The organism is Mesorhizobium sp. BE184 (assembly GCF_031457045.1).
Taxonomy (GTDB): domain Bacteria; phylum Pseudomonadota; class Alphaproteobacteria; order Rhizobiales; family Rhizobiaceae; genus Mesorhizobium.
Genome location: NZ_JAVDVU010000003.1, coordinates 345,001 through 402,671, shown reverse-complemented (window position 1 = coordinate 402,671; position 57,671 = coordinate 345,001). Strand labels below are relative to the sequence as shown.

Below are 57,671 nucleotides of genomic sequence, written 5' to 3'. Positions count from 1 at the left end.
GGGTGCAGTTGCAGCCTGGCGACGAACTTGGAAAGATCGTCGGCCTGCTCGATCAATTGTCCCTGGTTGCGCTGGCCTTCCCTGCTTTTACCGATGGTAGGTCCTTCTCAAAGGCGGAACTGTTGCGCAGCCGTCACGGCTTCACGGGCGCCGTGCGCGCCACCGGCCAGGTGCTGGTCGATCAGTTTCCGCACATGCTCCGCGTCGGTTTCGACGAGTTCGAAATCGTCAATCCGGTGTTGCTGAAGCGCTTGGAGGAAGGCCGCACTGACGGCTTGCCGCTTTATTATCAGCCGGCGGCGAAGCCTGCCGGTGCGGCGGGCAAATATTCCTGGCGCCGTAAACCCATCGGCTGACAGGTGTCGTCGAGTATGCGGCGACTTTGGTAACGCTGGTTGGGTTTGAAGAGCTGCTAGTCGCGGCGTGAATTGCTTTCCATGCCGTCGAGACGCTCAAGCAATTCCTGCAGATGGTCTGGAATGTCCGAAACCACCCTGAAGGACGGCATGACGCGAGCAAGATGCCTGCTCGTCTTGTCGCGTACCTGACGCCGAATTTCGGCGGCCACCTTGCTCCCCCTCTCATGTGTGTTGCCGTTCATTGTCTCTACCTCGTGGTTGGTTGGAGAACTCACCCAGCGGTAGAATCGTTCCCCTAATAGGCGACAAGCACAAGTCGGAAGCCGATTCACGGTAAAATTTGACTTAATTTGTAATCTGTTGCGAGTTCCACGGGTGGTGTTGGATTGCCCTCCATCCCGGCTTTACCCCTTGATTTTTGGCCTTCGAACATCGATATCGGGCGCAATCATTCAGTTTGTATGACAGACGGGAAACCGATGAGCGATCGCGCGAAGGACGAAAGAACACTGGCTGAAGAGCAGGCGGTTGAAGATGCCGCTGAGCGCAGCGAAGGCGGTATCGACGGCGACTACGAGGCGCTTCTGCGGCTGATGAAGGAAAACGACGAGTTGAAGGACCGCGCTTTACGTGCGGCAGCCGAGATGGAAAACCTGCGCCGCCGCACCGCGCGCGACGTTCAGGATGCGCGGGCCTATGCCGTGGCCAATTTCGCCCGCGACATGCTGTCGGTATCCGACAATCTGCGGCGCGCCATCGATGCCATTCCGGAGGAGGCCAAGGCTTCCGGCGATGTGGGCTTCAAATCCCTGATTGAAGGCGTCGAGATCACCGAACGTTCCATGCTTTCGACACTGGAACGCCATGGCGTGAAGAAGCTGGATCCGCAGGGCGAGAAATTCGATCCGAACTTTCATCAGGCAATGTTCGAGGTGCCCAATCCAGAGGTTCCGGCGAACACCGTCGTTCAGGTCGTGCAGTCGGGCTATTCGATCGGCGACCGTGTTTTGCGGCCAGCCATGGTAGGCGTCGCCAAGGGCGGCCCCAAGCAGCCATCCACCGCATCGGTGGAGCCCGGCCCCGTCAACGAGCAAGCTGAAAAAGACGCGTAGAACGTCGGGGCATCCGCGCCGGCGCAATCGTCCCGTAACCCGGCTCGTACAACCCTTCAGCAATGCGCGCGGAAGCCCTTGACCACGACGGGGGCGGCGCGTTCCTATGGCGCGGTCGCACTCCGGCTGTCGGGCCCGCATGAACCTGATCACGCATCTGGACTATGCCGGCGTCGCCGTCTTCGCGGCGACCGGAGCGCTGGCCGCCTCGCGCAAGCAACTCGACATCATCGGCTTTCTGTTCCTCGCAAGCATCACCGGCATCGGCGGCGGCACGCTTCGCGACGTGATCCTCGACGTGCCGGTTTTCTGGGTCGGCAACCGCGACTATGTGCTGATTTGCGCCGCTGTCGCAGTGATCGTGTTTTTCACCGCCCACCGGGTCGAATCCCGTTACAGGCTGCTGCTGTGGCTGGATGCCATCGGCATTTCCGCTTTCGCGGTGATGGGCGCGTCCAAGGGCCTCGCCGTAACCGGCTCGCCCGCGGTTTCCATCATCACGGGCATGCTCACGGCCACCTTCGGCGGCATTCTGCGCGATCTTCTGGCCGGCGAACCGTCGGTGCTGCTCAAACCCGAGATTTATGTGAGCGCCACACTGGCAGGAGCCACGCTTTATACGCTGGGCGATGCGCTGGCCCTGCCCTCGCCGGTTTCGGGCGTCATCGGGTTTGCCGCCGCATTCCTGGTGCGGGGCGGAGCGCTGAAATTCGGCTGGTCGTTCCCGGCATACCGGAGCCGACCTGGCCGGCGTCCCGAGGATATTCCCTGACGCACGGCCCCCTATACGGCCAGCCGTGGGCTTTCCCCGCCATAGTAATTGACGTAGCGCGCGCCGATCTGCGCCACCGGCATCACGACATAGACATCCACCGTGGAAAATTCATCGTCGATGACGCAACCATCGCCGAAGCGCGCCCCGACCCGCAGATAGGCTTTTACCAGCGGCGGCATCGCCAGGATGGCCCGTTTGGCATCCACGGACTCGATCGGCATGAGGCTCATGGGATGATAGCGGTCCGCTCTCGCCCGTACATGCCAGTCCGGCGCGGTACGGCAATGATGGTTCAGATAGGTGAGCGCTTCGGCATGTGCACTGGGAACCACACCCGAAAAAGCGGCGCAGCCGATCATCACATCGACATCATAGTGATTGATGTAGGCCCATATTCCTTGCCATAGCGCCTCTATGGTGCGTTTGGATCGGTATTCCGGCAGAACGCACGACCGTCCGAGCTCGAGGAAGCGCTTGCCCGGATGGCGCGCGATGAGATGGCAGATGTCGAATTCGTCTTCGGAATAGAATGCGCCGGCGGCAAATGCCGTTTCCTGCCTCAGCAGCCTGTATGTGCCGACGATGCGGCGGTGTTCCGGCCCGACCAGGCTCGTGTCGAACACCAGCAAGTGGTCGCACACGGGGTCGAATCGGTCGGCGTCGCGGCGGTCCATCGCGTGCAGGTCGTCCTTGCGCGCGCCCATCTCGTCGTAGAAGACACGATAGCGCACTTCCTGCGCCGCCGCGATTTCAGCCTCGTTGCGGGCCAGCCGCACCTCAAGATTGCCGATGCGCCCCAGACGCGAGCCGGCGGATATCTCGTCTATCTTCACCTGAGTAAGCACGGCGCCTTCCCGCTTGGACGACTGCTTGTTGGCATGGCTAGATCGTGAACTCGACGCATGAACGGTTCTCCATCGCGCCATCCTCCACGGCGCGGGATACGGTGCTGGTGCGATAGGAATATGACAGTAGCGTGATAATCTGTGAGTAACAACGCTTCTTGCCGGCTAAGAGCACGGCGCGACACTGAAAATATCAGGCTGCGACCTGCTCGCGCAGCGCGTGGATCAGCGCATCGGGGTCGAGCGGCTTGGTGATGAAACCGCTGGCGCCGTGAGCCAGAACCGCATGGCGGGTTTTCTCCTGGCTGTCGGCGGAAAGCACCATGATCGGCATTGGCGCCATGCCGCTTTCTTCCTCATGACGCCGTATCGCGGTGATGGCGTCCATGCCGTCCATAACTGGCATATGAAGGTCCATCAGCACTATGTCGTAGCGGCGGGCGGCGCTGACCACCGCATCGATAGCGGCCCGGCCATTGTTCACGACGTCCACATCGTAGCCGGCTTTCTGCAGCGTCGATCTCACCAGCAATGCGTTGATCTCGTTGTCCTCGGCAATCAGGACCGACAGGTTCGGATGGCGATGGCTGGCGCCTGACACCGGGATGCGCGGCGGTTCGGCAATTGCCTTCGCCGTCATGCTGCCGCCCAGAAGCACGCGAAGCAATGTCTCGCTGCGAACCGGGCGCGCCAGAAACGTCGTGTAGCCATTGGCGCGGAATTCGCCCAACAAGCCGCGCTCCGATGGCGCGATCAGCGTGACGGCCTCGCAGTTCGAAAAGCCGGATTGACGCAGGCGGGTCAGTACCTGGCCGTCGTCCTCTTCCACGGCTGCATCGACAAGGAGCATGTCGCATTCGCCGCTCATGGAAGTTGCTTGGGCCGTCGTGGCGGCAATTCTGGCCACTCCGCCATGCGCCCGGATCGTTCCGGCAATGGCCTCGGCCTCGGTCATGTTGCGCGACAGCACAACGATCCGCCGCCCCTCGAGAAGCGTCCGGCGTTCCTGCATCTGTTCGACGGGATCGGTAGCCGGTATCTCGAAAACGAACTCGGACCCTTCCCCCAGTGCGCTGGCGACCGAGATCGATCCTTGCATGGCCGTCACCAGCCGCTTCGAAATAGCCAGCCCAAGACCGGCTCCGCCATGGGCTCTTGTCGAAGTGGTGTCGGCCTGCTCGAAATCCTCGAAGATGCGGTCGATATCGGCGTTCCGCAGTCCCGGCCCGGTATCGGAAACCGTGAACCGCAGACGGTCGCCCGTTTGCTCGAACACCCGCGATATCCTGACCGTGACACCACCGGTCTCGGTGAACTTGATCGCGTTGCCGATCAGGTTGAGGAGCACTTGGCGCACTCGGCCGGGATCGGCCGAAATCATCAGCGGAACGTCGGACTCCACCAGGCAGCCAAGGCCGATGCCCTTGGAATAGGCGCGGGAGGCGAGAAGCTCCACCACATTATCGACGATCTCGCGCGGCGACATCGGTTGCGGCTCGGGATCGAAACGCCCGGCCTCGATCTTGGAATAATCGAGCAAGTCCTCGATCAACGCCAGCAAGGCGCTGGCCGATGTCGACACGGCGGACACATAGGTGCGCTGTTCCGGTGAAAGCCTGGTATCGGCCAACAACTTCGCCATGCCCATGATGCCGTTCATGGGCGTGCGGATTTCGTGGCTGACGGTTGCCAGAAACCGTGATTTTGCCTGGCTGGCGAATTCGGCGCGCTCGCGCGCGCTGATCAGCGACGCCTCGGCGCGCTTGCGCGCGGTGATATCGCGAGCAATGGCGCGGTGCGAAACCGCCCCGCTTTCCTTGTCGCGGACGGAAAGCTCGATCCACGAGAACCAGCGTGGGCCGCCATTGGTGCGAATGACGACATCTGTCGAACTCAGGCATTCGTGATCGGAAAAGGCGGCGTCCGGAACCAGCCCGACATCGATGCCGAGTTCGGCCAGCGTCCTGTCGCGGAGAGATTGCGCATCCTCGCCGATCAGTTCGGCGAACACCCGGTTGGCATGAACGATGCGGCCGTTGCGGTCGCGATGGACAACGAGATCGCCCAGCGCGTCGATCAGTCCGCGGAACCGCTCGTCGCTCTCCTGCATCTCCCACATGCGGTCGGCGAGCGTTTCTATCTCCGCCTGGCTGCGTGCCGTCGTATCACCGAGCAGCAGGGCTGCACGCCGCTCCGCCACCTGCGATCGGATGTGGAGCGCCAGTCCGGCTGCGGCGATGGCGAGAAGGCCGACGGGAACGAAAAGCGGCGCACCATAGAGGAAGGAAAGTCCGGCCAGCACCAGCAACGCGACAAAGGTGAGGAAGGGCAGCCCTTCACCGCGTCCGGCCGGCAAGGCTGGGACGAGCGGCGGCGCATCTATGCGACGCCGGGCCGACGCTTCCTGCTGCGCATCCTCTGTAGACTCGATCAGGTCGGGCTCCATTCCGGCTTGGCGCCGGTGAGCGGGCATACTGATACGGAGAGATTAGAGAAGATTTCGGCAGATCATTCCAATTTTAGCGGTCGTTCCGTTTTCGACGAAAGAGGCTCCGCAAAAGCGCATATCCCGCTCTCGCATATCGACGACGACACGCCCCCTGATCCTGCCGTCGACAATGTCCCTGGCCGCGTCGGCGATGCCGCTAAAGCCGATCGTGGTGGACAATGCCGACAGTTTTGCCGTGTCGAGATCCTGGCGGATACGCCGCCATGCCTCGAGCCGCAGTGGCTTCGGCGCCATGACGGAATCGACGCCGAGCAAACAGACGCCGCGCAGGATGAACGGCGCGACGGACGCCGGCAGATCCATGCCTCCCGCCAGCCCGCAGGCGGCGATCGCGCCACCATAGGCGGTCATCGACAGGGCATTCGCCAGCGTCGTCGAGCCGACCGCATCGATGCCGCCGGCCCAACGTTCCCTGGCCAGCGGCTTGACCGGCCCGGTCAACTCGTCGCGCGTGATCACCTCCGACGCGCCGAGATCGATGAGATAGGCTTTTTCGGATTCGCGCCCGGTCGAGGCCACGACATGATAGCCGAGCCCGGACAGGATCGAAATGGCGACAGAACCGACGCCGCCGGCGGCGCCGGTTACCACGACTGGCCCGCGATGCGGCGAAATGCCGTGCCGCTCCAGCGCCATCACACACAGCATCGCCGTATAACCGGCGGTGCCGACCGCCATCGCCTCGTGCGCGCTCATGCCTTCGGGCAACGGCACCAGCCAGTCGCCGTTCACCCGCGCGCGCTGCGCATAGGCGCCGTGATGCGTTTCGCCGACGCCCCAGCCATTGAGGATGACCTTGTCGCCCTTGCGCCAATCCGGATGCGAGGAGGAAAGCACCGTGCCAGCGAAGTCGATGCCTGGGATGAGCGGCCAGCGGCGGATGACCGGCGCCTTGCCGGTGATGGCCAAACCGTCCTTGTAATTGACCGTCGTCGCCTCGACCTCAACCGTCACATCGCCGTCCATCAGGTCGGCTTCGGTAAGGTCCACGGTCGCAACCGACTGCTTTTTGTCCGCGTCGCGCGAAACGAGGATGGCTTTGAACGTGTCGGACATAGGTCTCTCCCGGATTGCTGCCGAGTGTGAAACACCAGTGGCGCTGAATCAATCGTTCGAAGGTTTAGGCTCACGGCGCCATGCAACGAACTCTTCGAGCACGACCAGCGCGGCGCCCACGCTGATGAACACGTCCGCCAGGTTGAAGACGGCAAACGACCAGACCGGCGTATGGAACAGGATGTAGTCGATCACATGGCCATAGACGGCCCGGTCGATCAGGTTGCCGAGCGCGCCGCCGACGATCAGCGCGAAGCCCACCCGGGCGATGACCTGGCCCGGCGTCGTGCGGGTGGCGAGATAGAGCACGAAGGCGGCGACAACCAGCGAAACGACGATGAGGCCGGTATCGCCGAACGACGACAGCATCGAAAAGGCGATGCCGGTGTTGTAAGTGCGGAACAGCGCCAGGAACGGCACCAGATCGACCTTCTCCTGGAACGCCAGAGTGGTCTCGACCAGATGCTTGATCCACTGGTCGAGCGCGATGGCGACCGCAACGAGCAGCAAATAAGGCGAAAGCGTTTTCAAGAAGCCGTCTCCGGGCCGAGTTTCAGCGCCCCGCGGCGGATCTCGAACAGCATGACCCCGGTGGCCACGGCAAGATTGAGCGAGTCTGCCCGGCCGGCCTGCGGGATGCGCAGGAGCTTGTCGCAGGTTGATGCCAGCTCTTCCGGCAGGCCCTGCTGTTCGTTGCCCATCATAAGCAGCACCGGCCCCTTCGAGAAATCGACCGACCGGTAGTCCACCGCGCCCTTCAGGTGCGTTCCGGCGACCAGGCCGGGAAAGGTCCGGCGCCAGGCGAGGAAAGCCTCGATCGTCGCCTTCGCCACTGGCATGGCAAAGACCGAGCCCATCGTGGCGCGCACCGTCTCGACCGAAAAAGGATCGGTGGTGTCGCCGACAAGAATTATGCCCTTGGCTCCAACCGCGTCGGCGGTGCGGATGACGGTGCCCAGATTGCCCGGGTCCCGGACCCTGTCCAGCGCCACCCACACGTCGCCGTTCGACGGGCGAACATCCTTCAGCGGCTGGTAGCGCTGCGTAAAGACGCCGACCACCATCTGCGGGTTGTCGCGGCGGGTGATGGCGGAGAGAACTTTTTCCGAAACTTCGAGCACGGTGCCGCCGGCAGCCACGGTGCGCGCAGCAACCTTTTCGACCGCCGCGTTGCCGCGGCCGGCCTTGGCGAAGACCAGCCTCCTGATCTGCCAGCCGAGATCGAGCGCGTCGATCACCAGCTTCAACCCCTCGGCCATGAAGGCGTTCTGTTGATCGCGGAATTTCTTCAAGGCCAGCGCCTTGATGTCCTTCACCAGCGGATTGGCAAGGCTGGTGACCTCCTTGACCTGGCCGGGCGCGCCTGCGTGCCGCTCGCTCATGCGGCGACCCAGCGCGAGAACAGCGATGTCGAAAGCGCCCGGCCGGCGGATTGTTCGCGGATAATGAGTTCGCCCGATTCAACCCGCCCGCCCATTCCGGCGAACGTATCGCGCATCAGCGCGTGAATGGCGAAGAACGAAGAGCGGATGGAATAGGCCGTCAGAACCACCGCGAGCGGCCTTGGCGACAGGATGGCGCGGCAAATGTCCGTCAGCGCCGGCAGATCCTCGAAAAGCTGCCAGACCTCACCCTTCGGTCCACGGCCATAGGCGGGCGGATCGAACAGCACGATGTCGTAGCGGCTGCCGCGCCGCTCCTCGCGCTCGGCGAATTTCATAGCATCCTCGACGATCCAGCGGATCGGCCTTTCCGCCAGCCGCGCCATCTCCTGGTTCTCCCGGGCCCAGCTGATCGCCTTCTTCGAGGCGTCGACATGCGTGACCTCGGCGCCGGCCCGCGCCGCCACCAGCGAGGCAAGCCCGGTGTAGCCGAACAGATTCAACACTTTCACGGGCCGCTTGGCAGACGCGATCAGTCCCGCCATGTGGTCCCAGTGCGACGCCTGCTCGGGAAACACCCCGACATGGCGGAACGAGGTGAAGCGGCCGAGATAATCGATACCGTCATGCTTCATCGGCCAGGTCTCGCCGAGCGGCTGGCCGGGAAAGCGCCAGCGGCCCAGGCCTTCCTCATCCGTATCGCCGGTGAAGACGGCGTCGGCATTCTCCCATTCCTTCGCCGGCAACGCGCGCTGCCAGATCGCCTGCCCCTCGGGGCGGACAATGCGGTACGGGCCGTATTGTTCGAGCTTCTGACCGGCCCCGCTGTCGAGCAGCGCATAGTCGGCATTGGGCGCCACCTCGAGGATCAGCGGCAGTTTTTCAGCGGGTAGCGCGCCTTCCCGGCGGGAAAGCCGGCGCGGCTCCGTCTTCGGCTGCGCCGGGCTTGCAATGACCGCAGAGGGCTTTTCCTCGCGCCGCATGTCGCGCGTCTGGCCCGGCCCTTGTGACGGGCGTGGCGGGCGGCTGTCGCGGCGTCGGTCGCGAGAGGATTTCAACAGGTGAGGTCTCCGAAGCGTTCAAACGCTTCTGCCACGACGCTTAGCGTGAGCCAAGCGGCAAAAGCGGGGAAGATCGGCGAACGCCGGCCTTCCGGCATCTGCATGGTGCGCGAGAAGGTGTGCGAACGTAGCCGGCGTCAGTCGCCGTCGTCTTCCGACGATGCGGGCCGCCAGGTGGTCGGCTCGACCTTTTTCTTGGTATGGCCATCGGTGTAGACCCACCAGGCCGAATCCTCAGCGTCCCAGCGGCCGATGGATTCGTTCATGACGCCATCGCCGTCGGTCCAGTAAACCGTGACGCGCGAGCCGTCCCTGGGGGCGCTCGATATCGGTTGCCGTTCAGCCATGATTGTCTCCCTCGAAGCCTGTCAAAACGCGCCCGGCGCGCCGCCGGTTCCCGTTTTTCCAGCGCTGGCTTCAGCTATGCGCGAAAATATCTTCCTCGTCCCAGCCCATCAGGTCGAGCTTGGCCCGCGTCGGCAGGAAGCGGAAGCAGGCGTCGGCTTCCTTGACGCGGTCGTCGCGCTGCAGCCGTCCCGCAAGCACCTCGCGCAGCCGGTGCAGGTAGAGAACGTCGGAGGCGGCATATTCCAGCTGTTCCGGCGACAGCGTCTCAGCCGCCCAGTCCGACGACTGCTGCTGCTTCGACAGGCCGACGCCCAGCAGTTCCCAGCAAATATCCTTGAGGCCGTGCCGGTCCGTATAGGTGCGCGTCAGGCGCGAAGCGATCTTGGTGCAGAACACCGGCTCTGCCATCGCGCCGAAGGCCTGGTAAAGCACGGCGATGTCAAAGCGCCCATAGTGGAACAGCTTGGTGATGCGCCTGTTGCGAAGCATGCTGACCAGGTTCGGCGCCCGCTTCTGCCCCGGCGCGATCTGGATGACGTCGGCGGTGCCGTCGCCCGGTGATATCTGCACCACGCACAGCCGGTCGCGGTGCGGGTTGAGGCCGAGAGTCTCGGTATCGATGGCAACCGCATCGACATCGTAATTCGACAGGTCCGGCAGGTCGCCCTTGTGGAAACGGATCGTATTCATCGGGAAGCTTTCAGCTTGTCAGGGCGTCGAGGATCCGCGCCCATGAGCGCTGACCCTTGTGGAACGATTTCAGGTCGTATTTCTCGTTCGGCGAATGGATGCGGTCATCCGGCAGGGCGAATCCGACCAGCAGCGATTCCATGCCGAGATAGCTGCGGAAGTCGCCGACGATCGGGATCGAGCCGCCGCCGCCGATCATCACCGCCTGCTTGCCCCATTCCTCCGTCAGCGCGTCTTTGGCGCCGGTCAGGAAAGGCGAATCGTAGGAGAGCTGGATTGCCGGCGAGCCGCCATGCTCGTGGAAATCGATGCTGCAGTCGGCCGGTACGCGCTCGGCGGCGAACTGGCGGAAAGCGGCGCGGATCTTCTTCGGGTCCTGCGCATGCACGAGGCGGAATGAAATCTTCGCGGAAGCCTCGGCCGCGATGACGGTCTTGAACCCCTTGCCGGTGTAGCCGCCGGTGATGCCGTTGAATTCGGCGGTGGGCCGCGCCCACAGAAGCTCCAGCACCGGACGGCCTTTTTCGCCGGCCGGTATCGACAGGCCGATCGGTCCGAGGAAGCTTTCGGCGGTTTCGCCCAAGGCTTCCCAGCCTTGAAGTATCTGCGACGGCGTTTCTTCAACTCCATCATAGAAGCCGGGGATCGTCACCCGGCCCTGTTCGTCGTGGATGTCAGCCAGCAGGTTTGCCAGGATGCGGATCGGGTTCGCGGCGGGGCCGCCATACATGCCCGAATGCAGGTCGCGGTTCGCCGCCTTGACGGTGATCTCCTCGCCCACCAGCCCGCGCAGTGACGTGCAGATGGAGGGCGTCTCCTCGTTCCACATGTCGGTATCGCAGACCAGCGAGAAATCCGCCTTCAGTTCCGCCGCATTGGCTTCGAGGAAAGGCCTGAGCGAGGGCGAACCGGATTCCTCCTCGCCCTCGAACAGGATGGTGATGCGGCAAGGCAATGAACCATGCACCGCCTTCCAGGCCCGGCATGCCTCGACGAACAACATCAACTGGCCCTTGTCGTCGGAAGAGCCGCGTCCGGTGATGATTTTGCGGCCGGGCTCGATCTCCTTCAGCGCGGGATCGAACGGATCGTTCTCCCAAAGCTCCAGCGGATCGACCGGCTGCACATCGTAATGGCCGTAGAACAATATATGCGGACTGCCCGCCGGTCCGTCGTGGTGGGCGACCACCATCGGGTGGCCCGGCGTCGGCCGAACGCTGGCCTCGAAACCGATGGATTTCAGGTCTTCCACCAGCCAGTCGGCGGCCTTACGGCATTCGGCGGCGAATTCGGGATCGGTCGATATCGACTTGATCCTGAGCAGGTCGAACAGCCGGTCGAGGCTCTGGTCCAGATTTTGGTCGAGACGGTCTAAAACGGGAGCAAGCGCGGTCATGAAAGTTCCTGGAAAGCGAATCCGCCGCGACCCTAGAGCATTTTGCGGCGGGGTGGAAACACCCCGCATCGTACATCACGGCGAGTCGTCGGTTCCCGGCGGCGCATAGACGGCAATCGCTTCGGGATGCACCCTGAACGTGGCCGGCGTCGCGGTGACGATCTCGCCATCGGTGTTGATCGGTTGCGGCAGCTTGGTGGTCACGTCGAACTGCACGCAGCGCGCCGTCCGCACCTCGTTCCAGGCGCCATGCGTGCCGGACCGGAACGAACGCAGCATCAGGGCCAGCTTCCAGACATTGCCCATTTCCAGGCTGTAGAGATCGAGATGGCCGTCATCAATCGCGGCGCTCGCTTCCACGACATTGCCGCCGCCATAGTGACGGCCATTGCCGATGGCGATCTGGAAGGTCCTGACCTTGACCGTCTCGCCCTTCTCGCGAATCCAGGCGGTGAAGGGCCGCGCCTTGTAGAGCACGCGCGACGCCGCGACGGCATAGCCGAGCCGGCCCCAGCGGCGCTTGATCTCGGGCCTCAGCCCTTGGGCGAGCTTGGTGCTCAGCCCGATCGAGGCGACGTTGAAGAAGGCGTGGCCGTTCACAGAGCCGACATCGATGCGCCGTTCGTAGCCGCCGACGATCATGTCGACCGCCTGCATGATATCCATCGGCAGGCCGAGCGTGCGGGCCAGGTCATTGGCTGTGCCCATCGGCAGGATGCCCATTGGCAGGCCGCTTTCCATGACCGCCATGGCGGCCGAGGAAACGGTGCCGTCGCCGCCGCAGACGACGATGCAATCGGCGCTTTCACGCAGCCGCGTGATGTCACGCGCAAGTTCGGGTAGCGCAGAAAAAGGCTCGACCGTAACGGCAAGTCCGCCGGCCTCGAATCTCTGCAGGATGTCGTTGAGCGGCATCGAGCCGCGGCGGGCTTTTTCATTCAAAAGCAGCAAGGCGCGCCGCGCGGCGGGCTTCTTCGCAGCACCCTTGCCGGCGGCCCTGTATTTCCTGGTACCGGCGGTTTTGCTCTTCAATGTCTGTGCCATACCCATAAAAAATGCCGCCGTGGCGGAGGGGGAACCACGGCGGCCTTTACTCGAAACGATGCGGCAGCCCGGAGAGGGGGGTAGGCTGCCGCAGGGTGTCCGGTATAGGCGGGGGACGGGCCTTGCTCCGGACTCGGCGAAAATTGCCGATGGGTCCTATCTGGGTCCTGGAACGTGGCGATTCAAGGGCATGGAAATTACAAGTTTGTAACATAGCCGTGAGCAGTCAGGCCATGTCAGGAAGTCGTCGCAAGGAGCAGCCTCGAGCGCCTTTGGCATGGACCGCAACGCCGCGCCGCGCTATCCCTTCGCCATGAAAAAAGGCGATCACCTCTTCCTCGTCGATGGCTCCGGCTACATCTTTCGCGCCTATCATGCGCTGCCGCCGCTGACCCGAAAGTCCGACGGCCTGCCGGTCGGCGCCGTCTCCGGCTTTTGCAACATGCTGTGGAAACTGATGGTGGATGCCCGCAACACCGAGGCGGGCGTGGTGCCGACGCATTTCGCCGTTATCTTCGACTATTCCTCAAAGACATTCCGCAACGACCTCTACCCCGAATACAAGGCCAACCGGTCCGCGCCGCCGGAAGACCTGATCCCGCAGTTCGGGTTGATTCGTGAAGCGACCCGCGCCTTCAACCTGCCCTGTGTCGAGATGGAAGGGTTCGAGGCCGACGATCTGATCGCCACCTATTGCCGGCTGGCCTGCGAGGCCGGCGGCGACACGACCATCGTGTCCTCCGACAAGGATCTGATGCAGTTGGTCGGACCGACGGTCGGCATGTACGACCCGATGAAGGATCGGCAGATCGGCGTCCCCGAGGTGATCGAGAAATGGGGCGTGCCGCCCGAGAAGATGATCGACCTGCAGGCGCTTACCGGTGATTCCGTCGACAACGTGCCGGGCGTGCCCGGCATCGGCCCGAAGACGGCGGCGCAGTTGCTCGAACAGTTCGGCACGCTCGACGCGCTGCTGGAGCGCGCCGCCGAGATCAAGCAGGATAAGCGGCGGCAATCGATCATCGATAATGCCGACAAGGCGCGCATTTCGCGCGAACTGGTGACCTTGAAGGACGACGTCCCGGTAGCAGCCGGCGAGGGATTGGACGATTTTGTCCTGCACGAGCCGGACGGTCCGAAGCTGATCTCCTTCCTCAAGGCAATGGAATTCTCGACGCTGACCCGCCGCGTCGCCGAGGCGACCGCGACCGAGGCGAGCGACGTTCAGGCTGCCGGCCTCACCATCGAGCGCGCCGATGCCGCGCATGGACCCGACGTCGGCGCGGGCGCGGTGTCGAAACCTGCTGGATCGGAGGGCAATGGCGACGCTGCCGCGATGAGCGCGGCAGGCAAGGATGAAGGTCCCTCGCCTTCCCTGTTGTCGGCGATGCGGGCGGAAGCCGCGGTCAATGCCAGGATCGACACAGCCGCCTATGTCTGCATCCGCGACCTTCCGACGCTTCAGGCCTGGATTGCCGAGGCGCGCGAAGCCGGCATGGTCGCGTTCGACACGCAAGCGTCTTCCCTCGATCCGATGCAGGCCGAACTGGTCGGCGTTTCCCTGGCGACCGCCCCGGGCCGCGCCGCATATGTTCCGCTCGGGCACAAATCGGGCGACGGCGATCTTCTTGGCGGCGGCCTGATCGAGAACCAGATTCCGATCCGCGATGCGCTTGCTGCCCTGAAGCCCTTGCTCGAGGACGCCTCGGTTCTGAAAATCCTGCAGAACGTCAAGTTCGATCTCATCATGATGCAGCGTCACGGCCTCGACATCCGGCCCTTCGACGACACGATGCTGATTTCCTATGCGCTGGACGCCGGCGTCGGCGCCCACAACATCGACGCCCTTTCCGAGAAATGGCTGGGTCATGCCACCATCGCCTTCAAGGATGTGACAGGAACCGGCAAGGGCGCGCTCGGCTTCGACCAGGTGTCGCTCGAACGCGCCACAGCCTATGCCTGCGAGCAGGCGGATGTGACACTGCGCCTGTGGCGGGTTCTGAAGCCCCGACTGCCGGCCAAGAGCGTGGCCTCGGTCTATGAACGGCTTGAGCGGCCGCTGGTGCCGACGCTTGCCGCCATGGAACAGCGCGGCATTTCGGTCGACCGCCAGATCCTGTCCCGCCTTTCCGGCGAACTGGGGCAGAGAGCGGCGGCGCTCGAAGACGAAATCTACCTGCTGGCGGGCGAGCGTTTCACCATCGGCTCGCCCAAGCAGCTTGGCGACATATTATTCGGACGCATGGGCCTGCCGGGCGGCGCCAAGACCAAGACCGGGCAATGGTCGACCACCGCCCAACTGCTGGAGGAACTCGCGGCGGAAGGCTACGAGCTGCCGCGCAAGATCGTCGACTGGCGCCAGCTCACCAAGCTGAAATCCACCTACACCGACGCCTTGCCGGGCTACGTCCATCCGCAGACCAAGCGTGTGCATACGTCCTATGCGCTGGCGGCGACCACCACCGGGCGGCTGTCGTCCGTGGAGCCCAATCTGCAGAACATCCCGATCCGCACGGCGGAAGGGCGCAAGATCCGCACCGCCTTCATCGCGGACAAGGGCAACAAGCTGATCTCGGCCGACTACAGCCAGATCGAACTGCGGCTGCTGGCCCATATCGCCGACATCCGCCAGCTCAAGCAGGCCTTCGCCGACGGCGACGACATCCACGCCATGACGGCGTCGGAGATGTTCAACGTTCCGGTCGAGGGCATGCCGCGCGAGGTGCGCAGTCGCGCCAAGGCGATCAATTTCGGCATCATCTACGGCATTTCGGCGTTCGGGCTGGCCAATCAGCTGTCGATCCCGCGCGAGGAAGCCGGCGACTACATCAAGCGCTATTTCGAGCGCTTCCCCGGCATCAAGGACTACATGGAAGCGAGCAAGGCCTTCTGCCGTGAGAATGGCTACGTCGAAACGATCTTCGGCCGCCGCATCCACTATCCGGAAATCCGCGCCTCCAACCCGTCGATCCGCGCCAACAGCGAACGCGCCGCGATCAATGCGCCGATCCAGGGTTCGGCCGCCGACATCATCCGCCGCGCCATGGTGCGCATGGACGAGGCGCTGGCCAAGGCCGGCCAGTCGGCGCGAATGCTGCTGCAGGTGCATGACGAACTGATCTTCGAGACCGCCGAGGCAGAAGTCGAAACGACCCTCCCGGTCGTCAAGAGCGTGATGGAGAACGCGGCGATGCCGGCTATCGCGCTATCCGTGCCGCTGCAGGTCGATGCCCGCGCCGCCGACAATTGGGACGAGGCGCATTAGCTAGCGATTTGACCTTATGTATGAGGCACCAATCTGCAAGAGCATTCTACCATCCCTGGACTCTTCGGCAATATTATATTCAGCCTCGATAAAAGACATAACTCTTTCAACCCGCTGAGATGCTTGAAATTCACTGCATCTAAGCCAAATTCTACTCAATTGCCGAAATCGTGCTTTTTGGCCATTAGGAATTCTTGGAGATATTCTTTCAAAATCTCCGTCAAATGAAATAAGGACTCGGTCATCTTTTTCTGCCACGGCGGCTACCAATGGATCCACGGCCCCTACTGGTAGCACATCACGAACAAATTCGACGTCGTGACCGAGATTCTCGAGTTTATCTGCTACCGATCGGGGTACGTTTTCATCAAGCATAAATCGCATTTAGCGATATGATACTGATTAAGCGCTTTTTGCCAGTGCATTTTCATGATTAAGCGCAGTTCTTACGTCTTCCCGCGTAAGACTCGGGTATTCTTTAAGGATGTGGTCAACCGAGTACCCAGCATCAAAATATCTTCTAATGGCTGCAGTCGGTATTCTAGTCCCAGAAACGACCCAAGAGTTCCTCATTAGATATTTATTTCTATTTACATGGCCTATCTGCGAATTGCTCCTCGTTTTTAGTTCAGTAATTTTTATCTCGACTTCATTTATAACATCAATGATAGGAAGCATAGCAAATTGTCCATCTCGTAGACTTTCTACTTTGCCAGTATCTCTATCGAAAAAATGTATAGCCTTCTTGACCACGTATAGTTTTGTATCTGCCCAATGATCGTATCCGCGTTTAGTGAGCTCGGCAGCTACACGCTTAAGCTCAACAAAGGAAACATGGAATCTATTTCGAAGTACAGAAAGAGTCTTGAGGCCCACTACGTCTTTGAAAGAGTAGATACGACTATATGCATGATAACGCTTCTCATAAGCCAGCTTCGGAATAAAAAACCCACGCCGATCCCATGCTCGCAGTTGGCCTTTGGTAAGACCGGTAATGCGGACCGCATGATCTTCAGAGAAAGCCGAAATAACAGCGTTATGTGCCGAAACATCCATGATTCATTCTACGCTAAATTTTCGTCCACAATAGGGCATTTTTTAAGCATGGCGAAGTTGATGTAAGCTAAGCCGCCTCTGCTAGACACTTCGCACACGTGCCCCTGAACTCGATGATCGCTTTCTTCGGCGTGAAGCCGTTCGCCCGCACCCAGTCGTCGAGTTGATGGCCGACATCATGGTCGGAGAACTCCGTCACCTGGCCGCAGGTGTCGCAGATGGCGAAGGCCGTCATCGAATGGCTGTGCTCGTGTGGCTCGGCGCAGGCGACGAAGGCGTTGAGGCTTTCGAGCCGATGGACGAAGCCTTCCTTCATCAGCGTGTCGAGCGCCCGGTAAACCTGCAGCGGCGCGCGGAAGCCGCGCTCGCGCAACTGGTCAAGCAGCATGTACGCGCTGAGCGGCCCGCTCGCCGCTTCAAGCTTCTCCAGCACCCATGTCTGGTTTTTCGTCAGGGCGGTCCTTGCCGTCATGCTTTCCTATTCCATTCAAGCGCAGCCATATTGGCCGGCTTTTCCTGAAATAGCCATGAACACGGCAATTTTCCACCCGCCAGGCTCGAACCGGCAAGGCTGAGGGATCAGACCTTCCGGGGCGGCCCCTTGCGTTCAGCCGACGGCGCCCAGAGGTTGATGTCGGCCTCACGCGCATACTTGTCGATCTCGGCGAGATCGGCATCGGAGAAATCGAAGTTCTTCAGCGCGCCGACGCAATCCTCGACCTGCTGCGCCCGGCTGGCGCCGATCAGCGCCGAGGTGACGCGGCCCTTGCGCAGCACCCACGCCAGCGCCATCTGCGCCAGCGTCTGGCCCCGGCGCTTGGCGATCTCGTTCAGCGCCTTGATGTTTTTGATCGCGCTTTCGCTGAGGAAAGACTGCCGCAGTGATTTGCCCTGCGTGGCGCGGCTGCCCTCGGGAATGCCGTTCAGATACTTGTCGGTCAGCATGCCCTGCGCCAGCGGCGAAAACACGATGGAGCCGATGCCCTCGCCATCCAGCGTATCGAGCAGCCCATCGTCCTCGACCCAGCGGTTGAGCATGGAATAGCTCGGCTGGTGGATGACGCAGGGCGTGCCGAGGCGCCGCAGGATTTCGGAGGCTTCGCGCGTACGCTGCGAATTGTAGGAGGAGATGCCCGCATAGAGCGCCTTGCCGGAGCGCACGGCATGGTCCAGCGCGCCCATCGTTTCTTCCAGCGGCGTGTTCGGATCGAAGCGATGGGAGTAGAAGATATCGACATAGTCGAGACCCATGCGCTTCAGGCTCTGGTCGAGGCTGGCCAGCAGGTATTTGCGGCTGCCCCATTCGCCATACGGCCCCGGCCACATGTCGTAGCCGGCCTTGGTCGAGACGATCAGCTCGTCGCGGTAGCCGGCGAAGTCGTTGCGCAGGATTTCGCCGAACGCGACTTCGGCTGAACCCGGAGGCGGACCGTAATTGTTGGCGAGGTCGAAATGGGTGATGCCGAGGTTGAACGCCTTCTGGCAGATTTCCCGCTTCGTCCGATGCGGGGTATCGCCGCCGAAATTGTGCCACAGCCCGAGCGAGATGGCCGGCAGTTTGAGGCCGGACTTTCCGCAGCGGTTGTAGATCATGTTCTCGTAGCGATCGGCGGCGGGGGTGTAGGGCATGGATCAATCCTTGGAATGCGAGGCAGACCGCTGTTTACCCTCCCCCGTGTGGGGAGGGTCGTGAAGCATGTCGCGCAGCGACAATGCGGAACGGGGTGGGGGTGTCAAGATTTGTCGGATTATTTTGGGTGCAAAGATACATTGTAGTCACCCCCACCGCCGTCTCCCGAACCTCATTTCGTCTGGTCCGCTCGCCGCCCCTCCCCGCAAGGGGGAGGGCAAAGCGCGCTACATCTTCTTCGCCAGCAGCGCTCCCGCTTCCCGGATCCCCAGCGCCGCCGGCCGCTCGCATGTCGTCTGCATCGCCACGAACTTGCCGCTATCGCCCGATTTCAGGATGCCGGTCATCACCTCCACCGCATGCAGCGCCAGTTCCATCGAGCAGCGGTGCGGCCGGTCGCCGGCGATCGCCAGCGCCATGTCGGCGAGCCCCGCGGTACGGTAGTTCGCCATCATGCCGTGCGAGTGCTTTTCGTTCAGCACCGCGAAGGGATGATCCCATTTCGGCAGCGCCTTCACCGGCTTGCCCTGCTTGGTGAAGCGGACATCGCCGCCGAAGAAGTTCGGGTCGGGTACGAAGACGGTGCCGTTCTCGCCATAAAGCTCCATCGGCGCATGGCCGTGGTTCCACACGTCCCAGGACGCGTTCAGCGTCACGACCGCTTCATTGGCGAATTCGAGGATGGCGTGGATGGTGGTCGGCGTCGTCACGGGAATCTTTTCGCCCCGGCGCGGCTTGGAGCCGATGGTGCGTTCCTTCGCCGGCGTGGTGGCGAAAGCTGCGACCCGCTTCACGGGACCGATCAGCTGGATCAGATTGGTGACGTAGTAAGGCCCGATATCGAGGATAGGCCCGGCGCCCGGCTGGAAGAAGAAGTCAGGATTCGGATGCCAGTTCTCCATGCCGTGGCTCATCACGAAGCAGGTGCCGCTGGTGATCTTGCCGACCTTGCCGCTGTCGATGACGTTGCGCACCAGCTGGTGCGCGCCGCCGAGGAACGTGTCCGGCGCCGAGCCGATGCGCAGGCCCTTCTTCTCGGCCCGCTTCTTCAGGTCCAGACCTTCGCTAATGGAAAGGACGAAGGGCTTTTCCGAATAGACATGCTTGCCGGCATCGAGAATCCGCCGCGAAATCTCGTAGTGCACGGCGGGAATCGTCAGGTTGACGACGATGTCGATGTCGGCGGCGGTAAGCAGCCCATCGACCGTCTCGGCGCGAAGCTTGAATTCCTTCGCCCGGGCTTTGGCCGCATTCATGTTGATGTCGGCGCAGGCGCGCATTTCGAAGCCGCGGAACATCGGCGACAGCCGGAAATAAGCCGCCGAGATATTGCCGCACCCGATGACGCCGACCCCAAGTTTCCTGGGCATTTCGTCTTCTCCTAATATGATTTGACCGAGGTGAGCGAGCGGCTTGCGAAGCGCTCGATGTCGTTCGGATTATCCTGTTCCATGATGTAGTATCTGGCGTCGGTCTTCGCGCGCAACGTCTTCATCAGCGCCGCCCAGTCGATGCTGCCATGGCCGACATCGGACCATCCGTCCTCGTCCAGGCCCTGGCCCGGCTTGGCCATGTCCTTGACATGGACAGCAACCACGCGGCGTCCGTATTTGTCGAGCCATGGCGCGGGATCGGCGCCGCCGCGGATGACCCACGCCACGTCGATTTCCCAGCCAACGCCGGGGGCGGCGTCCAGAATAAGCTGCTGCGGCACCGAACCGTCGGCGAGTGGCTGAAATTCGAAATCGTGGTTGTGCCAGGCAAAGCCGTAGCCTGCCTTGCCGGCCTTCTCGCCGACGGCGGCGAGCCGCTCGCCAAAGCCTCGCCAGCCGGCGGCGTCGGATGGCCGAGCCTCCGGCTGCAGATAGGGACAGATCAATGTCGTGGTGCCGAGGGCGTCGGCGATCCGCCGCACGCCGTCGAAATCGTTTTCCAGGGCGTCGATGGAGAAGTGCCCGGTCGGCATCGAAAGGCCGTTCCTGTCCATCTCGGCGCGAAACGCGGCGGGATCGTCATAGACACCGCCGAAACCCTCGACTTCCTTGTAGCCAAGATCCCCCAGCATTTTCAGAACCTTGTTCCAGGGCTGGAAGTTGCGCGCGCTGTAGAGTTGGAATGACCAGTTCATGATGTTCGTCCATCCTGCCTTTGATGTATCTCGACCGGCCTCACAGCCGGTTGCCTTGTTCGTCGAACAGCGAGGCGCGCATCGGATCGAAACCGATCTCGACGCTTTCGCCCGATTGCGGTGCGCGCTCGGAGGTCACGCGCACGGTGAAATTCTGGTCCGCAAGCTTGAGCCAGACCAGCGTATCGGACCCCATCGGCTCCACCACGTCGACGGTCGCCTGGGCGGTGAACGGCCAGCCGGAGCCGCTGTTCAGCCCGACATGTTCTGGCCGGATGCCGAAAACCGAAGCTCCCGGTGACGGCTCGCGCTCGAAATCGTAGCTCGCCAGCGGCACCTTCAATTCACCGGCGACGAAATGCCAGCCACCGTCGTTTTCCAGTCTGCCATCAAGGAAATTCATGCCGGGCGAACCCAGGAACCCGGCGACGAAGCGGTTGACCGGGCGATTATAGATCACCTGTGGCGCGTCGAACTGCTGGATGACCCCGCCACGCATCACCGCTATGCGGTCGGCCAGCGTCATCGCCTCGATCTGATCGTGGGTTACGTAGATCATGGTGTTGGCGAGCTTCTGGTGCAGGCGCTTGATCTCGACGCGCAGTTCGGAGCGCAGCTTGGCGTCGAGATTGGACAATGGCTCGTCGAACAAAAAGACGTCGACATCGCGCACCAGCGCCCGGCCGATCGCCACCCGCTGCCGCTGACCGCCAGAAAGCGCCGCCGGCTTGCGCTGCAGCAGCGGGCCGATCTGGAGGATTTCGGCCGCGCGCGCGATGCGTTTGTCGATCTCGTCCTTGGGCGTGCCGGCGACCCTCAATCCAAACGAAAGGTTCTTTTCGACAGTCATCTGCGGGTAAAGCGCATAGGACTGGAACACCATGCCGATGCCCCGGTCAGCCGGCTCTTCCCAGGTGACGTTCTTGCCCTTGATGAAGATGCGGCCGTCCGAAATGTCGAGCAGGCCTGCGATGCAGTTGAGCAGCGTGGACTTGCCGCAGCCGGACGGCCCGAGCAGCACGACGAATTCGCCCTCGGCGACATCGAGATTGAGCGACTTGAGCACCGTGACCGAGCCGAAACTCAGTGACAAATCCTGCACGGAGACGCTGGCGTTTGCTACATTCATGCGGGTCACCCTTTCACAGCGCCCGCGGCGATGCCGCGCACGAACAGCTTGCCCGAGACAAAGTAGATGATCAGCGGCACCAGTCCGGTAATCAGCGTCGCCGCCATGTTGACGTTGTATTCCTTCACGCCTTGCACCGAATTGACGATGTTGTTGAGCTGCACGGTCATCGGATAGGTGTCCGGCCGCGTGTAGACGACGCCGAACAGGAAGTCGTTCCAGATGCCTGTAATCTGGATGATCAGTGCGACGACGAAGATCGGCATCGACATCGGCACCATGATGCGCAGGTAGATGCCCCAGAAGCCGGCGCCGTCGACGCGCGCGGCCCTGAACAGCTCATCCGGCAGCGAAGCGAAGTAGTTGCGGAACAGCAGGGTGAGGATCGGCATGCCGAAGATCGAGTGCACCAGCACCAGCCCCCAGAGCGAGCCGTAAAGGCCGATCTCGCGCAGGATGATGACGATCGGGTAGAGCATCACCTGATAGGGGATGAAGGCGCCGACGATGAGGATGGTGAAAAAGATGTCGGCGCCCTTGAAGCGCCAGTTGGCCAACGCGTAGCCGTTCACCGAGGCGAGCGCGATCGACAGGATGACGGAGGGAACGGTGATGCGCACCGAGTTCCAGAAGCCGCGCGAAAGGCCGTCGCAATTCAATCCCGTGCAGGCCGTCGACCAGGCCTTTACCCAGGGTTCGAAGGTGATTTCGACCGGCGGCGAGAAAATATTGCCAAGCCGGATTTCCGGCATCCCCTTCAGCGACGTCACCACCATCACGTAGAGGGGCAGCAAATAGTAGACCGCGACGAGGAAAAGCGTGCCGTAGAGAAAGATGTTGCGGCGTGACAGGACACTGCGCGGCTTTGGCCCGCGCGGTCCGCTTAGCTCGCCGCGCACCGCATCGGCGCCGGCTATGGTCGATGACAGGACAGCCGGATTGCTCATGTCCTGCCCCTCCGCCCGAATTCCAGATAGGCCCACGGCACGATCACGATCACCACTGTCAGCAGCATCATGGTCGAGGCGGCGAAACCCTGACCGAGGTTCTGGGCGAAGAACATGTAGTCGTAGACATATTTCGCCGGAACTTCCGAAGCGATTCCGGGACCGCCCGAGGTCTGCGCCACGACGAGGTCGTAGACCTTGACGATACCCGAAGCGATGATCACCAGCGTGGTGATGAAAACAGGCCGCATCATCGGGATGATGATCGACACATAGGTGCGCCAGGTCGGAATGCCGTCGACGCGCGCCGCCTTCCATATGTCCTCGTCAATGCCGCGCAGGCCGGCCAGCATCAGGCACATGACCAGCCCGGTCCCCTGCCACAGCGCCGCGATCAGCACGCCGTAGATGACGATGCTGGAATTGTAGAGCGGGTCGAAATTGAAGCTTTCCCAGCCAAGGCCGCGGATCACGCCCTGGATGCCGAACTCCGGATTGAGCAGCCACTGCCAGACAAGGCCGGTGACGATGAAGGACAGCGCGAACGGGTAGAGGAAGATCGTGCGGAATGTATCCTCGAAGCGGATTTTCCGGTCGAGCATCGCCGCCAGCAGGAAGCCGATGACCAGCGAAAAGATCAGCGACAGTACGCCGTAGATCAGAAGGTTCTCGATCGAGACCAGCCAGCGCGGCGCCGCCCACAGCCGGTAATACTGGTCGAGACCGACGAAATTCAGCCGCGGCAGCAACCGCGAATTGGTGAAGGAATAGAGAACCGTCCACGCCGTGCCGCCGACGAAGACGACGAGCGCGGTCAGGATCATCGGAACCGACGCGATCTTCGCATTGAGATTGCGGAACAGCCGGCTCGGGCGTTCACTCTTCATGCTGACGGACATGGTTGCACCGATGAGGACAGGTCGCGGGATCCCGGTCCCGCCGCCGCGCGGGACCGGGATGATCGGATCGGCCGAGCGGTCAGTCGGCCGAGCCGATGATATCGGCGAAGCGCTTCTGCGCGTCCTCCGGTGTCATGCTCTGATTGGCGAAGAATTCGGAGAACAGATCCTCCTTCTGCTTCTGCGTATCCTGCGACAGAAGCTGGTCGGTCCACGGCATGACGTCGCCCTTGGCCAAGATGTCGAGACCCTTTTTCATGCAGTCGTTGGCAGCGTTCAGGTCAACGTCGCCGCGCACCGGCAGCGAGCCCTTCTTCAGATTGAAGGCGACCTGCGTCTTGGGGTCGAGCAGCGTTTCGGCCAGCACGCCCTGCGCCTTGGATTTCTCCTCATCCTTGAGCAGCGGAAAATAGAAGGCGTCGCCGCCCGTGGCGATCATCGGATTGAGGCCAAGGCCGGGCAGGCAGCTGTAATCCTTGCCGGCAGTCTTGCCCGCGACCTGGAATTCCCCCTGCGCCCAGTCGCCCATGATCTGCGCGGCCGCCTTGCCGGTGATGACCATGTTGGTGGCCTGGTTCCAGTCCTGCACATTGGTGTTCTTGGCCATCTTGCGGGCGTCGTCCGCCGCCTTGAATACCTTGGCGATCTCAGGCCCGGCCGCGAATTCGGCGTCCTTGGCCTCGTAGACCTTCAGGAACGTATCCTTGCCGCCGATCGCCGCCATCAGCACGTCGAAGGCGCCGGACGACTGCCAGGGCTGACCGCCGACCGCGAGCGGAACGATGCCGGCCTTTTCGAGCGCCGGCGCTGCCGCGACGAGCTCGTCCCAATTCTTCGGCACCGGAACGCCTGCCTTCTCGAAGGCTTCATTGGACAGCCAGAGCCACTGCCAGGAGTGAATGTTCACCGGCACGCAATAAATCTTGCCGTCGATGGTGCAGCTGTCGAGCAGGCTCTTCGGCCTGACCACCTCGGTCCATTTGCCCTTGGTGGCGACATCGGTGAGGTCGCGCATCAACCCGGCCTGGACCAGCTCTTCCGCCTGGCGGCCATGGTTGAACTGGGTGGCGCCCATCGGGTCGCCGCCGGTAATGCGGCTGATCATGATCGGCCGCGCCGTACCCCCGGAACCGGCGATCGCGCCGTCAATCCAGTGATTGCCGGTCGCATCGAACGCCTTGGCGAGCTCGGCAACGGCGGCGGCCTCTCCACCCGAGGTCCACCAATGCGTGACCTCAAGGTCCGTAGCCGAAGCAACTCCTGCGAATGGCAAAGTCACGGAAGCAGCCAGCGCGGCAGCCATCATTTTAAATCGCATTTCGGTCTCCTCCCAGAAATCTGAAACGTTACAGATTTTCGATAAAGCAATTGGCGCAGACTCGCAAGCCAGAGCTGGACAATTTTTTCGTGAGCCGAAGAAAAAGGACATCTCTCCGGCGTTTGGCAATGTTGCGATGCGCAACAATCTCTTTTGCGCTGCAAAATGCGCCTCGAATGTGCTTTTGCCCACTCGAGTCGCCATCCAGAAGGCATATCTCGTCGGGAACATCCCTGCTCTAAGCTATCCCTCTTTGCAATCTGTAACGTTTCAGTTTATTCCAAAAGTGCAGCCAGGGCCGAGGGAAGCACGATTGCGCGGCTTGCCCGCTCCTGCTATGCGCCGGCCGGGCGGGACCAATGGACAGAGAGCAGCGAAACGAAGACGCGGACGAAGCGGAGGCCCGGCGGCCGACGCTGAAGACGCTTGCCTTCATGACGGGGCTTGGCGTCACCACCGTTTCCCGTGCGCTCAAGGATGCGCCCGAGATCGGCGCCGAAACGCGCCGCCGCGTCCAGCTCGTCGCCCGGCAGATCGGCTATCGGCCCAACCGTGCGGGCGTGCGCCTGCGCACCGGCAAGACCAATGTCATCAGTCTCGTGCTGGATACCGAGGAGCAGATTGGCGGCTTCGTGTCGGACCTCATCTACGGTATTTCCGGCGCGCTGGCGCAGACGCCATACCACCTCATCGTCACGCCCTACTCCCGCAACAACGATCCGCTGGAACCGGTCCGCTACATCGTCGAGACCGGCTCAGCCGACGGCATCATCATTTCGCGGACGGAGCCGGACGACAAGCGCGTCCGCTACATGACCGAGCGCGGCTTCCCGTTCGCCACCCACGGCCGCACCGACATGGGCATCGAGCATCCGTTCCACGATTTCGACAACTATGCCTATGCCGCCGAGGCGGTGGGCAAGCTGGCCGGGCTCGGCCGCAAGCGGCTCGCTCTGCTCGGTCCGCCAGCCAGCCTCAGCTACTTCCACCATATGCGCAACGGCTTCGCAGACGCCATGTCGGATCTTGGATTGGCCGAAGTTTCGTTTCCCAGCGTCACCGTCGATCATTCCATCGACGAGATACGCCGTCGCGCCGCGGAACTCCTGCGCCGCCCGGGCCGGCCGGACGGCATCGTCAGCGGCGCCGGTTCGGCAACCTTTGCGCTGGTGGCCGGAGCGGAGGATGCCGGTCTCGTGCTCGGCAGGGATATCGACATCGTTTCCAAGCAGGCGTCACGCCTGCTGCATCTGCTGCGCCCGCAGCTTCTTGTCGTCAACGAGGACGTGCGCCGGGCCGGCTCCGAGCTGGTGCACGCGGTGATGGCGCGCATCGCCGGCACGGCGATCCCTTCGCTGCAGAGCCTGGCAAAGCCGGGACCGGTAGAGGCGTACAAGCCCGTAGAGTGATGCGCCAGTATTTCACCTTTCCCCTGTGGGGAGGGTTGGCGCTCGTTAGGCCCCGCTCCCCCAGGGTCCGTGAAACGCGCCCTTGTCGCCGATGCGCTCGAAACCATGCGCGCCGAAGAAGTCGCGCTGCGCCTGGATCAGGTTGGACGTGCCGCGACCCTGACGATAAGCGTCGAAATAGCCGAGCGCGGAGGCCAGCGCCGGCGTCGGCAGGCCGGCCTCGGCCGCCTGCGCCACGACATGGCGCAACGACGGATGCGCCTCCGTCATCATCGTCACGAAGGCCGGCGCCATCAGCAGATTGGTGTCGGCGCGGCCGGAGCCGAACGCCTCAGCCATCGTATCGAGCATCTGCGAGCGGATGATGCAGCCGGCGCGCCAGATCCTGGCGATGGTCGGCATCGGCAGATTCCAGCCGAACTCCCTGGACGCTGCCGCCATCACCGCGAAGCCTTGCGCATAGGCCGCGATCTTGCCGGCGAACAGCGCCAGTTCCAGATGTTTCAGGAGCGCATCCTTCGATCCCGAGAAAGACGTCACGCCCAGCTTGCCATAGGCCTTCTCCGCCGCCAACCGCTCGTCCTTGAGCGACGACAGCACCCGCGCCGCGACAGCCGCCTCGATGGCGGTTGCCGGAATGCCGAGCTGCTGCGCCTCGATCACCGACCACTTGCCGGTGCCCTTCTGTCCGGCGCGGTCGAGGATGATGTCCGCCACCGGCTTGCCGGTCTTGGGATCGTCGGCGGCCAGCACATTGGCGGTGATCTCGATGAGATAGGATTCGAGCCGTCCCTTGTTCCAGCCGGCGAAGACCGGCGCGATCTCCTTCGCGCTCATGCCCAGCCCGTCGCGCAGGATGCCGTAGATCTCGGCGATCATCTGCATGTCGGCATATTCGATGCCGTTGTGGATGGTCTTGACGAAATGGCCGGCGCCGTCGCTGCCGAGCCACGCGGCGCAAGGCTCGTCCTTGAACTTGGCCGAGATGGCGGTCAGCACGCTTTCCACCCGCTTCCAGCTTTCCTCGGTGCCACCGACCATGATCGACGGCCCGTGGCGCGCGCCCTCCTCGCCGCCGGAAACGCCCATGCCGATGAAGGTAAGGCCCGATCCGTCGAGTTCCTTGAAGCGGCGCATCGTGTCGCGGAAATTGGCGTTGCCGGCATCGATGACGATGTCGTTGCCGGCCAGTTCACTCCGCAGCGCCGCGATCTGCTCGTCCACCGGCTTGCCGGCCAGAACCATGATGATGATCGGGCGCGGCGGCCTTATGGCGGCGGCAAGTTCAGACAGGCTGGCGCAGGGAACGACCTTGTCGCGCAACGGGCCGGAATTGGCGACGAATGCGTCCGTGCGCGACTGCGTGCGGTTGTAAACGGCGATCCGATGGCCTTTCTCGGCGATGTTGAGCGCCAGGTTGGAGCCCATCGTTCCGAGGCCGATCAGGCCGATTTCCGCTTTTTCCATTGTCTCATCCCTGCTTGCGCCGGCGGCGCCGTCCTGATTGCCGGCATGTTTTGGGCTTTGGCGGGAGCTTCGTCAACCAAGTCCGTGCCGCCGCTGGCAGCTTGTTTCAATCGATTTACGGTTGAGGACAAGCGACAGCTAGGGGCGGACATCGATAGAGCCGTCGATCTGCGCCATGTCGAAATCCGATATGAGAATGTCGAGCCGCGCGTTCCACTTGCCGCCAAGGGGAACAATAAGGTCCTTCACCCGCCATGTGCCGTCGTCGGCCTTTGTTGCAGGCCGCTTCAAGGGCTCGATTCCGGAATCCGGCTTAGACAGCACCAGCGTCACCTCCCTGGCATCCAGCGGCCCGAAATCTCCTGTCATGATGACGATACGCGCTTCCGCCGGCCCCGCCTGGCCAGGCGTCAAGGAGAGGTCCGCCATCGCCTGCAGCGTATGGATGTGGGTGGATGCGGGTTGCGCGGCTGCGATCGCCAGCGCGCGCGGCGGCGGCGTGAAACGCCAGCCGGCGGCGACGCAGAACACGGCGGCGATGATAAGCGTCTCGGCGACGATCGAACGGTGCAGCCGTCTGCGCGCTGCCACATCACCCGCCGCGACGGCTGCCGTGAGCCGCCACCGGTTGAAGGCGGCGAGCCCGAACAGCACCGTCAGCAGCGCCAGCTTGATGACAAGCAGCCGGCCATATGCGGTTTCCAGCAGCGCGGCTGGCCTGCCGACCTGTACCACAGCGAGTACGGTTCCTGCGCCGACCAGCATCGCCAGAACAACCGGAATTATCCTGGAGAAACGCAGCAGGAAGGTCGTGGCATTCGTGTCACGCCGCAACAAGGCGGCGCCCAGCGGGACCAGCGCCCCGGCCCACACCATGATGCCGGCGCCATGCAGGAACACCATCGGCCGCATCAGCCATTGCGGTTCGGCAGCACTGGCGTGACCACTGGCGGCAAGCGCCACGCCCGCCACAGCCAAGGCCGTCGGCGAAATCACCCCGGCCGAAGCCGGCACGATCAGCGCCAACAGCGCCAGCCCTTGCGCGGCCAGCGCCAGCGATACCGTCAACCCGTAACTCGTGGCAAAGCCCGTCTGCCAGACCACCGGCTTGACGAGATGCGACAGCGGGACGCCCAGAGCGTCTACGCCTTGCAGACCGAGCGCGAGCACGGTCGCCATGATGCCGACAATCAGGAACACGAGCACGGCCCGCGTGCCTGCGCGTCCGCCCTCCGCCAGCCAGGCCAGCGCGAAGGCGCCGCCTACACCGAGGAAAAGCCCGGCATAAAGCAACACCCGAGCGGCCCAGACCGCGCCCCGCACCAGCCAGTCAACCGGCTCCACGGCAATGGGCGTCGCGCTCGGTGCGCCGACCGAAAAGATCAGTGAACCGGCCACGGGATGACCGTCAGCTGACACGACCCGCCAGCTCAGCACATGCGTGCCATGGGGGAGCGTCTTCGGCGCTTCGACGACGAGCGTTCCTCCATCGACACGCGAGGAGTCGAGCTTGACCTGCATCGCGTCCGGACCGATCAAGGTCAGTGCCAATGGCGACACCGGCTCGTTGAAGCTGAGCGAAAACCGCGCCGGCGCGGCGGGCAGCACCGCGCCGTCCGCGGGCTCCGCACCAATCAGCGTCGCATGGGCGAAGGCCGTGGCCGGCAGCGCCAGCCACAGCACAAGGATCGCCAGGAGACGGAAGAGCCTCACTTTTTCGGCAGGAGCTTGATGCCCGGCGCCGGCAGTTCCAGGTCGTCCGCCTTTTGCCCCGCCGCCGGAATCTGGATCCAGCGCTCGGCAGCATTGCCTTCGCATTCCTGCACGACCGGGAAGTAGAGCATCTCGCCGGCCGGAAGGTCGGCAGCCAGTGTGCCCCGCAGCACGAACTCGTCGTAATAGGCGTCGGGCAGATTGCCCCCGCTCCAGCCGATTTCCTGCACCCCTTCTGTCACGGCCTCACCGTAAAGCGTGTAGGATTTGGCGTATTTGCCGGTCTCGGTCTTCAGCGTCCAGCCGGCCTTTGGCATCGGCTTGGCGGCGAGGAATCCTTCCGGAACCTTGACCCGCACGGCGATGGTCGCCTTGCCCTCGCAGCCATGCGGCACGCGCAGAACAGCCTTGTAGCTCGAGCCGACCGGCGCCTCCCCTGTCTCCAGCGTGACATGCGCGAAGACCGGGCTGGCGGCCAGAACGAGAACGGCGGCGATGGTGGAAATAGCCTTCAACATTGTTGTCTCCCGAAAAATCGCAGCCATCACTGCGCGTGGTCCATTTTCATGCCGCCCGAACCGCCCATCGCTTCGACGTCGAATTCGACCGGAATGCTGCCAGCCTTTTCGAATGTCAAAGTGGCTGCGAACTTCTCGCCCGCCTTGGGCGCCTGCTTCAAACCGATGAACATGAGGTGATAGCCGCCCGGCGCCAGTTCGAGCTTGCCGCCGGCCGGGACTTCGAGCCCGCCCTGCACCGGACGCATGGTCATGACGCCGTCCTTGACGGTCATTTCATGCATCTCCGCCTTTTCAGAAATATCAGATGAGATCGACACCAGCCGGTCCGGCGTCGATCCTTCATTGGCGACGGTGAAATAGCCGCCGGCGACGCTGGCGCCCGGAGGGGTCGCCCGCGACCAGGGGTGGTCTATGTCAAGTTGGCCGAGCTTGAACTCATGCGCCCACACGCCATGCGCGCCGGCAAACAGTAAGGCGATGGCAAGCACGGCAATACCGAGTCGCTCCTCAAAGGAACGCAGGAAGTGAGGGGGTCGCAGGGACGCAGCGATGCGCCCGACGGATTTCGGATCTTGAATGAACATGGTTGCTCCATGGCAAAACAGGCCGCGCTATTCGCGGCAAAGCTGGCAATCACCGGCAACCCGTCGGGCCGCCGGACCAAATACTGTTCAGGCCTGAAGCGGGGGCGCGCGTGGGTTGGCGGGGGAGCGTTCACTGCGCAGGGCAGGACTGGCGAACGCAAGCCTCCGCGGCGCTATCCGTTCCCAGACGATCGCTGGAAGCAGAGCTGCAGCGTCCAGCGGCACACCTGCCGACGCGGCGGAGAAGCTGCAGCCGAACACGCAGCAGCTTTGGTCATGCCGCTGATGATCGTCACCAGCGGGAAGCTCGGTGGCGCCTTCATGCGTACAGATGACATTGCCAAAGGCGTCGAGCTGGCTGGCATTCGGACCGTTGCCGAAGGCAAAAGCGCCGAGCAGAGATTGCAGGACGAGCAGATAGGCAGCCACGAACGTGGCAGCTATCCTCCATCGCCTGCGCCGTGCCAGCAAAGCCGTCCCTCGAATTCCTGCGATATCGATACCTCCTAGCACAGGGATATGACGCGGAACATTGACAAATCAGCGCTGCGGCATCGCGGCGCGGTGACGACGAACGCCAAGACGAGATCGGCAGTGACAGCCCCGGATTAGGCTTTTTCGATTTCGGGAATCGAAGCCAGCAGGGTTTGCCGGGCCGACTTGAGATGCGCGCGGCAGGCGGCGTCCACCTTGCCGGGATCGCGCGATTTCAGCGCCGCGATATAGGCCAGATGTTCCTGCACCGCCACTTCGTTGCGCTGCCGCTCGCCGGCCTTGTTCCACTGGTAGTGGTAGTGGAAGATCATGGCGATGACGTCGTAGAAATCGACGATGAAGCGATTGCGGGAGGCGCGGTGGATAAGGCGGTGGAATCGCTCGTCAAGCTCGGAAAACGCGTTGAAGCGGGAGGCGATGTTGCCGGCCAGCGCGCGATGCTCTTCCTCCAGAAGGTCGAGGTCGTTCCATACCGGGCTGTCGGGCGGTAGCCCGGCGAAAGCGGCTGCCGAGCGCAGCTCGAACATTTCGCGGATTTCAGTCAGCTCCAGTGCGAAGGCGCGCGTGAACCCCTTCAGCACCCAGTGGCTGTTGCGGCGTTTCTCGATCAGGCCGAAACGGCTGAACCGGATCAGGAATTCGCGCACGCTGGTGGTGCCGACGCCGATCTCGCGCGCCAGTTCCAGTTCGTTGATCTGCATGCCGGCTTCCGCTCCGCCGGCCAGCAGCCGGCGCATGAAGCTGCGTTCGATGATTTCCGAAAGGGAATCGGTTTCCTCGTCGGGAAAATAGTCGTCCGCTCGCGGCTGGCGCAGCACCGTCTTGCTGCGCTTGTTCCAGGCGATCAGCCCGGTCTCCTCCATTCGGGCAAGGATGGTGCGCACCGTGGTGCGGCTGACCCCCAGCATCGTCCCAAGCTCCGGCTCGGAAGGCAGGTTCTGGGTCTCGTCGAGGAGGCCGAGACATCTGTTATAGGCGTCCTTGTAGACGTTGTTGCTTTTCGACATTCTCGGCCCTTGTCGACACGCCGCCCAGCGAGGCCACGTCATTCAAAAAATGATTGACGTAAAAATGTTTTTTTACGATAAAAGACAATAGCAACACAGCGCAGTCTGTCAATGCGCCAGGAAACGCCGCAGGACCTCCGTGAACCCCGCCAACAGCATTCTTCTGTCACCGGCCGACAATGTCGCCGTCGCCAACGGCCGGGTTGAACCCGGCAACCCACTGCCCGGCGGCGCCACGGCGCGGGAAGTCATCGAGACCGGCCACAAGGTCGCCATCCGCCACATAGCAGCCGGCGCCTCGGTGGTGAAGTACGCGCAGGCGATTGGCCGCGCCACCCGCGATATCGAGCCGGGCGAACATGTCCATTCGCACAATCTCGTCTTCGAATCCGGCCGATTGCCGGTCGTTCCGCCCAGCGAAGCGGTGCATGCGACGGACGCCGACCGCGCCCGCACCTTCATGGGCTATCGCCGCGCCGATGGACGCGCCGGCACCCGCAATTATATCGGCATCGTCGCCAGCGTGAACTGTTCGACCACCGTTTGCCGCTCGATTGCCGAACGGGCCAACCATGAACTCTTGCCGAAATATCCCGGCATCGACGGCTTCGTCCCGATCGTTCATAGCCAGGGCTGCGGCATGAGCGGCACCGGCGACGGCATGATGGCCCTGCATCGCACGCTGGCCGGCTATGCCCGGCATCCGAATTTCGGCGGCGTGCTGATGGTTGGCCTCGGCTGCGAGGTCAATCAGCTGACGCTTTACGGCCAGAAGGGCGTTGCCGCCGGCAAGCGTCATTTCAACATCCAGGACGCCGGCGGCTCGCGCAAGTCGGTCGAGAAGGCCATGGGCGTGCTGGCCGAAATCGCCGAGGAGGTCGGCAGCCTGAAGCGCGAACCGATTCCGGTGAGCGAGATCGTCGTCGGCCTGCAATGCGGCGGTTCCGACGGCATGTCGGGGATCACCGCCAATCCGGCGCTTGGCGCGGCGGTCGATATACTCGCCGACGCCGGCGGCATTGGCATCCTGTCGGAAACGACCGAGATCTACGGCGCCGAGCACCTGCTCGCCTATCGCGCCGCGACGCCTGAAATCGCCCAGAAGCTCGACGGTTTCGTCAAATGGTGGGAAAACCATACCGCCATGCACGGTGCTTCCATCGACAACAATCCCTCGCCTGGCAACAAGCGCGGCGGCCTGACCACCATCCTGGAAAAATCGCTGGGTGCGGTCGCCAAGGGCGGCCAGACGCCGCTGAATGGCGTCTTCGGCTATGCTGAAAAGGTCACCGGCCACGGTCTCGTGTTCATGGACACGCCGGGCTACGACCCGGTCTCCGCCACCGGCCAGGTCGCCGGCGGCGCCAATGTGATCGTCTTCACGACGGGCCGCGGTTCCTGTTTCGGCTGCAGGCCAACGCCGTCGATCAAGGTCGCCAGCAATTCCGCCCTTTATCGTTCCATGGAAGAGGACATGGACGTCGATGCCGGCGTCATCGCGTCGGGCGAGAAGACCATCCCGCAGCTTGGGCGCGAGCTATTCGACCTGATTGTCGAGACGGCTTCCGGCCGCAAGACCAAGAGCGAGGACTTCGGCTACGGCGATAATGAATTCGTGCCGTGGCATCTTGGCGCGACGCTCTAGGTCGTGGCCGCGTATAGTGGGAGACACGCATTGAATAAGCGCCGCATCGGCAAGACGACCCTGGAGGTCACGGAATACAGTTTCGGCGGCGCCTCGCTGGGAAATCTTTATCAGGCCGTGTCCGAACCCGACGCCGAGGCGGTACTTGATGCCGCCTGGAACGCGGACATGCGCTATTTCGACACCGCGCCGCATTACGGTTTCGGTCTTTCGGAACGCCGCTTCGGCGATTACCTCCGCAGCAAGCCGCGCGACGAATACGTCCTGTCCACCAAGGTCGGACGCCTGTTGAAGCCCGCGCCTGAAAGCGAAGTGCCGAAGCTCGGCTTCGTCGATCCGCTGCCGTTCAAGCTTGAATATGACTACAGCTATGACGGCATCATGCGCTCGGTCGAGTTCAGCTATGCCCGGCTCGGACTGAACCGCATCGACATCCTCTATGTCCACGACATCGGCGTCTACACGCACGGCATCGAACTGACCAAGCTGCATCTCGGCCAGCTTCTCGATGGCGGACTGAAGGCACTCGAGGAATTGAAATCCGGTGGCGTGATTTCCGCCTATGGGCTCGGCGTCAACGAGGTCGAGGTGTGCCTGCAGGTGATGCGGCGCGCGCCCATCGACTGCATCCTTCTTGCCGGCCGCTACTCGCTGCTCGATCGCTCCGCCGAGGCGGAACTGATCCCGCTATGCGAAAAGACACAGACCTCGCTGGTGATAGGCGGTGTCTTCAATTCGGGCATTCTTGCCACCGGCCCGAAGCCAGGCTCGCATTTCGACTATGGTCCGGCATCGGCCGATATCCTGTCCAAGGTCGGCGCGATGGAAGAGTTGGCCACCGGCAAAGGCTATCCGCTGGCTGCCGCCGCGTTGAAGTTCCCGCTGCACGAGCCCCGCGTAGCGACGGTGCTGATCGGCACCGCGAAGGCATCAAGCCTGCGGCGCAACATGGCCCTGCTCGACACCAAGGTTCCGGAGAGCGACTTCGAAAGCTTCCGGCCATATACCGCCGTGCAGCCGCCATTGACGGGAGCGGTGCGTGAATGACCCGCCTTGGCACCGTTCGGTGTGGACGCAGTAAAGCCTTCGCATTCAACCTCTCACGGGAAACAAGCTAATGCTGCGTGGCATACATCCTCTTCTCGGTCCTGATCTTCTCCACGCACTGCGCACCATGGGGCATGGCGACGAGATCGTCATCGCCGACGCCAATTTCCCGGCCGGCACCATGGGCCCCAAGGTCATCCGCGCCGATGGGATCGGCGGCGAAGCCCTGCTGGAAGCGATCCTTACCCATATGCCGCTCGATACTTATGTCGAGGTCGCGGCGTTCCGCATGGAGGTCGTGGAAGATCCTGCGCGTGTCCCGGATATCTGCCTTTCCTATCAGAAGATCGTCGACCGCCTCGCCGGCCCGTTCGCCGTCGCGCCGGTCGAGCGTTTCGCCTTTTATGAGCGGTCCCGGAAGGCAGCCTACATCGTCGCGTCGGGCGAACGGGCAATCTATGCGAACATCATCCTGAAGAAGGGCGTATTGCGACCGGAAGCCTGAGGAGGAGATGAGCCGCCCGCCAGCCGAAATATTTCGCCGGCTACAGAATGAATATTCCATCTTGACTATAAGATGGAATTATTATTTCATATTCGGAAAGGCAACGTGTTCGGGACCCACCAACGAACGCTTGAAAACGCCGAGCCATTCGCATAACAAGATGATGTCTGTTTTTTATCTATAAAGTTCTGTGCGGTCGCGCCTATCCCACGGAGCTTCGTAAAAGTTCACCAGGCGACTTAGGGAGGAAGCCTATGAAATTCGTCACCAGCATTCTCAACCGCCGCGCCGTGATGGCGCTCGCCGCAGCATCGATGCTCACCGGCGTCATGCACACCGCTCCGGCCTCGGCGGCGGATGTCACCATTCCGATCATCGTGAAGGACACCACCTCCTTCTACTGGCAGATCGTTCTGGCCGGCGCCCGCAAGGCCGGCAAGGATCTCGGCGTTACTGTTCCCGAACTGGGCGCCCAGGCCGAAACCGACGTCAATGGCCAGATCTCGATCCTCGAAAACGCCGTTGCCGGCAATCCGGCGGCTATCGTCATCTCGCCAACGGAAGCCAAGGCGCTCGGCAAGCCGATCGATGAGGCCGCCGCAAAGGTGAAGATCATCGGCATCGACTCCAGCGCCGACTCGAAGGCTTTCACCTCGTTCCTGACCACCGACAATACCCAGGGCGGGCGTGTCGCCGCCGACGGTCTGGCCGAGGCGATCAAGGCCGCCAATGGCGGCAAGGTCGAAGGCAAGGTAGCGATCATCACCGCGCTTCCGGGCGCCGGTTCGCTCGAGCAGCGCCGCGAGGGCTTCCTCGAGCAGGTAAAGGCGAAATATCCGGAACTGACCGTCATCGCCGACAAATACGCTGACGGCCAGGCTACCACCGGCCTCAACATCGCCACCGATCTGATCACCGCCAATCCGGACCTGAAGGGCATCTTCGCCTCCAACCTGATCATGGCGCAGGGCGTTGGCCAGGCGATCGCGGAAAACAATCTCTCCGGCAAGGTGGCGCTGATCGGCTTCGACTCGGATGAAAAGCTGATCAAGTTCCTCAATGACGGCGTCATCTCGGGCCTCGTCGTCCAGGACCCCTACAGGATGGGCTATGATGGCATCAAGACCGCGCTGGCCGCCTCCAAGGGCGAAAAGGTCGAGACCTTCGTCGACACCGGCGCCAACCTGGTGACGAAGGCCAACATGAAAGAGCCGAAGATCGACGCGCTTCTCAACCCGAAGCTCGACTAGGCTTTCCGACGCAAGTGTTTCCGGGGCAGCATTGCCCCGGAAACTTCGCCTTGTCCGCAACGGTTTGGAAAAGACCGTTTCCGGGTTACGCAAGCAAATGCCGCGGCAGCTGAATACGGCGCCGCGACATGCCACCGGGGTGGCCAATCTGGGAGGATTGTCATGACATCGCCAGCAGCCGAGCTGCATCCGGCTCCGGATATCGCGCCCGGCAGCGTCATCCTCGAACTGCGCGGCCTTGAGAAGAAATATCCCGGCACCCACGCGCTCAAGCCTGTCGACCTCGCTTTCCGGACCGGTGAGATACACGCCATCGTCGGCGAAAACGGCGCCGGCAAGTCGACGCTGATCAAGCTCCTGACCGGCGTCATGCCGCGCACCTCCGGCGAGGTGATGTGGGAAGGCAAACCTGTCGCGCTGGCCACGCCGCACGAGGCGATGGCGCTCGGCATCAACGCCGTGCATCAGGAAGTCGTGCTGTGCAGGCACCTCACGGTCGCCGCCAACATGTTCCTCGGCGAGGAGAATGTCCGCTACGGCCTGCTGCAGCAGCGCGCCATGGTGCGCGATGCGCAGAAGATCATCAACGATCTCGGCTTCGACCTGCCGGCGCATGTCATGCTCGGCGATCTCACCATCGGCCAGCAGCAGCTGATCGCCGCCGCCCGCGCCACCGTGCGCGGCACCAAGTTTCTCATCTTCGATGAGCCGACCGCCTACCTGACCCGCAAGGAGGCGGACCAGCTTTTCGCGCTCATTCGCCGGCTGAAATCGGAAGGCGTCACCATCATCTACATCTCCCATCGCATGGAAGAGGTGTTCGAGCTTGCCGACCGCGTTTCGGTGCTGCGCGACGGCACCTATGTCGGCACCCGCAACATCGATGAAACCGACGACGCCGAACTCGTGCGGCTGATGATCAATCGCTCGATCGAGCAGATTTACCACAAGGAACATTTCGATCTCGGCCCGGTGATCCTCGAAACCAAGAACCTTTCCGGCAAGGGCTTCGAGGACATCTCGATGACCGTCCGTTCAGGCGAGATCGTTGGCCTCTACGGCCTGATCGGCGCCGGCCGCAGCGAGTTCGTCACCACCGTCTATGGCCGCCATGCGAAATCCGCCGGCTCGGTCCTGTGGGACGGCAAGGAAGTCTCCATTGCCTCCGAGCACGATGCGATGCGCCTTGGTATGGCGCTGGCGCCCGAAAGCCGCCGCGACCAGGGCCTTTGCCTCAACCTTCCAGTCGGCTTGAACCTCAACCTGCCGATCTACAAGCGCATCTCCAGAAACGCGCTGATTTCCGGCGCGCAGGAAAAGCAGCAGGCCGAGCGCCAGATCGCCGGCCTGCGCATCAAGACGCCGAGCCGCCATGCGCTGGCGTCCAGCCTTTCCGGCGGCAACCAGCAGAAGATCGTCATCGGCAAGTGGCTCAACCATGGCGCCCGGCTGTTCATCTTCGACGAACCGACCGTCGGCGTCGACGTCGGCACAAAGGCGGAAATCTATCGCCTGTTCAGTGCGCTTCTTTCGGAAGGCGCCGGCATCATCCTGATCTCGTCCTACCTGCCGGAAGTGTATGAACTGGCGGACACGCTGCATGTGTTCCGCCGCGGCAGATTGGTGGCCAGCCACGGCTTCCACGAAGCCAGCCACGAGGAAATCCTCAGCGAAGCGCTGGAGGCAGCAAAGCAGAAACACGGGGAGCAGCCATGAGCACCGAAACCTTGACGGTCGAAAAGCCGAAGCGGAACTACAATGTCCTGTTCGGCCTCACTCTGCTGGCTCTTCTGGTTCTCCTGTGGATCGCGCTTTCGCTGGCGACGCCGAGCTTCGCCTCATCCACCAATATCACCAACCTGCTGCGCCAGGGTTCGATGATCGCTATTCTCGCGGTCGGACAGACCTTCGTCATCATCACCGGCGGCATCGACCTGTCCGTGGGCGCCATTGTCGGATTCTGCACGGTCATCCCGGCCATGATGATCAATGCCGGCTGGCCGGTCTGGCTGGCTGTGCTGGCGACACTTTGCGTGGGTCTCGCCATAGGCGTCTTCCACGGATTCGGCATCGTCAAGATGGGCCTGCCGCCGTTCATCATCACGCTGGCGACACTCACCTCGCTGCGTGGCATCGGCCTGCTGATGACCGGTGGCAGTTCAATTTCCATCAACAATGACGCCTTCCAGGAGTTCTCGCGCAATTCCTTCCTCGGCGTGCCGAACCTGTTCTGGATGGTGATCCTGGTCGGCGTTCCGGCCTATATATTCCTGCATCACAGCCGCTGGGGCCGCTATCTGTTCTCGGTCGGCTCCAACGCCGAGGCCTCGCGACTGTCGGGCGTCAACGTTTCGCGCACCATCTACATGGCGTACACGCTGTCGGGCCTGTGCGCCGCCTTCGTCGGAGTGCTGCTGGCCTCGCGCATCGGCATTGGCAATCCGACGCAGGCCGAAGGCTGGGAACTGCAGGCCATCGCCTCGTCGGTCATCGGGGGGACGTCCCTCTTCGGCGCCATCGGCTCGGTGCATGGCCCCCTGCTCGGCGCCTTCATCCTCGCCACCATCAACAACGGCGCCAACCTGCTGAACGTGAATTCGTTCTGGCAGCGCGTCATCACCGGAGCGCTGATCATCATCATCGTTTACTTCGACGGGCTGCGCCGCCGCGGGAAGTGATCGAGACTTGCGCGCAATGTCTCCGGAGCCCCGGCTCCGAAGACAGGAAAATCATTGGAACATCGCATGAAAGCCGTCATCTGCCGGTCGCCCGGCGAACTCGTCTTCGAGGACCGTCCCGAACCGGACGCTCCGCCTCCCGGCTGGGCCCTGGTCGCGGTCAGTCATGTCGGCATATGCGGCACCGACTACCATATCTTCGAAGGCAAGCACCCGTTCCTCGCCTACCCGCGCATCATGGGCCATGAGGTTTCCGGAACGGTGCTGACTGCCGGCGCCGGCGTCGCCCTGGAGGCGGGCACACCGGTCATCGTCAACCCGTACATTGCTTGCGGCCATTGCGTCGCCTGCCGGCAGGGCAAGCCGAATTGCTGCGTCCGCATCGAGGTCTTGGGCGTCCATCGCGACGGCGCGATGTGTGGAAAAATTCTCGTCCCGGCCGATAATCTTTATCCTGCCAACGGTCTTTCGCTGGCCGAAGCGGCGGCGGTGGAATTTCTTGCCATCGGGGCGCACGCGGTGCGGCGGTCCGGCGCGGTTGCCGGCAGCAGGGCGCTGGTGATCGGCGCTGGTCCAATCGGCCTTGGCGCGGCGATCTTCGCGAGCATCGCCGGGCTGGAGGTCACGCTCCTCGACATGAGCGCCGAGCGGCTGGACTTCGCCGCGAGCCTTGGCTTCGGCGCGCTGAACGGCAGCGATGCCCCGGCAGCGGAGCTGGTCCGCAACGCCACCGGCGGCGACGGTTTCGAGACCGTCTTCGACGCCACCGGCAACACGCAGTCCGTCCAGTCGGCCTTCGCTCATGTCGCGCATGGCGGCGCGCTGGTGCTGGTCAGCGTGGTGAAGGACGACATCACCTTTTCCGATCCGGAATTTCACAAGCGCGAAATGTCGGTCATCGGCAGCCGCAATGCGCTGCGCGCCGATTTCGAGCATGTCGCGGCGTCGATCCGCTCCGGCGCGGTGCCATTGGACAAGCTCGTCACCCATCGGACCACGCTGGAAAACACGCCCCGCGATCTGGCGCGCTGGGCGCACGAGAAATCGGGCCTCATCAAGGCTGTTATCGAGATTGGAGCTTAGTTGAAGCGGTTGCGAGCGGCAGAACACCGCTCGCCACAATGTCAAACGATCTCCTAGAGCTTCGTCCAGGCTCCATTCTTCTTCGATGATTTCACGCAGGCCTCAATGAAGGCGACGCCTTCGACGCCGTCCTGCACAGTGGGGAAGACGACATCCTTACCCAGCTTGCCGCCCTTCTTGCGCGCCGCGCGGATGGCGCGGGCGGCTTCCGCATAGATGTTGGCGAAGCCTTCGAGGTAGCCTTCCGGATGGCCTGACGGCACCCGGCTGACCCGCGCCGCCGAAGGCATGGCGCCCGCGCCGGCGCGCGTCAGCAACTGCTTCGGCTGCCCGAACGGCGTGAACCAGAGGTAGTTCGGATCGGCCTGCACCCACTCCAGCCCGCCCTTGGAGCCATAGACGCGCAGCTTCAGTCCGTTCTCATGGCCGGGCGCCACCTGGCTCGCCCACAGCATGCCCTTGGCCGTATGGGCCTTGCCCTTCGCCTTGAAGCGCAGAAGCACATGCGCATTGTCGTCGAGCTGGCGGCCAGGCACGAAGGCGTCGATATCCGCCGACAGCGAATCCAGCTCAAGCCCCGAAACGAAACGAGCGAGATTGTAGGCATGGGTGCCGATGTCGCCGAGCGCGCCGCCGGCGCCCGACTGCTTGGGATCCGAGCGCCAAGATGCCTGCTTCTGGCCTGTCGCGGCGAGATCCTCGGTCAGCCAGTCCTGCGGGTATTCCGCCTGCACGACGCGGATGTCGCCGAGCATGCCCTTGGCGACCATTTCCTGTGCCTGCCGCACCATTGGATAGGCGGTGTAATTGTGCGTCAGCACGAAGACCTTCCCGGTCTTCGCCACCAGCGCCGCCAGCTTTTTCGCCTCGGCCAGCGTCGCCGTCAGCGGCTTGTCGCAGATGACGTTGATGCCGGCCTCCAGGAAAGCCTTCGCCGCCGGGAAATGCACATTGTTGGGCGTCACGATGGCGACGGCCTCGATGCCGTCCGGCCGCGCGGCCTCTGCCTTCGCCATCTCGGCATAGGAAGCGTAGCTGCGCGCCGGATCGAGCCCGAGTTCGGCCGCCGAATCCTTGGCGCGTTCGGCGTTGGACGATAGCGCGCCGGCCACCAGCACGAATTCGTTGTCCATGCGCGCCGCGATGCGATGCACCGCGCCGATGAACGCGCCCTGCCCGCCGCCGACCATGCCGAGCCGGATCGGCCCACTGCCCGATTCAACCTTTGTGCTGCTGACCATGTGTCTTCTCCGTTGTTCGGCAGTCGGCAGTCGGAACTACATATCAACCGACACCACCTTGTCGGGTGGTCCTACTGCCGATTGCCTATTGCCGACTGCCGCTCGTTCAAATCCCCATCATGGCGCGAAGCAGCTTCTTGTCCGTCGTGCCGCCGGCGAAATCATCGAACGCTTTCTCCGTCACGCGGATGATGTGGTGCTGGATGAACGGCGCGCCCTCAGCCGCGCCGTCCTCCGGGTGCTTGAGGCAGCATTCCCACTCCAGCACCGCCCAGCTGTCATAGCCGTATTGCGCCAGTTTCGAGAAGATGCCGCCAAAATCGACCTGTCCGTCGCCAAGCGAGCGGAAACGGCCGGCGCGATCCACCCAGCCCTGGTAACCGGAATAGACGCCCTGCCGGCCGGTGGGATTGAATTCGGCATCCTTCACATGGAAGGCCTTGATGCGCTCGTGATAGATATCGATGAACGCCAGATAATCCATTTGCTGCAGCAGGAAATGCGACGGGTCGTAGTTGATGTTGCAGCGCTTGTGGCCGCCGACCGCGTCGAGGAACATCTCGAAGGTCGCGCCGTCGAACACATCTTCGCCGGGATGGATTTCGTAGCAGAGGTCGACGCCATTATCGTCATAGACATCCAGGATCGGTTTCCAGCGCTTGCCGAGTTCGGCGAAAGCCTCTTCGATCAGTCCGGCCGGCCGCTGCGGCCACGGATAGAGATAGGGGAACGCCAGCGAACCGGAGAAAGATACCGAGGCCGTGAGGCCGAGATTCTTCGACGCCTTGGCGGCGAACTTCATCTGCTCGACAGCCCATTTCTGCCGCGCCTTGGGATTGTTGTGCACGCTCGCCGGCGCGAAACCGTCATACTGGGCGTCGTAAGCCGGATGCACGGCAACAAGCTGGCCCTGCAGATGCGTGGAAAGCTCGGTGATCTCGACACCCGCATCGGCGCAGATGCCCTTCACCTCGTCGCAATAGGTCTTGGACGACGCCGCCTTCTTGAGGTCGAACAACCTGCCGTCCCAGGTCGGGATCTGCACACCCTTGTAGCCAAGGTCGCCTGCCCACTTTGCAATTGCGCCAAGCGAATTGAACGGCGCGTCATCGCCCGCGAACTGCGCCAGGAAAATGGCTGGCCCCTTCATCGTCGTCGGCATCGATATCCTCCCTGCTCTGTCGCCGCGACCGCGGCGCGCGGATTAAGACATGGATGGAAGCCAATGGCGACAGCCCGTATGGTAGAATTTTCATTCGTGTATTTTATCGGTAAGATGCGTGACTCAGCGGGGCGTCTGAGATCTTTTGACGTGTCGATATCCTTCGCATCATGCGGCCAAAGGCCCAGGATCGAAGTCGTCCGGATGCGCGGCCGCCACGGGCGACTGGTCGCAACAAGCACTGCGCACCAACGTCAAAAACGGCTTGCTTCTCCGGCGGGCAGGCGGCCGCTCCAGAATTTCTCTCTCGCGTTTCGCAGCCTCGGGTTGGTAGTGCACTGCTTGCAGCAGGATTCGTTCCTCAATGCCGTCGCTGTTGGTCAGGACGAAATCCTGTCCCTCGGCCAAGCCGAGCAGGGCGAGACCGCGTGCTGTGGTGATCGGCAGAAACAGGCCGACCGGCGACGTCATGCGGTCATGCGAGATGACGCGTCTGTCCGGATTGCGCCCATTGACGCTGAATGTGACGCGACTGCTCAGGGTCGCGACGTTGCCAGGAACGTCTTCGCGGAAGACCACCCTGGCGGTTTCGATTTTTCGCGCCAAGATCGGCGCCAGCGGATTTTCCCTGCCGACGCAGCGGTCACGCATGACTTCCAGTATGGTGAAATCCTTGGTGGTCAGAATACAGGTTTGATTCGACATCGCAGTTCTCCATCGCCCCGCCTATCGGGGCGGTTGCCTTGAAAACGGAATGGAAACCCCTGGCCGCGATGCGCGGCGCAGGGGTTACGATCCTGCGATGAGGCACCCTCCAAACAGTGAGAGGCGGCAAGGCGGCCCGGATGCCGTCATGACGCCGTCCTGAAAACAGCATCCTCCTGCGGCTCGTCAACCGCAGGCGAGTTCACGGTTTCTACCGTGAGGCGATGGACCCGCTTGTCGCGCGCAGTCCAGTCGATCGACTGGCCAGCCGACAGGCCGATAAGGGCCGCGCCGATAGGGGTGAGGATCGATATTTTACCCTCTCCGATGTCCGCTTCGCCCGGAAACACCAAGGTGACCCGCCGGCGTTCGCCGAGATCGCTGGTAAACTGCAGGGTTGAGCCCATCCGGACGACGTCGGGGGCGATCTTCCTGTCGTCCACGACGCGCGCGCGGTCGAGTTCCGCAAGCAGAACCTCCGCTACATCCGGATTGATGACGGCTGAGGATTCCGCAAGCCGCGACAGGCGCTCATGGTCGGAACGGGTCATGGTGATGGCTGGCTTGCGCTGTCTGTTGGTACCGGGAGCCAATTTTGTGGCCTCCTATTGTCGGCACGGGAATGCTGGGCGCAACCCGTGCGTGATCTTGTTACTTGGATGAATGGATTGTCGCCTTTGCGGCGTTCGGCTACCCGATGCGGGAACCAGCCGCTGCCCCACGACCGGGGCGCGACGCGACCTGGCCGGGGGTCATATGCCCGCGATGGGGCACGCCCTTTCGATGAGTAGAGTGAAGCGGTCGGTCGACATTGGACGAACGTGGGACCTTCGATCCCCAAAGTCAAGGATTGTGGCAGCCGCACCCGGAAAGCCCGTCAGCGTCTGGAAGGATATTCCGCGAATAGCGTTTGGCAGAACCGATTGCTCAAAAAATAATGGCGCGAGCGCCAATTTCTTCTCTGGCCAAAGCCCTCCCATAGGCCATAATCGCCGCGCCGATCTTTCAGCCGCAGTATCGGATGAATGAGCATAGCGCCGCAAATTGCGCCAGAGCGTTGGAGTTGTTTCATGCCGCAGTTCATCGTTTCCCGCCGCACTTTGATGGCAGGGTCCGCCGCGCTCCTGGCATCGACCGCCCTGCCCAGCATCGGCCGGGCGCAGACGAGAGGCGGAAGACTCGTGGTTGCCGCCGATTCCGAGCCGCCGAATCTCAATCCGGCCATGGTTGCGTCGAACGGCGTGTTCTTCATTTCCAGCAAGGTGGTCGAGCCGCTGGCGGAAGCGTCCTATGATGGCAAGGACGGCCTCGCACCCCGCCTCGCGGTGAGCTGGGAAGGCGCCGCCGACGGATTGTCGGCGACCTTCAAGTTGCGCGAAGGCGTAAAGTGGCATGACGGCAAGCCCTTCACCGCGGCCGACGTCGCCTTTTCGGCGTTGCAGGTCTGGAAGCCTCTGCAGAACCTCGGCCGCACCATCTTCAAGGATCTTATCGCCGTTGATACGCCGGACGAACTGACCGCCGTCTTCAAGTTCGGCAAGCCGACGCCGTTCCAGCTCATCCGCAACGCGCTGCCTGTGGTAACGAGCGTCGTGCCGAAACATATCTACGAAACCGGCAAGATCGCGGACAATGCGGCCAACACCGCACCCGTGGGAACCGGTCCGTTCAAGTTCGCCGAACACAAGGCCGGCCAATATTACCGATTGACGAAGAACGAGGATTACTGGGGCGACAACCAACCCCTTCTGGACGAGATCGTCTACCAGGTTCTGCCCGACCGCGCCGCGGCGGCCAGCGCACTGGAGGCGGAAGAAATCCACCTCGCCGCCTTCTCGGCCGTGCCGCTCGCCGACCTCGACCGGATTTCGAAGGTCCCAGGCCTGCAGGTCATCACCAAGGGCTATGAAGGTCTGACATACCAGCTGGTCGTCGAGATCAACCATCGCCGCAAGGAACTCGCCGACCTGAAGGTACGCCAGGCAATCGCCCACGCCATCGACAAGGATTTCGTCGTCAGGACCGTGTTCCTCGGCTACGCCGCCGCCGCCACCGGCCCGGTGCCGAAGAACGACCCGCAATTCTACACGCCCGACGTCGAGACCTATCCGTTCGACGTCGCCAAGGCGAACGCGCTGCTCGACGAGGCCGGGTATGCCAAGGGCGCCGACGGCAAGCGCTTCTCGCTCAAACTGCTGCCGGCGCCCTATTTCAACGAAACAAAGCAGTTCGGCGATTATCTGCGCCAGGCGCTCGCCGCCATCGGCATCGACGCGCAACTGGTGAACAACGATTCCGCCGCGCACCAGAAGGCGGTCTACACCGAGCACGCCTTCGATCTGGCTGTCGGTCCCCCGGTGTTCCGCGGCGATCCCGCCATTTCCACCACCATCCTGGTGCAGAGCGGTATTCCGGATGGCGTGCCCTTCTCAAACCAGGGTGGCTACAAGAACGAAGAGCTGGACGGCATCATCGAGAAGGCTTCGGAAACGCTCGACGCGAATGCCCGCACTGAACTTTACAAGGAGTTCCAGAAGAAGGTCGCGGCCGACCTGCCGCTGATCAATGTGGCGGAATGGAGCTTCATCTCGGTTGCCCGCGACAGCGTCAAGAACATCGCCAACAATCCACGTTGGGCGGTGTCCAACTGGGCCGACACGGCGGTGGAGGGGTAGGGTCGGTTCATTTTTATATGCGGACGGGTTGCCGCCGGGATTGGGCAATGATCAAGTCTATAGGTGAACGTTCTCTGTTTTCCTTCTCCGTCCGACCGTAAAGCGCGGCCATGAACCGTGCTGTCCGTCTCCTGCGCCGCCGCCTCGCCGGCTCGATGTTCGTGCTGCTGATCGTCATCTTGGGCACGTTCTTCCTGCTGGAAGCCGCACCCGGCGACGCCGTGGACGCCTATATCGGTTCCATCGGCGGCGATGCCGGCCTTGCCGAGTTGCTGCGGCAGCGCTGGGGACTCGACCAGTCGACAGGGACACGTCTGGCGGCCTATCTGTGGGCGCTTCTCCATCTCGATCTCGGTCAGTCCGTCGCCTTATCGCGCCCGATCCGCGACATACTGCTTGAGCGGCTGCCCAACACACTGCTGCTGATGGGCAGCGCCACCGCGCTTTCCTTCTTCCTGGGATCTGCTCTGGGCATCGTCGCCGGCGCGCGGCCCGGCTCCTTCCGCGACCGATTCCTGTCGATAGGCTCGCTGGCGCTTTATGCGGTGCCCGGCTTCTGGCTGGCACTGGTTTTGGTCATCGTCTTTGCCGTCGATCTGCGCTGGTTTCCCATCGCCGGCATCGAGACCATCGCCTCCGGCAAGACCGGCCTCGCCCGCGCTGCCGACATCATCCACCACCTCGTCCTGCCCGTGACGGCGCTCGGCTTCATCTATCTGGCGCTTTATCTGCGCATGATGCGCGCCGGCATGGCGGAGGTCTGGCGGCAGGATTTCGTTCTGGCCCTGCGCGCACGCGGCATTCCTCGCCGGCGCATCGTGCTCGCCCATGTCGCCCGCAACGCACTCTTGCCACTGGTCACCATGCTCGGGCTTCAGTCAGCGCAGATGCTGGGCGGCAGCGTCGTCATTGAAAGCGTGTTCTCGGTGCCCGGGCTCGGTCGGCTGGCGCAGGAAGCGGTGACCGCGCGCGATACGCCGCTTCTGCTCGGCATCATCCTGATCAGCGCCGTGCTCGTCGTCGTCATCAACCTGATGGTCGATCTCGCCTATGCCTTCCTCGATCCGCGCGTCGGCGCCAGCGAGGCCAGCGCGTGAGCCTTGCTGGCTTTTTCCGTACGCCGGAAGCGCTGGCTGGCGCAATCGTGTTGGCTCTGCTGGCTGCCATGGCGCTGGCCGCGCCGCTCTTTTTTCCCGGCGACCCGCAAGCCATCGCAGGCCCGGCTCTCGTACCGCCATTTCAGGATTGGGCATTTCCGCTGGGAACCGATCGGCTGGGCCGCGATGTCCTGGCCGAACTTTTTCACGGGGCCCGCACCTCGCTCGCCGTGGGGCTCGCCGCCGCCGCTGCTTCCCTAGCGATCGGAACGATCGTCGGCACGCTGGCCGGTTTTACCGGCGGACTGATCGACGAAATCTTGATGCGCATAACCGATGCTTTCCAGACTGTACCCGGTTTCCTGCTGGCGCTGGCCTTCGTCAGCGTCGTCGGCCCGTCGCTCGGCGTGGTGGTTATCGCTATCGCCCTTTCGGCCTGGACGGGGCCGGCCAGGGTCGCGCGCGCCGAAGTGCTGTCGATTCGCGAGCGCGACTATGTCGCCAATGCCCGCGTTGCCGGCATGCACCCGCTCGTAATCGCCTTCCGCGAGGTGCTGCCGAATGCGCTGCCACCGGTGCTGGCGCTGTCTTCGGTCGTGGTCGCCGGCGCCATCCTGACCGAGGCGGCGCTGTCCTTCCTCGGTCTCGGCGACCCCAACCGCGTCACCTGGGGCGGCATGATCGCCGAGGGCCGCGCCGTGTTGCGCACCGCGCCTTTCCTCTCCATTGCGCCGGGCGTCATGCTGGTATTCACCGTGCTCGGCGTCTATCTCGCAGGCGAAGGAGTCGTCGAAACCTCGGCCGTCAAGCGGGGGCTCGCATGAGTGGGGCGGAGCTTTCACCCTCGCGGTCGCCGTTTCTGTCGGTCCGCGACTTGACCATTGCCTATCGCGGCAGCGATGCCTCCGCCATCCGCGATGTCAGCATCGACGTTTTGACCGGTGAATGCCTCGCCCTGATCGGCGAAAGCGGCTCCGGCAAAAGCACACTTGCCCTTGCCGTGGCCGGCCTGCTTCCGGCTTCAGCACGAACAACCGGACGCGTGGAATGGCCCGGCCTCAGCCGCGCGGCACTGGGCGGAAGTGACATCGGCTTCGTGTTTCAGGACCCCGCCGCCAGTCTCGATCCGGTAATGAGCGTCGGCAGGCAGGTTGCCGAAGTTGTGCGAACCCATCTGGGTCTCGGTTGGCGTGAGGCCTATGGCGAGGCGATCGAATTGCTCGCCCGTGTCAAACTGCCGGAAAGGACATTCGACGCCTATCCGCATCAGCTCTCCGGCGGACAAAAACAGCGGGTCGCCATCGCCGCCGCCATTGCCGGGCGCCCGCGCCTGCTGATCGCGGACGAGGCGACAAGCGCGCTGGATACGATCACCCAGGCGGAGATCGTCGCGCTGATCGCCCGGCTGGTGGCCGAGGATGCGATGACGCTTCTGTTCATCAGCCATGACATTGCACTCGCCGCCGAGATCGCCGACCGCATGGCCGTCTTCCGGGATGGTCAATTGCTGGAACTGGGCCGAACCGGCGACGTGATCGACAATCCCCGCCACGACTATACGCGCATGCTGCTCGCATCGCATATCGGCCTCGATGCCGCTCCGATGCGAGGGGCTCTTTGATGGCCGAGAAATTGCTCACAGTGTCGGGCCTTGCCAAGCGCTTCGGTCGCCTTGGCGCCGATATCGCGGCTGTGGAACAAGTGGGCTTCGATCTTGGCCCGGCGGAAACGCTGGCGCTGGTCGGGCCGTCCGGCAGCGGCAAGTCCACCATCGCGCGCCTGCTGCTGCGCCTGATCGAGCCGGACAAGGGAAGCATCATCTTCGAGGGCGAGGATTGGCTGGCCTTGCGCGGCAGCGTCCTCCGCGCCAGGCGCGCGCGCTTGCAGATGGTGTTTCAGGATCCGCTCTCGGCCTTCAACCCGCGCACCACCGTGTCGGGTGCCTTGGAAGACCCGCTGAGCATCCACGCCATGGTTCCGCGCACAATGCGGCCCCAGGCTGTCTCCGCATTGCTGGACCGGGTCGGATTGCCCTCCTCGCTGGCGTCGCGCGCCATTCATGAGATTTCCGGCGGCCAGCGCCAGCGAGTCGCCATCGCCCGCGCCATTGCAACCAAACCGTCGCTGATCGTGCTTGACGAGGCCGTCTCGGCGCTCGATGTCTCGGTGCGCGGAAAAATCCTCGAACTTCTGGGCGACCTGCAAAGGCAGGACCGCATCGCCTATCTCTTCATTTCACATGATATCGCGCTGGTGCGCGCTTTCGCCCGTCGCGTCGCCATACTCGATGCGGGGCGCATCGTTGAACAAGGGGAAGCGCGAGCAGTGATCGATGCGCCACAGTCGGCCGTCGGCAAGGCGTTGCTGGCGGCGGCGCCCAGACTTCACAGGGACAAGACAAAGGAAATACCGTGACACAGGACGACAACGCCGCGCTCGCCGCGAGGGTCGAAAAGCTGGCTGCCGAACTGGAAGCCGCCTTCCGCAACCGCGCAGATCTCTACCGGCTGCTGCTGGAAGAACTGACTCACGAAATCGGGGCTGAGGCAGCCGAAGCGTTGATGACGCGCACCGTAACGCGATACGGACAGGAAGTGGCCGCGGCAGCCTTCGGTGGCTTTGGCCCGCATGACGCGAAGGCGCTGGGCGAGGCGTTCCTGGCCGCAAGCCCGAATGGCGGGCACATGTATCCGACGGATGTCGAACGTGGCGCGGACGAAATCACCTTCAAGGTGCGGCGCTGCCCGCTGAAGGACGCCTGGACCGCCGCGGGTGTCGGCGACGAGAAACTGACGACACTCTGTCGCATCGCCGGCGCCTTCGACCGCGGCCTGTTCGAAGCGACCGGGGTACGGTTCAGCAACGTGACGTGGTCGCCTAGCCATAGCTCCGGCTGTTGCCGCATATCGTTGGCGAATGGCAATAAGTAAGTATTGACTTACTTATTTTTCTCCTTGCCGCAACTCTACGCGCCTGATCTTCCCTGAAATCGTCTTCGGCAGCGCATCGACGAATTCGATCTCGCGCGGATATTTGTACGGTGCGGTAAGCTTCCTGCAGAAATCCTGGATGTTTTTGGCCAGCTCCTCGCTCGGCGCAAACCCCTTGGCGAGAATGACATAGGCTTTGACGATCTGGCCGCGCGTTTCATCCGGCTTGCCAATGACAGCGCTCTCGGCCACCGCTTCGTGCTCGATCAGCGCACTCTCAACCTCGAAGGGGCTGATGCGGTATCCCGCCGATGAAATCAGATCGTCGGAGCGGCCGACGAACCACAGATAGCCGTCCTTGTCGCGTCGGGCCGTGTCGCCGGTATAGTACCAGCCGTTTCGGAACGAGCCGGTATCCAGCGCCGCCCCAGTATAATAGCCGTGGAACAGCCCGCCCGGATAGGGATCGGTGACCTTGACCGCGATATGCCCGACCTCTTCGTCCGCCACGCGGTTGCCGTCGTCGTCGACGACATCGACATCATAGCCGGGAACCGGCCGTCCCATCGAACCGAAACGCACCTCCTCTCCCGGATAGTTGGCGACGATGTTGATCGTTTCCGTCTGGCCATAGCCATCGCCGATCACGGTGCCGGTAGCCTTCTTCCAGATGCGCATGACTTCCGGGTTGAGCGGTTCACCGGCGCCCAGCGACCGGCGCAGACTGGACAAGTCATATTTCGTCAGGTCGAGTTGCGCGAACAGCCGATAGACCGTGGGAGGTGCGCAGAACGTCGTAACCTTCAGCTTACCGATAAGCTTGAGATGCATGTCGGCGTCGAACGCGCCTTCGCCATTGTAGAGCACGATCGGCGCGCCCAGCAGCATCTGCGGAAACAGCATCCCCCATGCCGCCTTCGCCCAGCCTGTATCGGTCAGCGACCAATGCCCGTCGGTCGGCCGCAAATCCATCCAGAACAGGCCGGTCGCCGCATGCGCCAGCGCATAGCCATGGTCGCGGGGCACCATCTTCGGCATCGATGTCGTGCCGGAAGTGAAATAGGCCATCATTAGGTCGGTCGCGTTCGTGTCGGCCGGGCGCTCGAAACGAGGCGCGGCGTCGCTCAGCAGATCGTCGAGCGACATCCAGCCTTTACGCTCGCCATCGACCAAGATGAGCGTCTTCAGCGTCGGGCACTTGCCGGCGATCTGTTCAACCTTGTCGCAATGCTCGGATGTGACGATCGCCATCGTCGCGCCGGAATGGTTCACCCGATATTCGATGTCGTGGGCGGTGAGCAGGTTGGTTCCGGGCATCGAGATGACGCCGGCCTTCATGCAACCGAACAGGACCGTATACCAGGCCGGCACCCGGCCAATGACGACGCAGGCGAAATCGCCCCGCTTGGCGCCCAGCGCCACGAGCGCGTTGGCGAAACGGCTGGAGCTGTCCGAAAGTTCGGAATAGGAGACGTGCCGCACCGTTTCGCCGTCGCGCGACACGGCAATGACCGCGGTCCCATCATTCCTGGCCGCGCGCTCGTCAATGATATCGAAGGCGAAATTGAAATTATGCGGCGTTTCAAGCCGGAAATTCTTGCGCGCATGCGCGTAATTGCGATCGACTGACGAAAAATCCATGCGTCTCCTCCTTGAAAAGCACAGTGGCCTCTATCGCCTGTTCCTCGGGTAGCGCGATCGCGCCGACATTGCCATCGAACCAAAGACTATAGGAACCGGGACTCTCTTTCCAATGAATGGGTCGGGGGCAATGTCCCGCAACAACTTCGGATAAAAGGGCCTATTTGGCAGTCTGCGGCGCCTTGCCATAACCACCCGGCGTCGGCGTGCGGACTATGACAGCATCCCCTTCTTCCAGGGTCGTACGGTCGCAGCCTCCCAGAGGCTGCACAGCGCCGGATCGCCGCCGCACCGAATTCTCTCCAACCTGGCCTGGATCGCCGCCCTCCAGCCCGAAAGGCGGAATGCGGCGATGCCCACTCAGGATCGACATCTCCAGCCTCGCGCGCGCTCGGATCGTCCGCTGTACGCCGTCGCCGCCGGACCATTTGCCGCGCCCGCCGGAATTCGGCCGAATATGGAAATCCTCCAGCACCACGGGAAAGCGGGTTTCCAGAATCTCGGGGTCGGTCAGTCGGGAGTTCGTCATATGCGTGTGGACGGCATCCGTCCCATTGAAGCCGGGACCAGCCGGCGAGCCGGAGCAGATCGTTTCGTAATACTGAACCGTGTCATTGCCGAAGGTGAGGTTGTTCATGGTGCCTTGCGCGGCGGCCATGGCTTTGGTCGCGCCGAAGAGGCAATTCGTCACCGCCTGACTGACCTCGACATTCCCGGCCACCACGGCGGCGGGATAGCGGGGCGAAAGCATCGAACCCGGTGGAATGATCATCCTGATTGGCCGCAAGCATCCGGCATTCATCGGGATATCGCCCTTCACCAGCACGCGGAAGACATAAAGCACGGCCGCGCGCGTCACCGGTTCGGGCGCGTTGAAATTATCGGCGCGCTGGTCCGACGTGCCGGTGAAATCAACCGTGGCTTCACGCTTGGCGCGGTCGATGGAAATCCTGACCTTGATCACGCAGCCCTGATCCATCTCGAGGGTGAACTCGCCGTCCGGCAATTGGTCCAGGACGCGGCGAACGTTTTCCGCGGCATTGTCCTGCACGTGCCCCATATAGGCCTGCACGACATCGTTGCCGAATTGCTCGATCATCTTGTCGAGTTCAGCGGCGCCCTTCTCGTTGGCGGCGACCTGCGCCTTGATGTCGTTGACGTTCTGCGTCAAATTCCGCACCGGGTACGGTCCGTCGGTCAGCAGCGCCGACAATTCCCGCTCGCGGAAACGGCCCTCGTCCACCAGTTTGAAATTGTCGATATAAATGCCCTCTTCCTCGATATTGACCGCCAGCGGCGACATCGAGCCCGGCGCGATGCCGCCAATATCAGCATGGTGGCCACGGCTGGCGACCCAGAAGCGGACATGCCTGCCTTCCGGATCGAACACCGGCGTGCAGACGGTCAGGTCAGGCAAATGCGTGCCGCCATTATATGGGGCATTTATGAGAAAGACGTCGCCCGGCCGGATGACCTCGTTGCCGCGGATGATTGCCGCCACCGACGCATCCATCGAACCCAGATGCACCGGCATATGCGGCGCATTGGCGACCAGATTGCCCTCAGGATCGAAGACGGCGCAGGAAAAGTCGAGCCGCTCCTTGATGTTCACCGAATAGGCAGTGTTCTGCAGCGTCACGCCCATCTGCTCGGCGATGGACATGAACAGGTTGTTGAAGATTTCGAGCAGGATCGGATCCGCGTCCGAGCCGATGGCGGTCGGCTTCGGCAGCGGCTCGATGCGCATGAGAAGCATATGGTCCTTCGGCGTCAACCGTGCCTGCCAGCCGCTTTCGACCACGACGGTCTGGTTCGGTTCGACGATGATCGACGGGCCGGTGACGGTATCACCCACTTCGATCTCGTCGCGCAGGACGACGGCGGCATCGTGGAACGCGCCCTGCGAGAAGAACCGATGCTTGCGTCTCGCGATCGTCTCGCGTCCTGCCTTCGCTTCGCCATCTTTTTCGACGGCGGCTCCGCCTCCACCCACCGCTTCAACCTCCACCGCGTCGACGACCAACCCTCTCGTATCGTCAATGAAGCCGAAACGACGCTTGTGCAGCTTTGCGAATTCATCCCGCAGGCGCTTGGCTTCGTCCCGGGGTGGATAGATCGCCTCGACGGGGATGGCCGTATCCGTTCCTTCATAGCGAATGTGCGCGCGCACATGCACACGCGCCGCTTCCTTGGCGATACCTTGCGCCGACAGCTCGGCAAGGCAGGCGGCCTCCAGTTCGCCGGCGAGGTCGGCAATGATGCCGGGAGCCTCGCAATCCAGCCGCACACCCGCCGATTTCTGCCGCGAGGCTCGTATGTCGGCCAGCCCCATGCCATAGGCAGACAAGAGCCCGGACATTGGGTGAATGAGGATGCTTTCCATGCCCAGCGCATCGGCCACCAAGCAGGCATGCTGCCCGCCCGCCCCGCCGAAGCAATTGAGCGCATAACGGGCCACGTTGTAGCCGCGCTGGACGGAGATCTTCTTGATCGCCTCAGCCATGTTGGCGACGGCGATGCGAATGAACCCGTCGGCCAACTCTTGCGGCGACCGGTCGTCGCCGAGATCGGCGGCGATCTTTTCAAACCGGTCTTGAACGATCGCAGCGTCCAGCCGTTCATCCTGATTCCTGCCGAACAGGGGAGGAAAATAGTCCGGCACGAGTTTGCCGAGCATGACGTTGGCGTCTGTCACCGTAAGCGGTCCGCCATTGCGATAGCAGGCAGGTCCGGGATTGGCGCCGGCCGAATCGGGACCAACACGGAATCGGCCGCCATCGGCGTGCAGGACCGAACCGCCGCCTGCCGCGACCGTATGGATCAGCATCATCGGCGCGCGAACGCGCACGCCAGCAACTTGCGTTTCGAAGGCGCGCTCATATTCGCCGTCGAAATGCGCGACATCGGTCGACGTACCGCCCATGTCGAAACCGATGACCTTGTCGAAACCGGCCGCGGCGCCGGTCTGCGCCAGGCCGACGACACCGCCTGCCGGACCGGAAAGGATCGCATCCTTGCCCTGGAACATTTCGGCGGCCGTCAGCCCGCCCGACGACATCATGAACATGATGCGCGCGCCGGTGCGTTCGATGTCGAGCTCCCGCGAAACCTGCGAAACATAGCGCGACAAAACCGGCGACAGATAGGCGTCGACCACGGTCGTATCGCCACGGCCGACATATTTCAGCAGCGGCGACACTTCGTGACTCACAGAAACCTGGGAAAATCCCTTGTCGCGAGCGAGCCGCGCCACGACTTGTTCATGCTGCGGAAACTTGTAGCCATGCATGAAAACGATGGCGATGGCGTCGAAGCCTTGGCTCTTCAGCCGATCCAGTTCTCGTTCCGCTGCCGCTTCATCGAGGGGAAGCTCAACCTCACCCTCCGCAAGGATGCGTTCTTCCAGATCGACCGTTTCTGCATAAAGCGCCTCGGGCTTGACGATCTCGGTGGCGAAGATGTTGCTCCGCTCCTGATAACCGATCCGGAGCGCATCCCTGAACCCCCTGGTGGTAATCAACGCCAACCGCTCGCCCTTGCGCTCGAGCAGGGCGTTGGTGGCCACCGTCGTGCCCATGCGGACTTCGCCTATCAAGCCTGCCGGGATAGCGGCTCCATCATCAAGGCCGAGCAGCAGCCGGATGCCATGGACGGCTGCATCGCCATAGGCCTGGGGATTTTCAGACAACACCTTGCGCGCATGGAGAGCACCGGCGGGATCACGGCCAATCACATCGGTGAACGTGCCGCCGCGATCGACCCAGAAATCCCAAGCATCATTCGCCATCCCAACTCCACCACGACCACGCTGTCCAGTCTCGATGACCTATAGCATCATCGTGTGGCAGGTCAGCACCCACTCACTCAAATCGGCGCGGGTGACGCATTGCAGTCCGAAGGCGGCTCTTCGCAGCGTCAGGACAACAAAAAACCCGCCAGACAAGGGATCTGACGGGTTGGATTTTAGGTGCAAGCAGTCCTGCGAAGTGAGGCTCATATTTCCAGTGATCTTAGTAGCCGGCGCCCCGGCAGACGAGTAGCTGGAAGCTAGCCCATCGCCAAAAAGAAAAAGCCCGGCGCAAGGCCGGGCTGATTTTGGTTGCGGGAGTAGGATTTGAACCTACGACCTTCAGGTTATGAGCCTGACGAGCTACCGGGCTGCTCCATCCCGCGTCAAATTATATAAGCAGACGCTTACTTTTAATACCTGCCGCCAAATGAAAAGGCCGCTTGCGCGGCCCGGAGTTCCCGTTTGGCGGGCCTATCGTGATCGAGAAGATTTTCGCCACATCGACCCAAAATCATTTCCGATCTTGGAAAGTACGATGTGAACTTAAACGTGCGCTTTGCAGACCTGGCAGCGACTTACTCTCCCGCGTCTTGAGACGAAGTACCATCAGCGCTGGAACGTTTCACGGCCGAGTTCGGAATGGGATCGGGTGCAGCCGCTCCGCCATAACCACCAGGTCGGCAAAGCGCACGTTTGTTTCGAGAAGCTGTTGTCTTTTGTGCCATCCACCGCTTTCGCGATGGGCATAAGGAATGAGAACGATCAAGCCGATCGAACTATTAGTACCGGTAAGCTTCAAGCGTTGCCGCTCTTCCACACCCGGCCTATCAACGTGGTCGTCTTCCACGGTTCTCAGGGAATACTCGTTTTAAGGTGGGTTTCCCGCTTAGATGCCTTCAGCGGTTATCCCGTCCGGATATAGCTACCCTGCTATGCGGCTGGCGCCACAACAGGTCCACCAGAGATCCGTCCATCCCGGTCCTCTCGTACTAGGGACAGATCCTTTCAATATTCCTACACCCACGGCAGATAGGGACCGAACTGTCTCACGACGTTCTGAACCCAACTCACGTACCGCTTTAAATGGCGAACAGCCATACCCTTGGGACCTGCTCCAGCCCCAGGATGCGATGAGTCGACATCGAGGTGCCAAACAACCCCGTCGATATGGACTCTTGGGGGTCATCAGCCTGTTATCCCCGGCGTACCTTTTATCCGTTGAGCGATGGCCCTTCCACGCGGGACCACCGGATCACTATGACCGACTTTCGTCTCTGCTCGACTTGTCAGTCTCGCAGTCAGGCAGGCTTATGCCATTGCACTCAGCGAACGATTTCCGACCGTTCTGAGCCCACCATCGCGCGCCTCCGTTACTCTTTAGGAGGCGACCGCCCCAGTCAAACTACCCACCATACATTGTCCCGGACCCGGATAACGGGCCGCGGTTAGACATCCATAGTAATAAGGGTGGTATTTCAAGGGTGGCTCCACCGAGGCTGGCGCCCCGGCTTCAAAGCCTACCACCTATCCTACACATGCCACTACGAATGCCAATGTAAAGCTATAGTAAAGGTGCACGGGGTCTTTCCGTCTAACCGCAGGAACCCCGCATCTTCACGGGGAATTCAATTTCACTGAGTCTATGCTGGAGACAGCGGGGAAGTCGTTACGCCATTCGTGCAGGTCGGAACTTACCCGACAAGGAATTTCGCTACCTTAGGACCGTTATAGTTACGGCCGCCGTTTACTGGGGCTTCGATTCAGAGCTTGCACCCCTCCTCTTAACCTTCCAGCACCGGGCAGGCGTCAGACCCTATACGTCGCCTTGCGGCTTCGCAGAGCCCTGTGTTTTTGATAAACAGTCGCTACCCCCTGGTCTGTGCCACCCCCCAATACTTGCGTACTAAGGGGTCACGCTTCTTCCGAAGTTACGCGTGCAATTTGCCGAGTTCCTTCAGCATAGTTCTCTCAAGCGCCTTGGTATACTCTACCAGTCCACCAGTGTCGGTTTCGGGTACGGTTTATAAGGAGGAGCTATTTCCTGGAACCACGCAGCAGCCCGTTCAATCCGATAAGA

51 protein-coding genes, 1 tRNA gene and 2 rRNA genes (2 of these 54 only partly in view) are annotated in these 57,671 nt (G+C 62.5%); 18 read left to right on the top strand and 36 right to left on the bottom strand.

All coding sequences use genetic code 11. The annotated features are described in order from the left end of the window. Positions 1-356: the 3' portion of a DUF934 domain-containing protein gene (locus J2X35_RS15595; RefSeq protein WP_310187103.1), read on the top strand. The gene continues 205 nt to the left of window position 1, outside the view; only the last 356 of its 561 coding nucleotides appear in the window; the start codon falls outside the window, past its left edge; its stop codon occupies positions 354-356. Positions 357-412: 56 nt separating this feature from the next. On the opposite strand, the gene J2X35_RS15590 is transcribed toward J2X35_RS15595, so the two are convergent. Beyond that, entirely contained in the window at positions 413-601 is a 189-nt protein-coding gene (locus J2X35_RS15590; protein ID WP_056111811.1) for a hypothetical protein, read from the bottom strand. Between the two features lie 219 nt (positions 602-820). On the opposite strand from J2X35_RS15590, the gene grpE reads away from it, so the two are divergent. Both grpE and J2X35_RS15580 read left to right on the top strand, forming a co-directional pair. Then, on the top strand, positions 821-1,471 hold the full coding sequence (gene grpE, locus J2X35_RS15585) for a nucleotide exchange factor GrpE (protein WP_310187101.1): 651 nt from the start codon (positions 821-823) through the stop codon (positions 1,469-1,471). 139 nt (positions 1,472-1,610) lie between these two features. After that, complete coding sequence (locus J2X35_RS15580) at positions 1,611-2,243, top strand: trimeric intracellular cation channel family protein (RefSeq protein ID WP_310187098.1); 633 nt, start codon at positions 1,611-1,613, stop codon at positions 2,241-2,243. Positions 2,244-2,254: 11 nt separating this feature from the next. On the opposite strand, the gene J2X35_RS15575 is transcribed toward J2X35_RS15580, so the two are convergent. The 10 genes from J2X35_RS15575 to J2X35_RS15530 all read right to left on the bottom strand — a co-directional run bounded on the left by J2X35_RS15575 (position 2,255) and on the right by J2X35_RS15530 (position 12,565). Continuing rightward, positions 2,255-3,091, bottom strand: a complete 837-nt coding sequence (locus J2X35_RS15575; RefSeq protein WP_310187095.1) for a GNAT family N-acetyltransferase — start codon at positions 3,089-3,091, stop codon at positions 2,255-2,257. Between the two features lie 193 nt (positions 3,092-3,284). Then, complete coding sequence (locus J2X35_RS15570) at positions 3,285-5,537, bottom strand: ATP-binding protein (RefSeq protein WP_310187094.1); 2,253 nt, start codon at positions 5,535-5,537, stop codon at positions 3,285-3,287. Between the two features lie 42 nt (positions 5,538-5,579). Continuing rightward, positions 5,580-6,656, bottom strand: a complete 1,077-nt coding sequence (locus J2X35_RS15565; RefSeq protein WP_310187092.1) for an MDR family oxidoreductase — start codon at positions 6,654-6,656, stop codon at positions 5,580-5,582. Between the two features lie 48 nt (positions 6,657-6,704). Continuing rightward, entirely contained in the window at positions 6,705-7,187 is a 483-nt protein-coding gene (gene lspA, locus J2X35_RS15560) for a signal peptidase II (protein WP_310187089.1), read from the bottom strand. Then, on the bottom strand, positions 7,184-8,038 hold the full coding sequence (locus J2X35_RS15555) for an RNA methyltransferase (RefSeq protein ID WP_310187087.1): 855 nt from the start codon (positions 8,036-8,038) through the stop codon (positions 7,184-7,186). Before J2X35_RS15555 ends, lspA begins: the two co-directional genes overlap by 4 nt. Next, positions 8,035-9,021, bottom strand: a complete 987-nt coding sequence (locus J2X35_RS15550; protein WP_405023237.1) for an RsmD family RNA methyltransferase — start codon at positions 9,019-9,021, stop codon at positions 8,035-8,037. Before J2X35_RS15550 ends, J2X35_RS15555 begins: the two co-directional genes overlap by 4 nt. 215 nt (positions 9,022-9,236) lie before the next feature. After that, positions 9,237-9,446, bottom strand: coding sequence for a hypothetical protein (locus J2X35_RS15545; RefSeq protein ID WP_310187082.1), 210 nt, complete (start codon positions 9,444-9,446; stop codon positions 9,237-9,239). A 70-nt stretch (positions 9,447-9,516) separates the two neighbouring features. Next, a complete protein-coding gene (locus J2X35_RS15540) occupies positions 9,517-10,137 on the bottom strand; it encodes a ribonuclease D (RefSeq protein WP_310187079.1) in 621 nt (206 codons plus the stop codon). Between the two features lie 10 nt (positions 10,138-10,147). Further along, positions 10,148-11,533, bottom strand: a complete 1,386-nt coding sequence (locus tag J2X35_RS15535) for a M20/M25/M40 family metallo-hydrolase (RefSeq protein ID WP_310187077.1) — start codon at positions 11,531-11,533, stop codon at positions 10,148-10,150. Positions 11,534-11,608: 75 nt separating this feature from the next. Further along, a complete protein-coding gene (locus J2X35_RS15530) occupies positions 11,609-12,565 on the bottom strand; it encodes a lipid kinase (protein WP_244478764.1) in 957 nt (318 codons plus the stop codon). Between the two features lie 325 nt (positions 12,566-12,890). Between J2X35_RS15530 and polA the strand changes: the two genes are divergently transcribed. Further along, the gene (gene polA / locus J2X35_RS15525; RefSeq protein WP_310188704.1) at positions 12,891-15,842 is read left to right on the top strand and encodes a DNA polymerase I; all 2,952 of its coding nucleotides are present in this window, start codon (positions 12,891-12,893) and stop codon (positions 15,840-15,842) included. Here polA and J2X35_RS19860 read toward each other — a convergent pair whose 3' ends face one another. From J2X35_RS19860 to J2X35_RS15480, 10 genes are all read right to left on the bottom strand, one after another. Continuing rightward, positions 15,843-16,217, bottom strand: coding sequence for a DUF5615 family PIN-like protein (locus J2X35_RS19860; protein WP_405023232.1), 375 nt, complete (start codon positions 16,215-16,217; stop codon positions 15,843-15,845). Between the two features lie 27 nt (positions 16,218-16,244). Then, positions 16,245-16,898 (bottom strand): DUF433 domain-containing protein, encoded by a 654-nt coding sequence (locus J2X35_RS15520; RefSeq protein ID WP_310187074.1) that lies wholly within the window; start codon positions 16,896-16,898, stop codon positions 16,245-16,247. A 67-nt stretch (positions 16,899-16,965) separates the two neighbouring features. Next, entirely contained in the window at positions 16,966-17,370 is a 405-nt protein-coding gene (locus tag J2X35_RS15515; protein WP_310187073.1) for a Fur family transcriptional regulator, read from the bottom strand. Between the two features lie 107 nt (positions 17,371-17,477). Then, complete coding sequence (gene mgrA, locus J2X35_RS15510) at positions 17,478-18,527, bottom strand: L-glyceraldehyde 3-phosphate reductase (protein ID WP_310187070.1); 1,050 nt, start codon at positions 18,525-18,527, stop codon at positions 17,478-17,480. Between the two features lie 228 nt (positions 18,528-18,755). Beyond that, positions 18,756-19,898, bottom strand: a complete 1,143-nt coding sequence (locus J2X35_RS15505; protein WP_310187068.1) for a Gfo/Idh/MocA family oxidoreductase — start codon at positions 19,896-19,898, stop codon at positions 18,756-18,758. Between the two features lie 11 nt (positions 19,899-19,909). Beyond that, positions 19,910-20,656, bottom strand: coding sequence for a sugar phosphate isomerase/epimerase (locus J2X35_RS15500; RefSeq protein WP_056111857.1), 747 nt, complete (start codon positions 20,654-20,656; stop codon positions 19,910-19,912). A 40-nt stretch (positions 20,657-20,696) separates the two neighbouring features. After that, a complete protein-coding gene (locus tag J2X35_RS15495; protein ID WP_310187066.1) occupies positions 20,697-21,785 on the bottom strand; it encodes an ABC transporter ATP-binding protein in 1,089 nt (362 codons plus the stop codon). A gap of 5 nt (positions 21,786-21,790) precedes the next feature. Next, positions 21,791-22,732, bottom strand: a complete 942-nt coding sequence (locus J2X35_RS15490; protein ID WP_056111863.1) for a carbohydrate ABC transporter permease — start codon at positions 22,730-22,732, stop codon at positions 21,791-21,793. Continuing rightward, a complete protein-coding gene (locus J2X35_RS15485; protein WP_056111866.1) occupies positions 22,729-23,631 on the bottom strand; it encodes a carbohydrate ABC transporter permease in 903 nt (300 codons plus the stop codon). The genes J2X35_RS15490 and J2X35_RS15485 overlap by 4 nt, the downstream gene beginning before the upstream one ends. Before the next feature lie 79 nt (positions 23,632-23,710). Beyond that, entirely contained in the window at positions 23,711-24,949 is a 1,239-nt protein-coding gene (locus J2X35_RS15480) for an ABC transporter substrate-binding protein (protein ID WP_310187063.1), read from the bottom strand. A 359-nt stretch (positions 24,950-25,308) separates the two neighbouring features. Between J2X35_RS15480 and J2X35_RS15475 the strand changes: the two genes are divergently transcribed. Continuing rightward, the gene (locus J2X35_RS15475; RefSeq protein WP_310187061.1) at positions 25,309-26,358 is read left to right on the top strand and encodes a LacI family transcriptional regulator; all 1,050 of its coding nucleotides are present in this window, start codon (positions 25,309-25,311) and stop codon (positions 26,356-26,358) included. 45 nt (positions 26,359-26,403) lie between these two features. On the opposite strand, the gene gndA is transcribed toward J2X35_RS15475, so the two are convergent. The 6 genes from gndA to J2X35_RS15445 form a co-directional block, all read right to left on the bottom strand. Beyond that, complete coding sequence (gndA, locus tag J2X35_RS15470) at positions 26,404-27,825, bottom strand: NADP-dependent phosphogluconate dehydrogenase (protein WP_310187059.1); 1,422 nt, start codon at positions 27,823-27,825, stop codon at positions 26,404-26,406. A gap of 138 nt (positions 27,826-27,963) precedes the next feature. Next, positions 27,964-29,538 (bottom strand): copper resistance CopC/CopD family protein, encoded by a 1,575-nt coding sequence (locus J2X35_RS15465; RefSeq protein ID WP_310187057.1) that lies wholly within the window; start codon positions 29,536-29,538, stop codon positions 27,964-27,966. After that, positions 29,535-30,056 (bottom strand): YcnI family protein, encoded by a 522-nt coding sequence (locus tag J2X35_RS15460; protein ID WP_310187055.1) that lies wholly within the window; start codon positions 30,054-30,056, stop codon positions 29,535-29,537. Before J2X35_RS15460 ends, J2X35_RS15465 begins: the two co-directional genes overlap by 4 nt. Positions 30,057-30,082: 26 nt before the next feature. Beyond that, positions 30,083-30,643, bottom strand: a complete 561-nt coding sequence (locus tag J2X35_RS15455; protein ID WP_310187051.1) for a copper chaperone PCu(A)C — start codon at positions 30,641-30,643, stop codon at positions 30,083-30,085. An 87-nt stretch (positions 30,644-30,730) separates the two neighbouring features. After that, complete coding sequence (locus tag J2X35_RS15450; RefSeq protein ID WP_310187045.1) at positions 30,731-31,072, bottom strand: DUF2946 family protein; 342 nt, start codon at positions 31,070-31,072, stop codon at positions 30,731-30,733. A 179-nt stretch (positions 31,073-31,251) separates the two neighbouring features. Then, positions 31,252-32,145 carry a GntR family transcriptional regulator gene (locus J2X35_RS15445; RefSeq protein WP_056111884.1) on the bottom strand — a complete coding sequence of 298 codons (894 nt, stop codon included), beginning with the start codon at positions 32,143-32,145 and terminating at the stop codon, positions 31,252-31,254. Between the two features lie 139 nt (positions 32,146-32,284). On the opposite strand from J2X35_RS15445, the gene J2X35_RS15440 reads away from it, so the two are divergent. From J2X35_RS15440 to J2X35_RS15410, 7 genes are all read left to right on the top strand, one after another. Continuing rightward, entirely contained in the window at positions 32,285-33,790 is a 1,506-nt protein-coding gene (locus tag J2X35_RS15440; RefSeq protein ID WP_056111885.1) for a UxaA family hydrolase, read from the top strand. Positions 33,791-33,820: 30 nt separating this feature from the next. Next, positions 33,821-34,837 (top strand): aldo/keto reductase, encoded by a 1,017-nt coding sequence (locus J2X35_RS15435; protein WP_310187042.1) that lies wholly within the window; start codon positions 33,821-33,823, stop codon positions 34,835-34,837. A gap of 70 nt (positions 34,838-34,907) precedes the next feature. Then, complete coding sequence (locus J2X35_RS15430; protein ID WP_056111889.1) at positions 34,908-35,342, top strand: RbsD/FucU family protein; 435 nt, start codon at positions 34,908-34,910, stop codon at positions 35,340-35,342. A gap of 254 nt (positions 35,343-35,596) precedes the next feature. Next, on the top strand, positions 35,597-36,592 hold the full coding sequence (locus J2X35_RS15425) for an ABC transporter substrate-binding protein (protein ID WP_056111892.1): 996 nt from the start codon (positions 35,597-35,599) through the stop codon (positions 36,590-36,592). A gap of 162 nt (positions 36,593-36,754) precedes the next feature. Beyond that, the gene (locus J2X35_RS15420) at positions 36,755-38,308 is read left to right on the top strand and encodes a sugar ABC transporter ATP-binding protein (protein WP_310187041.1); all 1,554 of its coding nucleotides are present in this window, start codon (positions 36,755-36,757) and stop codon (positions 38,306-38,308) included. Continuing rightward, positions 38,305-39,270 (top strand): ABC transporter permease, encoded by a 966-nt coding sequence (locus tag J2X35_RS15415; protein WP_056111896.1) that lies wholly within the window; start codon positions 38,305-38,307, stop codon positions 39,268-39,270. The genes J2X35_RS15420 and J2X35_RS15415 overlap by 4 nt, the downstream gene beginning before the upstream one ends. 66 nt (positions 39,271-39,336) lie before the next feature. Continuing rightward, positions 39,337-40,353: a zinc-binding alcohol dehydrogenase family protein gene (locus J2X35_RS15410; protein ID WP_310187038.1), complete on the top strand. Its 1,017-nt coding sequence runs from the start codon at positions 39,337-39,339 to the stop codon at positions 40,351-40,353. A gap of 53 nt (positions 40,354-40,406) precedes the next feature. Here the strand turns inward: J2X35_RS15410 and J2X35_RS15405 are convergent, their stop codons facing one another. The 4 genes from J2X35_RS15405 to rnk all read right to left on the bottom strand — a co-directional run bounded on the left by J2X35_RS15405 (position 40,407) and on the right by rnk (position 44,054). Next, positions 40,407-41,594, bottom strand: a complete 1,188-nt coding sequence (locus tag J2X35_RS15405) for a Gfo/Idh/MocA family oxidoreductase (RefSeq protein ID WP_310187035.1) — start codon at positions 41,592-41,594, stop codon at positions 40,407-40,409. A gap of 106 nt (positions 41,595-41,700) precedes the next feature. After that, positions 41,701-42,756, bottom strand: coding sequence for a sugar phosphate isomerase/epimerase (locus J2X35_RS15400; protein WP_310187032.1), 1,056 nt, complete (start codon positions 42,754-42,756; stop codon positions 41,701-41,703). Between the two features lie 168 nt (positions 42,757-42,924). After that, a complete protein-coding gene (locus J2X35_RS15395) occupies positions 42,925-43,461 on the bottom strand; it encodes a nucleoside-diphosphate kinase (protein WP_310187031.1) in 537 nt (178 codons plus the stop codon). A gap of 146 nt (positions 43,462-43,607) precedes the next feature. Beyond that, the gene (gene rnk, locus J2X35_RS15390; RefSeq protein WP_310187029.1) at positions 43,608-44,054 is read right to left on the bottom strand and encodes a nucleoside diphosphate kinase regulator; all 447 of its coding nucleotides are present in this window, start codon (positions 44,052-44,054) and stop codon (positions 43,608-43,610) included. A 477-nt stretch (positions 44,055-44,531) separates the two neighbouring features. On the opposite strand from rnk, the gene J2X35_RS15385 reads away from it, so the two are divergent. The 6 genes from J2X35_RS15385 (at position 44,532) to J2X35_RS15360 (ending at position 50,163) form a co-directional block, all read left to right on the top strand. Further along, the gene (locus J2X35_RS15385; RefSeq protein ID WP_310187026.1) at positions 44,532-46,136 is read left to right on the top strand and encodes an ABC transporter substrate-binding protein; all 1,605 of its coding nucleotides are present in this window, start codon (positions 44,532-44,534) and stop codon (positions 46,134-46,136) included. Positions 46,137-46,246: 110 nt separating this feature from the next. Beyond that, positions 46,247-47,233 (top strand): ABC transporter permease, encoded by a 987-nt coding sequence (locus tag J2X35_RS15380; protein ID WP_310187023.1) that lies wholly within the window; start codon positions 46,247-46,249, stop codon positions 47,231-47,233. After that, positions 47,230-48,057, top strand: coding sequence for an ABC transporter permease (locus J2X35_RS15375; RefSeq protein WP_310187020.1), 828 nt, complete (start codon positions 47,230-47,232; stop codon positions 48,055-48,057). Before J2X35_RS15380 ends, J2X35_RS15375 begins: the two co-directional genes overlap by 4 nt. Next, positions 48,054-48,854: an ABC transporter ATP-binding protein gene (locus J2X35_RS15370; protein WP_310187016.1), complete on the top strand. Its 801-nt coding sequence runs from the start codon at positions 48,054-48,056 to the stop codon at positions 48,852-48,854. The genes J2X35_RS15375 and J2X35_RS15370 overlap by 4 nt, the downstream gene beginning before the upstream one ends. Then, complete coding sequence (locus J2X35_RS15365; protein WP_310187014.1) at positions 48,854-49,648, top strand: ATP-binding cassette domain-containing protein; 795 nt, start codon at positions 48,854-48,856, stop codon at positions 49,646-49,648. The genes J2X35_RS15370 and J2X35_RS15365 overlap by 1 nt, the downstream gene beginning before the upstream one ends. Beyond that, complete coding sequence (locus J2X35_RS15360) at positions 49,645-50,163, top strand: L-2-amino-thiazoline-4-carboxylic acid hydrolase (RefSeq protein WP_310187011.1); 519 nt, start codon at positions 49,645-49,647, stop codon at positions 50,161-50,163. Before J2X35_RS15365 ends, J2X35_RS15360 begins: the two co-directional genes overlap by 4 nt. Positions 50,164-50,175: 12 nt before the next feature. Here J2X35_RS15360 and J2X35_RS15355 read toward each other — a convergent pair whose 3' ends face one another. The 5 genes from J2X35_RS15355 to J2X35_RS15335 form a co-directional block, all read right to left on the bottom strand. After that, on the bottom strand, positions 50,176-51,804 hold the full coding sequence (locus tag J2X35_RS15355; RefSeq protein WP_310187009.1) for an AMP-binding protein: 1,629 nt from the start codon (positions 51,802-51,804) through the stop codon (positions 50,176-50,178). Between the two features lie 160 nt (positions 51,805-51,964). Then, the gene (locus tag J2X35_RS15350) at positions 51,965-55,591 is read right to left on the bottom strand and encodes a hydantoinase B/oxoprolinase family protein (protein WP_310187006.1); all 3,627 of its coding nucleotides are present in this window, start codon (positions 55,589-55,591) and stop codon (positions 51,965-51,967) included. 309 nt (positions 55,592-55,900) lie between these two features. Continuing rightward, positions 55,901-55,977, bottom strand: a tRNA-Met gene (locus tag J2X35_RS15345). A 179-nt stretch (positions 55,978-56,156) separates the two neighbouring features. After that, positions 56,157-56,271: ribosomal RNA gene (gene rrf, locus J2X35_RS15340) — 5S ribosomal RNA — on the bottom strand. 81 nt (positions 56,272-56,352) lie between these two features. Beyond that, positions 56,353-57,671: ribosomal RNA gene (locus tag J2X35_RS15335) — 23S ribosomal RNA — on the bottom strand (it continues 1,479 nt past the right edge of the window).

Excerpts from the sequence above, each read along its gene's own strand:
- J2X35_RS15370 (WP_310187016.1), top strand. The coding sequence starts at position 48,054 with ATGAGTGGGGCGGAGCTTTCACCCTCGCGGTCGCCGTTTCTGTCGGTC.
- J2X35_RS15415 (WP_056111896.1), top strand. The coding sequence starts at position 38,305 with ATGAGCACCGAAACCTTGACGGTCGAAAAGCCGAAGCGGAACTACAAT.
- J2X35_RS15480 (WP_310187063.1), bottom strand. The coding sequence starts at position 24,949 with ATGCGATTTAAAATGATGGCTGCCGCGCTGGCTGCTTCCGTGACTTTG.
- J2X35_RS15520 (WP_310187074.1), bottom strand. The coding sequence starts at position 16,898 with ATGGATGTTTCGGCACATAACGCTGTTATTTCGGCTTTCTCTGAAGAT.
- J2X35_RS15365 (WP_310187014.1), top strand. The coding sequence starts at position 48,854 with ATGGCCGAGAAATTGCTCACAGTGTCGGGCCTTGCCAAGCGCTTCGGT.
- J2X35_RS15570 (WP_310187094.1), bottom strand. The coding sequence starts at position 5,537 with ATGGAGCCCGACCTGATCGAGTCTACAGAGGATGCGCAGCAGGAAGCG.
- grpE (WP_310187101.1), top strand. The coding sequence starts at position 821 with ATGACAGACGGGAAACCGATGAGCGATCGCGCGAAGGACGAAAGAACA.
- J2X35_RS15380 (WP_310187023.1), top strand. The coding sequence starts at position 46,247 with ATGAACCGTGCTGTCCGTCTCCTGCGCCGCCGCCTCGCCGGCTCGATG.
- J2X35_RS15550 (WP_405023237.1), bottom strand. The coding sequence starts at position 9,021 with ATGCGGCGCGAGGAAAAGCCCTCTGCGGTCATTGCAAGCCCGGCGCAG.
- J2X35_RS15540 (WP_310187079.1), bottom strand. The coding sequence starts at position 10,137 with ATGAATACGATCCGTTTCCACAAGGGCGACCTGCCGGACCTGTCGAAT.
- J2X35_RS15500 (WP_056111857.1), bottom strand. The coding sequence starts at position 20,656 with ATGAACTGGTCATTCCAACTCTACAGCGCGCGCAACTTCCAGCCCTGG.
- J2X35_RS15350 (WP_310187006.1), bottom strand. The coding sequence starts at position 55,591 with ATGGCGAATGATGCTTGGGATTTCTGGGTCGATCGCGGCGGCACGTTC.
- J2X35_RS15445 (WP_056111884.1), bottom strand. The coding sequence starts at position 32,145 with ATGTCGAAAAGCAACAACGTCTACAAGGACGCCTATAACAGATGTCTC.
- J2X35_RS15515 (WP_310187073.1), bottom strand. The coding sequence starts at position 17,370 with ATGACGGCAAGGACCGCCCTGACGAAAAACCAGACATGGGTGCTGGAG.
- J2X35_RS15420 (WP_310187041.1), top strand. The coding sequence starts at position 36,755 with ATGACATCGCCAGCAGCCGAGCTGCATCCGGCTCCGGATATCGCGCCC.
- J2X35_RS15590 (WP_056111811.1), bottom strand. The coding sequence starts at position 601 with ATGAACGGCAACACACATGAGAGGGGGAGCAAGGTGGCCGCCGAAATT.
- J2X35_RS15425 (WP_056111892.1), top strand. The coding sequence starts at position 35,597 with ATGAAATTCGTCACCAGCATTCTCAACCGCCGCGCCGTGATGGCGCTC.
- J2X35_RS15400 (WP_310187032.1), bottom strand. The coding sequence starts at position 42,756 with ATGCCGACGACGATGAAGGGGCCAGCCATTTTCCTGGCGCAGTTCGCG.
- J2X35_RS15460 (WP_310187055.1), bottom strand. The coding sequence starts at position 30,056 with ATGTTGAAGGCTATTTCCACCATCGCCGCCGTTCTCGTTCTGGCCGCC.
- gndA (WP_310187059.1), bottom strand. The coding sequence starts at position 27,825 with ATGGAAAAAGCGGAAATCGGCCTGATCGGCCTCGGAACGATGGGCTCC.
- J2X35_RS19860 (WP_405023232.1), bottom strand. The coding sequence starts at position 16,217 with ATGCTTGATGAAAACGTACCCCGATCGGTAGCAGATAAACTCGAGAAT.
- polA (WP_310188704.1), top strand. The coding sequence starts at position 12,891 with ATGAAAAAAGGCGATCACCTCTTCCTCGTCGATGGCTCCGGCTACATC.
- J2X35_RS15505 (WP_310187068.1), bottom strand. The coding sequence starts at position 19,898 with ATGCCCAGGAAACTTGGGGTCGGCGTCATCGGGTGCGGCAATATCTCG.
- J2X35_RS15405 (WP_310187035.1), bottom strand. The coding sequence starts at position 41,594 with ATGGTCAGCAGCACAAAGGTTGAATCGGGCAGTGGGCCGATCCGGCTC.
- J2X35_RS15490 (WP_056111863.1), bottom strand. The coding sequence starts at position 22,732 with ATGAGCAATCCGGCTGTCCTGTCATCGACCATAGCCGGCGCCGATGCG.
- J2X35_RS15495 (WP_310187066.1), bottom strand. The coding sequence starts at position 21,785 with ATGAATGTAGCAAACGCCAGCGTCTCCGTGCAGGATTTGTCACTGAGT.
- J2X35_RS15455 (WP_310187051.1), bottom strand. The coding sequence starts at position 30,643 with ATGTTCATTCAAGATCCGAAATCCGTCGGGCGCATCGCTGCGTCCCTG.
- mgrA (WP_310187070.1), bottom strand. The coding sequence starts at position 18,527 with ATGCCCTACACCCCCGCCGCCGATCGCTACGAGAACATGATCTACAAC.
- J2X35_RS15580 (WP_310187098.1), top strand. The coding sequence starts at position 1,611 with ATGAACCTGATCACGCATCTGGACTATGCCGGCGTCGCCGTCTTCGCG.
- J2X35_RS15410 (WP_310187038.1), top strand. The coding sequence starts at position 39,337 with ATGAAAGCCGTCATCTGCCGGTCGCCCGGCGAACTCGTCTTCGAGGAC.
- J2X35_RS15565 (WP_310187092.1), bottom strand. The coding sequence starts at position 6,656 with ATGTCCGACACGTTCAAAGCCATCCTCGTTTCGCGCGACGCGGACAAA.
- J2X35_RS15545 (WP_310187082.1), bottom strand. The coding sequence starts at position 9,446 with ATGGCTGAACGGCAACCGATATCGAGCGCCCCCAGGGACGGCTCGCGC.
- J2X35_RS15485 (WP_056111866.1), bottom strand. The coding sequence starts at position 23,631 with ATGTCCGTCAGCATGAAGAGTGAACGCCCGAGCCGGCTGTTCCGCAAT.
- J2X35_RS15395 (WP_310187031.1), bottom strand. The coding sequence starts at position 43,461 with ATGTCGAATCAAACCTGTATTCTGACCACCAAGGATTTCACCATACTG.
- J2X35_RS15535 (WP_310187077.1), bottom strand. The coding sequence starts at position 11,533 with ATGACCGCGCTTGCTCCCGTTTTAGACCGTCTCGACCAAAATCTGGAC.
- J2X35_RS15385 (WP_310187026.1), top strand. The coding sequence starts at position 44,532 with ATGCCGCAGTTCATCGTTTCCCGCCGCACTTTGATGGCAGGGTCCGCC.
- J2X35_RS15355 (WP_310187009.1), bottom strand. The coding sequence starts at position 51,804 with ATGGATTTTTCGTCAGTCGATCGCAATTACGCGCATGCGCGCAAGAAT.
- J2X35_RS15430 (WP_056111889.1), top strand. The coding sequence starts at position 34,908 with ATGCTGCGTGGCATACATCCTCTTCTCGGTCCTGATCTTCTCCACGCA.
- J2X35_RS15475 (WP_310187061.1), top strand. The coding sequence starts at position 25,309 with ATGGACAGAGAGCAGCGAAACGAAGACGCGGACGAAGCGGAGGCCCGG.
- J2X35_RS15555 (WP_310187087.1), bottom strand. The coding sequence starts at position 8,038 with ATGAGCGAGCGGCACGCAGGCGCGCCCGGCCAGGTCAAGGAGGTCACC.